This window comes from Paenibacillus rhizoryzae, from assembly GCF_059686995.1.
In genome coordinates, this window is the sequence record NZ_JCAALT010000011.1 from 115,344 (window position 1) to 157,616 (window position 42,273).

At 48.4% G+C, this 42,273-nt stretch carries 42 protein-coding genes and 1 tRNA gene (1 of these 43 cut by a window edge); 11 read left to right on the forward strand and 32 right to left on the reverse strand.

Annotation, left to right across the window (positions count from 1 at the left end; translation table 11 throughout):
* The 13 genes from yycI to AC6ESO_RS26400 form a co-directional block, all read right to left on the reverse strand.
* Window positions 1-318: the beginning of a two-component system regulatory protein YycI gene (gene yycI / locus AC6ESO_RS26340; protein WP_497093997.1), read on the reverse strand. It extends 399 nt beyond the left edge of the window; the window shows 318 of its 717 coding nt (coding positions 1-318); it begins with the start codon at window positions 316-318; its stop codon lies beyond the left edge, outside the window.
* A gap of 56 nt (window positions 319-374) precedes the next feature.
* Complete coding sequence (locus tag AC6ESO_RS26345) at window positions 375-2,045, reverse strand: YycH family regulatory protein (RefSeq protein ID WP_497093998.1); 1,671 nt, start codon at window positions 2,043-2,045, stop codon at window positions 375-377.
* Window positions 2,042-3,877 carry a cell wall metabolism sensor histidine kinase WalK gene (gene walK / locus AC6ESO_RS26350; protein ID WP_494819596.1) on the reverse strand — a complete coding sequence of 612 codons (1,836 nt, stop codon included), beginning with the start codon at window positions 3,875-3,877 and terminating at the stop codon, window positions 2,042-2,044. The genes AC6ESO_RS26345 and walK overlap by 4 nt, the downstream gene beginning before the upstream one ends.
* Window positions 3,874-4,629, reverse strand: coding sequence for a response regulator YycF (gene yycF, locus AC6ESO_RS26355; protein WP_494819597.1), 756 nt, complete (start codon window positions 4,627-4,629; stop codon window positions 3,874-3,876). Before yycF ends, walK begins: the two co-directional genes overlap by 4 nt.
* A gap of 194 nt (window positions 4,630-4,823) precedes the next feature.
* Window positions 4,824-6,329 carry a peptidoglycan DD-metalloendopeptidase family protein gene (locus AC6ESO_RS26360; protein ID WP_497093999.1) on the reverse strand — a complete coding sequence of 502 codons (1,506 nt, stop codon included), beginning with the start codon at window positions 6,327-6,329 and terminating at the stop codon, window positions 4,824-4,826.
* A 134-nt stretch (window positions 6,330-6,463) separates the two neighbouring features.
* A complete protein-coding gene (locus AC6ESO_RS26365; RefSeq protein ID WP_497094000.1) occupies window positions 6,464-7,162 on the reverse strand; it encodes a hypothetical protein in 699 nt (232 codons plus the stop codon).
* Between the two features lie 147 nt (window positions 7,163-7,309).
* The gene (locus AC6ESO_RS26370) at window positions 7,310-8,596 is read right to left on the reverse strand and encodes an adenylosuccinate synthase (RefSeq protein ID WP_494819600.1); all 1,287 of its coding nucleotides are present in this window, start codon (window positions 8,594-8,596) and stop codon (window positions 7,310-7,312) included.
* A 183-nt stretch (window positions 8,597-8,779) separates the two neighbouring features.
* Window positions 8,780-10,141, reverse strand: a complete 1,362-nt coding sequence (gene dnaB / locus AC6ESO_RS26375) for a replicative DNA helicase (protein ID WP_494819601.1) — start codon at window positions 10,139-10,141, stop codon at window positions 8,780-8,782.
* 30 nt (window positions 10,142-10,171) lie between these two features.
* The gene (rplI, locus tag AC6ESO_RS26380) at window positions 10,172-10,615 is read right to left on the reverse strand and encodes a 50S ribosomal protein L9 (protein WP_497094001.1); all 444 of its coding nucleotides are present in this window, start codon (window positions 10,613-10,615) and stop codon (window positions 10,172-10,174) included.
* Window positions 10,612-12,573 carry a GGDEF domain-containing protein gene (locus tag AC6ESO_RS26385; protein ID WP_494819603.1) on the reverse strand — a complete coding sequence of 654 codons (1,962 nt, stop codon included), beginning with the start codon at window positions 12,571-12,573 and terminating at the stop codon, window positions 10,612-10,614. Before AC6ESO_RS26385 ends, rplI begins: the two co-directional genes overlap by 4 nt.
* Before the next feature lie 19 nt (window positions 12,574-12,592).
* Window positions 12,593-13,495 carry a DUF2232 domain-containing protein gene (locus tag AC6ESO_RS26390; protein ID WP_497094002.1) on the reverse strand — a complete coding sequence of 301 codons (903 nt, stop codon included), beginning with the start codon at window positions 13,493-13,495 and terminating at the stop codon, window positions 12,593-12,595.
* A 164-nt stretch (window positions 13,496-13,659) separates the two neighbouring features.
* Window positions 13,660-14,100, reverse strand: coding sequence for a CBS domain-containing protein (locus AC6ESO_RS26395; RefSeq protein ID WP_497094003.1), 441 nt, complete (start codon window positions 14,098-14,100; stop codon window positions 13,660-13,662).
* A 108-nt stretch (window positions 14,101-14,208) separates the two neighbouring features.
* Window positions 14,209-15,294: an LCP family glycopolymer transferase gene (locus tag AC6ESO_RS26400; RefSeq protein ID WP_494819606.1), complete on the reverse strand. Its 1,086-nt coding sequence runs from the start codon at window positions 15,292-15,294 to the stop codon at window positions 14,209-14,211.
* Between the two features lie 180 nt (window positions 15,295-15,474).
* Between AC6ESO_RS26400 and AC6ESO_RS26405 the strand changes: the two genes are divergently transcribed.
* Window positions 15,475-15,828, forward strand: coding sequence for a magnetosome magnetite crystal formation protein family (locus AC6ESO_RS26405; protein ID WP_494819607.1), 354 nt, complete (start codon window positions 15,475-15,477; stop codon window positions 15,826-15,828).
* A gap of 62 nt (window positions 15,829-15,890) precedes the next feature.
* Here the strand turns inward: AC6ESO_RS26405 and rpsR are convergent, their stop codons facing one another.
* Genes rpsR through rpsF form a run of 3 tightly spaced genes read right to left on the reverse strand, consistent with a single transcriptional unit; the run spans window position 15,891 to window position 17,047 of the window.
* The gene (rpsR, locus tag AC6ESO_RS26410) at window positions 15,891-16,169 is read right to left on the reverse strand and encodes a 30S ribosomal protein S18 (RefSeq protein WP_090574546.1); all 279 of its coding nucleotides are present in this window, start codon (window positions 16,167-16,169) and stop codon (window positions 15,891-15,893) included.
* Window positions 16,170-16,187: 18 nt separating this feature from the next.
* Window positions 16,188-16,721, reverse strand: coding sequence for a single-stranded DNA-binding protein (locus AC6ESO_RS26415; protein ID WP_091224676.1), 534 nt, complete (start codon window positions 16,719-16,721; stop codon window positions 16,188-16,190).
* Between the two features lie 41 nt (window positions 16,722-16,762).
* Window positions 16,763-17,047, reverse strand: a complete 285-nt coding sequence (gene rpsF / locus AC6ESO_RS26420; protein WP_210664068.1) for a 30S ribosomal protein S6 — start codon at window positions 17,045-17,047, stop codon at window positions 16,763-16,765.
* 240 nt (window positions 17,048-17,287) lie between these two features.
* On the opposite strand from rpsF, the gene AC6ESO_RS26425 reads away from it, so the two are divergent.
* Window positions 17,288-17,467, forward strand: coding sequence for a YjzC family protein (locus AC6ESO_RS26425; protein WP_494819608.1), 180 nt, complete (start codon window positions 17,288-17,290; stop codon window positions 17,465-17,467).
* A gap of 408 nt (window positions 17,468-17,875) precedes the next feature.
* On the opposite strand, the gene AC6ESO_RS26430 is transcribed toward AC6ESO_RS26425, so the two are convergent.
* The 3 genes from AC6ESO_RS26430 to AC6ESO_RS26440 all read right to left on the reverse strand — a co-directional run bounded on the left by AC6ESO_RS26430 (window position 17,876) and on the right by AC6ESO_RS26440 (window position 18,568).
* Window positions 17,876-17,966, reverse strand: a tRNA-Ser gene (locus AC6ESO_RS26430).
* 60 nt (window positions 17,967-18,026) lie between these two features.
* Window positions 18,027-18,269 carry a DUF951 domain-containing protein gene (locus AC6ESO_RS26435; RefSeq protein WP_497094004.1) on the reverse strand — a complete coding sequence of 81 codons (243 nt, stop codon included), beginning with the start codon at window positions 18,267-18,269 and terminating at the stop codon, window positions 18,027-18,029.
* Window positions 18,270-18,328: 59 nt separating this feature from the next.
* Complete coding sequence (locus AC6ESO_RS26440; RefSeq protein WP_494819610.1) at window positions 18,329-18,568, reverse strand: putative Se/S carrier-like protein; 240 nt, start codon at window positions 18,566-18,568, stop codon at window positions 18,329-18,331.
* 152 nt (window positions 18,569-18,720) lie between these two features.
* On the opposite strand from AC6ESO_RS26440, the gene yyaC reads away from it, so the two are divergent.
* Entirely contained in the window at window positions 18,721-19,314 is a 594-nt protein-coding gene (yyaC, locus tag AC6ESO_RS26445) for a spore protease YyaC (protein ID WP_494819611.1), read from the forward strand.
* On the opposite strand, the gene AC6ESO_RS26450 is transcribed toward yyaC, so the two are convergent.
* The 12 genes from AC6ESO_RS26450 to rpmH form a co-directional block, all read right to left on the reverse strand.
* Window positions 19,283-19,780, reverse strand: coding sequence for a DUF4446 family protein (locus tag AC6ESO_RS26450; protein WP_497094005.1), 498 nt, complete (start codon window positions 19,778-19,780; stop codon window positions 19,283-19,285). The two genes, yyaC and AC6ESO_RS26450, sit on opposite strands and share 32 nt — an antisense overlap.
* Window positions 19,781-19,810: 30 nt before the next feature.
* Complete coding sequence (locus AC6ESO_RS26455; RefSeq protein WP_497094017.1) at window positions 19,811-20,983, reverse strand: aminotransferase class V-fold PLP-dependent enzyme; 1,173 nt, start codon at window positions 20,981-20,983, stop codon at window positions 19,811-19,813.
* Window positions 20,984-21,104: 121 nt separating this feature from the next.
* Window positions 21,105-21,956 carry a ParB/RepB/Spo0J family partition protein gene (locus AC6ESO_RS26460; protein ID WP_494819613.1) on the reverse strand — a complete coding sequence of 284 codons (852 nt, stop codon included), beginning with the start codon at window positions 21,954-21,956 and terminating at the stop codon, window positions 21,105-21,107.
* A complete protein-coding gene (locus tag AC6ESO_RS26465; protein ID WP_091224667.1) occupies window positions 21,937-22,710 on the reverse strand; it encodes a ParA family protein in 774 nt (257 codons plus the stop codon). Before AC6ESO_RS26465 ends, AC6ESO_RS26460 begins: the two co-directional genes overlap by 20 nt.
* A gap of 94 nt (window positions 22,711-22,804) precedes the next feature.
* Entirely contained in the window at window positions 22,805-23,626 is an 822-nt protein-coding gene (gene noc, locus AC6ESO_RS26470) for a nucleoid occlusion protein (protein WP_497094006.1), read from the reverse strand.
* 158 nt (window positions 23,627-23,784) lie between these two features.
* Window positions 23,785-24,507 carry a 16S rRNA (guanine(527)-N(7))-methyltransferase RsmG gene (gene rsmG, locus AC6ESO_RS26475; protein WP_497094007.1) on the reverse strand — a complete coding sequence of 241 codons (723 nt, stop codon included), beginning with the start codon at window positions 24,505-24,507 and terminating at the stop codon, window positions 23,785-23,787.
* A gap of 2 nt (window positions 24,508-24,509) precedes the next feature.
* Window positions 24,510-26,399: a tRNA uridine-5-carboxymethylaminomethyl(34) synthesis enzyme MnmG gene (mnmG, locus tag AC6ESO_RS26480; protein ID WP_497094008.1), complete on the reverse strand. Its 1,890-nt coding sequence runs from the start codon at window positions 26,397-26,399 to the stop codon at window positions 24,510-24,512.
* Window positions 26,400-26,431: 32 nt separating this feature from the next.
* Complete coding sequence (gene mnmE / locus AC6ESO_RS26485; protein WP_497094018.1) at window positions 26,432-27,811, reverse strand: tRNA uridine-5-carboxymethylaminomethyl(34) synthesis GTPase MnmE; 1,380 nt, start codon at window positions 27,809-27,811, stop codon at window positions 26,432-26,434.
* A gap of 77 nt (window positions 27,812-27,888) precedes the next feature.
* Entirely contained in the window at window positions 27,889-28,557 is a 669-nt protein-coding gene (gene jag, locus AC6ESO_RS26490) for an RNA-binding cell elongation regulator Jag/EloR (RefSeq protein ID WP_494819617.1), read from the reverse strand.
* The gene (locus AC6ESO_RS26495) at window positions 28,554-29,330 is read right to left on the reverse strand and encodes a membrane protein insertase YidC (protein WP_494819618.1); all 777 of its coding nucleotides are present in this window, start codon (window positions 29,328-29,330) and stop codon (window positions 28,554-28,556) included. Before AC6ESO_RS26495 ends, jag begins: the two co-directional genes overlap by 4 nt.
* 138 nt (window positions 29,331-29,468) lie before the next feature.
* Window positions 29,469-29,816 (reverse strand): ribonuclease P protein component, encoded by a 348-nt coding sequence (gene rnpA, locus AC6ESO_RS26500; RefSeq protein WP_091224661.1) that lies wholly within the window; start codon window positions 29,814-29,816, stop codon window positions 29,469-29,471.
* A 190-nt stretch (window positions 29,817-30,006) separates the two neighbouring features.
* A complete protein-coding gene (gene rpmH, locus AC6ESO_RS26505) occupies window positions 30,007-30,141 on the reverse strand; it encodes a 50S ribosomal protein L34 (protein ID WP_090574515.1) in 135 nt (44 codons plus the stop codon).
* 638 nt (window positions 30,142-30,779) lie between these two features.
* Here rpmH and dnaA point away from each other — a divergent pair.
* The 6 genes from dnaA to gyrB all read left to right on the forward strand — a co-directional run bounded on the left by dnaA (window position 30,780) and on the right by gyrB (window position 37,174).
* A complete protein-coding gene (dnaA, locus tag AC6ESO_RS26510; protein WP_091224660.1) occupies window positions 30,780-32,132 on the forward strand; it encodes a chromosomal replication initiator protein DnaA in 1,353 nt (450 codons plus the stop codon).
* Between the two features lie 244 nt (window positions 32,133-32,376).
* Window positions 32,377-33,519 carry a DNA polymerase III subunit beta gene (gene dnaN / locus AC6ESO_RS26515; RefSeq protein WP_497094009.1) on the forward strand — a complete coding sequence of 381 codons (1,143 nt, stop codon included), beginning with the start codon at window positions 32,377-32,379 and terminating at the stop codon, window positions 33,517-33,519.
* A 17-nt stretch (window positions 33,520-33,536) separates the two neighbouring features.
* Window positions 33,537-33,752, forward strand: coding sequence for a S4 domain-containing protein YaaA (gene yaaA / locus AC6ESO_RS26520; RefSeq protein ID WP_497094010.1), 216 nt, complete (start codon window positions 33,537-33,539; stop codon window positions 33,750-33,752).
* Between the two features lie 46 nt (window positions 33,753-33,798).
* Window positions 33,799-34,908, forward strand: coding sequence for a DNA replication/repair protein RecF (gene recF / locus AC6ESO_RS26525; RefSeq protein WP_497094011.1), 1,110 nt, complete (start codon window positions 33,799-33,801; stop codon window positions 34,906-34,908).
* Window positions 34,909-34,941: 33 nt separating this feature from the next.
* The gene (gene remB, locus AC6ESO_RS26530) at window positions 34,942-35,190 is read left to right on the forward strand and encodes an extracellular matrix regulator RemB (protein WP_090980648.1); all 249 of its coding nucleotides are present in this window, start codon (window positions 34,942-34,944) and stop codon (window positions 35,188-35,190) included.
* A gap of 73 nt (window positions 35,191-35,263) precedes the next feature.
* Window positions 35,264-37,174, forward strand: a complete 1,911-nt coding sequence (gene gyrB, locus AC6ESO_RS26535; protein WP_494819621.1) for a DNA topoisomerase (ATP-hydrolyzing) subunit B — start codon at window positions 35,264-35,266, stop codon at window positions 37,172-37,174.
* A gap of 45 nt (window positions 37,175-37,219) precedes the next feature.
* Here the strand turns inward: gyrB and AC6ESO_RS26540 are convergent, their stop codons facing one another.
* Entirely contained in the window at window positions 37,220-37,972 is a 753-nt protein-coding gene (locus tag AC6ESO_RS26540) for a YheC/YheD family protein (protein WP_497094012.1), read from the reverse strand.
* A gap of 394 nt (window positions 37,973-38,366) precedes the next feature.
* Between AC6ESO_RS26540 and gyrA the strand changes: the two genes are divergently transcribed.
* Both gyrA and AC6ESO_RS26550 read left to right on the forward strand, forming a co-directional pair.
* Entirely contained in the window at window positions 38,367-40,865 is a 2,499-nt protein-coding gene (gene gyrA, locus AC6ESO_RS26545; RefSeq protein WP_494819623.1) for a DNA gyrase subunit A, read from the forward strand.
* A gap of 37 nt (window positions 40,866-40,902) precedes the next feature.
* A complete protein-coding gene (locus AC6ESO_RS26550; protein WP_497094013.1) occupies window positions 40,903-41,988 on the forward strand; it encodes an HD-GYP domain-containing protein in 1,086 nt (361 codons plus the stop codon).
* The last annotated feature ends 285 nt before the right edge of the window (window positions 41,989-42,273 follow it).

Below are 42,273 nucleotides of genomic sequence, written 5' to 3' on the forward strand. Positions count from 1 at the left end.
CAGACTCGCTTGCAGCTCTTTCTCATCGAAGACGACCTTACTGTCTACCGGCTTCTTTAATTCATGGCGCTCACCTTTGCCGAGCTTTGTTTGGATCCGATAAGTCAAATCCCGCAGCTCGGGTGTTTCCGAAGGGATGCTGGTTCCAAGCTTAATCTTCTTCTCTTCCATAAGCGCCTGCGTTTCCGGCCGCAAATCGCTCACATCCGCGCTCGTCCGAAGCCCCTCTCGGATGTTGGACCAGAGCTGGTATCCAAGCACGAGATTCAGCAGCAAAAATGCAAAAATCAGCACACTCTTCGCCCTGCCCCAGTCCATCCCTTCATCTCCTTCAACTACGATCCTGGTAAGCTTCTAAGACGACCTCGACCAGCTTACGGGTGCTCCGTTGGACTGCCGGCATTACCGGCGGCACCACTGCTCGCATTCCCTCCGCCGCTAGCCGTATTAACTGCAGCACCAGGCATGCCTGCTATATCTCCGTCCGCGGGGACGGCATTGCCGATTGCCGCACTTGATTCCGTGCCTTCATCGGCGCCGTGTCCCGCTTCGCTTCCATTCTTCCCACCGCTTGCATGCGTACCTGCTAGGCTGATTAAGCTGCTGATGTGCCCGGTTAGTGTCCCGCCGCTCAGCTGCGCAACTCCGCTTGATGCCGGGTTATTACCCTGCTCATCCACTTTACCGCCACCGGTATTGCTCGTCTTCTGGAGCGGTGCACCGCCCGGCTCGCCGGGCATCGGCTTGTAACCGCCCGGAATGGCTTGAAGCAGGTTCTCCTGCGTGCCATCCACGAGACGGACAGCCCAGATCGGCTCCAGCTTCATCACATTCTTCTCGGTCGATACCGCCAATAGCGCAGGGTAGATCGCAGTCACTTCCAGTCTGCGTTTGTAGTTCTTAAACGCATTCTCCAGCATATCGCCGCCTGGCAGCCAGCGGATGTCCCGCTGTTGAGCTTTCTTCTGCAGTGTGAGCAGCGAGCGTTCATACTCCGAAACAACGCCCTGCTGCAAACGCAGCCGCATGCTGCCGAACATAAACGGCTCCTGCGGGATAATCGGATAAGAGCCGTAATACTGCTGGAATCGCAGTACTTGAACACTCTCGAACGTCCCCGCATGGGTGAAGCGATGCATACCGTCCCAGCCGCCATGCTTGTTAATGAACTGTATGGCCGCATATACGTTCTGACTCTCGTTATCGTCTTGGCCTTGCACCGATACGGGGTCCGTAAAGCTGATCCAGCGTCCATTCTGCTCTACCTGCAGCCCGCGTTTGCCATCCGTATAGATCTGCGAGCCGCCCTGATCACTGATTACCCGCGTAACGCCGGGATCAAAGAACAAGTACCTCTGCATCTGCTCCGGCGTATACGTCTCATACCCCACGGTCAACTGCATCGATTCCACAGGCCCATCCGGCGTATAGAGATCTTCGCCGACTTTCCGGTAGTTCGTCTGATACTCGCCGTAACCGACATACATCTGAACGTCTTGCGCCGTTAGATCCGCTTTCACCGATTCATAGACGGTCAAGTTATCGCTGCTGAAGAAATACGTTCGGATTTCATCCCGATCACTGCTTTTATAAATCCAGATCCGGTTCACGACATCATCCATGAACGTCGCATCGCCTTCTAGCTTCAATACTTTGCTTAACAGCTCTACCGGTACGCCGCGCCCAAACCGCAGCTCAAGCCCTTCATCGCGGTCGCGAATTTCATTCCAATCGACAACAACAGCCGCGCTCCGCTGGAACCCTTTAAACTCACGGCTCTTGATCTTGCCGAAGATCAAATTATAGAAATTCGAGGCGGGGTACAGAAGGGTGTGTTTCCCTTTGCCCAGGTGCAGAACCATGTCCTCCGGAAAAATAACGTTCTCGATCTTCTCCTCTTGTCCGAGCGGCTCAGACGGCACATAATCCTGCTGCGGCGTAGTCGTTACACCGAGCCCAGGCATGCTGTATGCGAGCAGATAGCTTTGAATCAGACTGAGAATAACGAGCGCCGTGAGCACCGCGGTCTTCAGCTTGTCCATCATGCGCTCTCACCTCCGCCGACCTGCACGGGCAGAATGACGGTTACCGTCGTCCCTTCATTAAGCTCGGAATCGAGCGCAATGGAGCCGCCATGTGCCTTCACAATTTCCCGGGCAATGGACAAGCCCAGACCGGTACCGCCCATGTTCCGCGAGCGGGCCTTATCGACACGATAGAACCGATCGAAGATTCGGCCAAGATCCCGTTTCGGAATACCGATTCCCGTATCCTTCACGCTAATAGCGACTGAAGCCGGCTCAAGCCGGCGTGCCGCAATTTCAATGCGCCCACCGTCGAGCGTGTATTTGATCGCGTTCGAGACGAGATTATCAAGCACTTGATCGATCTGATCGCGATCGAGCCAGATCGACGTAATCGCATCTTCTACCCGAACCGAAGCCCGAATTGCTTTCTTCCGCAGCTGGAAGGAGAAGCGGTCGGCCACTTCCTCCAGCATATCCGGCACATTCGTCTGCTGCCGTCTTAGCGGGGCTTGATTGGAATCCAGCCGCGATAGATGCAGCAGATCGGTAACGAGACGAATCATCCGCTCTGTCTCATTGCGGATAACGCCGACGAATCGCTGACCGAGCTCTCGCTCATCCAACGCGCCATCGTCGAGCGCTTCCGCATAGCTCTTGATCGTCGTGAGCGGCGTGCGCAGCTCATGCGATACATTCGCAACGAACTCGCGCCGCGATTGTTCAAGACGCTCCTGCTCGGTGACGTCCTGCAGCACCGCGATCGTACCGCTAATGCCTTGATCCCGGCGATGGATCGGCGTCAGCGTCACGCGCATCAGCTCTTCCTCATCGCCTTCGGTCTCCAGATGATAGAGAATAGCCGAAGGTTCATTCCCCTTCTGCAAGCCCGTAAGCTGCGCTTCGTCCATGCCGAACAAGTCGGTCAGGCGAATGCCTTCGCAATCATCCCTGCGCAGCATCTCCTGTGCGCGACGGTTCGTAATAATAACTACACCGCGCTCGTCAGCGGCCACGACCCCGTCGCTCATATTAGCCAGAATCGAAGAGATCTTCTCTTTCTCTTCTTCCGTTGCCGATAGCGCATCGCGCAAGCGCATCGTCATATCGTTAAACACTTCGCTTAGTCGGCCGATTTCATCATTGCCGAGTACAGGCACCTGCTGATCGAACCGACCTTCCGCAACGGCCGCAGCCTGGCGGGTCAGTGCTTTAATCGGGTTCGTAATCGTGTGGGCGAGCAGAATGCCGAGCACGCCGGTCAATCCCAGCGCGAAGAGCATCCCGGACATGAAGATCCGGTTAATCCGGTCAACAGTCGAATAGAGCTCCTTCATCGAGGCGACCAGATAGATCGCGCCTACTGTTTTCTCCCCATCTACGATGGGCTTGGCAATAATCTTCTTGCGCAAACCATCCTCGTCGATAATTTCCTCTTCGTTATCGCGAATGCCCTGCAGCGCGCGGCTTACGGCAAGCGATGTATTCTTCTTCCCAATATAGGACTGATGCGACTGCAGGGAGGTTGCTAGCACCTTCCCGCTGGCATCTAATATTTGAATTTCGGCCTCGCTAATGCTGAACAAGCTGCTAACAAGCACGCTGAGATACTCCTCTGTTGAGTTCTCATCGGAAGTGCCGGTCTGGTCCAACCGATTGGACAGCGTTTGTGCCGATAATTTCGAGAGCAGATTCGCCTGCTCGTTCATGTTATTCGTGAACGTCGATGTCAGCGAGGTCTTCATCGTACTGATGAAATAGACGCCGATCAGCTGCATCGCGATTAGAATCAGCAGCACATAAATAATAATCAGCTTAACTTGAATGGTTCGGAAAAACCGTATCCCGTTCATCCGTACCCGAACCCTCCGGATTTCGGATTACGCATCAAGTACCCCAGCCCGCGCCGGGTCAAAATATATTCCGGCCGGCTCGGATCATCTTCGATTTTCTCGCGAAGTCTCCGAATCGTAACATCCACCGTGCGGACGTCGCCGAAATACTCGAACCCCCATACCGCCTGAAGCAAATGCTCGCGCGTCATTACCTTTCCGCAGTTGCGGGCCAGATAATAAACGAGCTCGTACTCCCGGTGCGTCAAGTCGAGCGGCTCATTGTCTTTATAGACCACATACATGTCTGTATCGATGAATAGATTGAAAATCCCAAGCCCCTGCTTGTCCTCCGCAGCCGGCGAAGTGCCGTTACCTGCCGAAGCAGCAGCGGAAGAGTTGGCGTCATTCTTCTGGCGACGCAAATGCGCTTTCACGCGGGCAAGCAGCTCGCGGGTACTGAACGGCTTCGTTACATAATCGTCCGCACCAAGCTCTAAGCCAAGTACTTTATCAAGCTCGGTGTCTTTGGCTGTCAGCATAATGATCGGCGTTTGCAAACGTGCGCGCACTTCTCTGCACACGTCCATGCCATCCTTCACCGGCAGCATCAGATCGAGCAATATTAAATCCGGAAGCTCTTCAAATGCGAGCCTTACCGCTTCACCACCGTCGAAGGCGCAAATGACCTGATAGCCTTCCTTCTCGAGGTTAAATTTTATAATGTCCGCAATCGGTTGTTCATCGTCAACGACTAATATTTTTCCGTGCATCGCTACACCGCCTGTCGCTTAGCAATCTCCCTCTATTCTACCATAGGAAGTGTCTGAGTTCCCAATGAAAGTTCCCTCATATGAGGGGAGAATTGGTCGATTTCCCGCGGATTTTGTGACTTTCCTCTGAACGCAAAAACACTGCCGGGCCATGAAGGCCGGGCAGTGTTTCGTAGGATCTGCAATTGCTTCGCTTACAGGTACTTAAGCGGGTTTTGCAAAACGCCATTCTTATGAACTTCGAAATGCAAATGCGTGCCGAAGGAGTGACCGGTATTACCCATAATGCCGATCCGTTGACCCTTCTCAACCGTCTGACCACGCTTGACGGAAATTTTGCTAAGATGGCCGTAAACTGTTTCATAGCCATTATGGTGATTGATAATGATACAGTTGCCCAGTCCCGGACGTTGGCCGGTGAAGCTGACTGTACCGTTGTCGGCTGCCATAATGTTATGGTTACCAACCATATCAACCCCGCGATGCAAGGCTCCCCACCGTTGACCGAAGCTGCTGGTGAGACGCGCGCCGGTTACCGGCCAGCTGAAGCGGCCGCTGCCTTCGCTTAATGTAACCTTCGTGCCTTTCATCACAATTGCCGGAACGGATGGCTTCAGAACGACCTCGCTGATCAGCTCTTCACTCATCAAGTAGCCATTCTGCTTCACCAATCGGTACACCAATTGTTTCTTCCCGCTTTGGCCTTGTCGAATAACCTTCGACTGGCCTGCTTTCATATTGCTGTTCTTCTGCACGACCGTAGCCGGATCGATCGATTCGGTTTCCGTCACGTTCTCGACCGTTTCGACGGTCACTTGCGGCTGAAGTACCGTAAGATCAAGCACGTCTCCGACTTTAATCATATCATCCTTGATCCATTTGTTCCGCTCATAGATGACCTGAGGGGAAATATCGAATTTGTGTGCGATACAGCCGACGCAGTCGCCTTCTTGAACCGTATACGAAGTTGGTTTCACAGTCCCTTTGATAAGCTTCAAATAGAGCTGCTCGGCATCTGCGATGTCCGTTGGCTGTACTTCTGCTTCTTTAGTCGCAACCTTCTCGACAAATTTCACGGATTTCAAGGCCGATTTGGACTTCAAGCTGCCGTCCGCTGAGTAGGACAATGCAGTCACTTCCGCTTTACCGGCTTTCACCTTCGGCGAGTATTTACCTTCGACCCGCTTCAGCAGCGCAGTCGCCGTAGCCTTGTCTTTCACAACGCCGACCCGCTTGCCATCTACCACAAGCTCAACGCCTGTAGCGTGTGAAACAAGCAGTCCTTCAAGCTTCTGCAGAGTCGCAGTGGAGTCCGGATTGGCATTGTAAGCGCTTTTATCGCTGTATGTGATCGTACCTGCATCAAGCACCATATGTATGCCAGCGTTTTTCTCCTGAATCTGCTTCTCTTTGTTGCTAATCAACTCTTTAACCTGGGTCTCCGAGCTTACTTCTCCGATCAGCTTGCCATTATGATAAACTTCGACATAATCTACGGTGTGTGCTTGTACATAATGACTGCCGCTAAAACCTGCAATCGTCAATAAGGCTACTGCGCTTACCGCAAGAAATAACGGCTTCTTGCTCAGTAATCGGTGCTTCGTAGTGCCTTGCGTGCTATTTGGGTTGACGGTCCGAAAAGTCTGTCGGAATGAGTTCCATACCTTCCGGATGCGACCCCTCTCGTTAAAAAAGGCCATGATCGTCTCCTTTTCGCGTTATGGTTCATAACTTTGATGGGATCCGACAATGTAAAACCTACATTGTCATTCTACGGTTTCTACTTTATCATAACGCTGCATTCCGATTCAACCAAACGACCCTGGGCTTGACATTAATATTTGCTCAGAATTGCCAGCATTGCGTCGTATTCTGTCCGATCTAGGTATTGCGCCATAAGCTGTTGGACCTGGGTCATTTCCGCGTCCGTCAGCCCTTCCTCCATTAGACCTGATATCTTCTGCCAAGCATCCTGGGGGAGTTTGGTCATTGTCTTGAACAGCTTCTCTTTGTCGGCGTCGCTAATTTGAGACTTGGCTGCATTGATTTCGTCCGTCGTCATAGCTTCCTCTTCATTTGAAGAAGAAACAGCGCCGCTGCCTGCTTTTGGCCCGGTACCGCCTCCGATATCGCTTAGTTCGCCGTCCGGATTCTGTTCAAAAGCATCAACCGACGCAGGCGAATCGCTATCCGTTTCCGCATCTTTCTTCGTACTCGAAGATTGCCCGTCGCCGCTGCCGTCCTTCGTCGCAGTCGAATCCCCATTCTGATCTGCGCCACTACCGTCAGTACTCTCGTTCTTCGAGGACGAATCCGCCGAAGCTCCTTTCTGCTTCACAACCGGGTCCGCCCCCCACAACCCGCCCCAAACACCGTTCAGTGCAAAAGGCTTCTGGTCGAGCGGCACATTAAATTGCTTCAGCAGCGTTTCGACATAGCTGTTGACGATGTAACCTGTCGTCCAGATCGATAGAAAACTGATCAGCAGTCCTGCTGCGATCGTTTTCGCCAGCCACCCTGTCATTTTCCACATGATAATCACCCTCCTATGCAAGGGCATTTTCGCCCATACTTCTTAGTATGGGCACGCGGCCTAGGAACCATTCATATTGGCAGCGACTTATATTGGCAAAAAAGAGAAGAGGACCGCGATTTCTCGCAGTCCTCTGAATTCATACTATTAACCGTAGATCGGCACAACCGGATTCGTTTGCTCGCGGTTACGTCCAACGGAGAAGATCGCAATCGGAATCCCTGTAAGCTCGGATACCCGCTCCACGTAGCGGCGCGTGTTCTCCGGCAGATCCGCCAGCGTCTTCGCGTTAGAGATATCTTCGCTCCAGCCCGGCAATTCTTCGTATACCGCTTCGCACTCGGAGATCAGCTTCAAGCTCGCTGGATAATGCGTAATGATTTCGCCGCGCAGTTTGTAGCCCGTGCAAATTTTAACCGTTTCAAGACCCGAAAGCACGTCAAGCGAATTCAAGGACAAGCCTGTAATTCCGCTAACGCGGCGTGCATGGCGGACAACTACCGTGTCGAACCAGCCTACACGGCGCGGACGGCCGGTAACTGTACCGTATTCAAAGCCTTTCTCGCGGATCCAATCGCCGGTCTCATTGCTGAGCTCCGTTGGGAACGGACCGTCGCCAACGCGCGTCGTGTACGCTTTGGCAACACCGATAACTTGTTGGATCTTCGAAGGTCCAACGCCGGAACCGATACAAACGCCGCCCGCTGTCGGGTTCGAGGAAGTCACATACGGATATGTGCCTTGGTCGATATCGAGCATTACGCCTTGCGCGCCTTCGAACAGAATGCGCTTGCCCGCGTCGATTGCATCGTTCAGCACAACGGAAGTGTCCGTTACGTAAGGACGAAGCGTTTCCGCATAACCCAGGTACTCTGCAAGAATAGCGTCAGCATCCAGCTTCTCGCCGTTGTAAACTTGCTCGATCATTTGGTTCTTCTCGACAATCATGCGGCGAAGCTTCGTTTCGAACTCTTCCGCATCAAGCAGGTCAGCGACACGAATACCGTTACGCGCTGCTTTGTCCATGTAACAAGGGCCGATGCCTTTGCGAGTCGTACCGATTTTGTTATCGCCTTTACGCTCTTCTTCAAGGCCGTCAAGCACAAGGTGATACGGCATGATCAGATGCGCGCGGTCACTGATTTTCAGATTCTCCGAGGAGAATCCATTGTCATGTATATAGTTAATTTCATCAATCAGTGCGGACGGATTGATAACCATGCCGTTACCGATGACGCACACTTTATTTTCATTGAAAATGCCCGATGGAATCATCGTAAGCTTATATTTCTTATTGCCGATCATAATGGTATGACCTGCGTTGTTTCCCCCCTGGTACCGGGCTACAACATCAGCACCGTCCGCCAGAAAGTCGGTGATTTTTCCTTTGCCTTCGTCTCCCCACTGGGTTCCGACTACAACTACCGTTGACATGGATATACCCCCATTACAAGTTTTGCGCGCATTGCAAAATAAGCAACATAATAGCTACCAGCTTTAGACAGCATGATTAGTTTAGCAGTCTGCAGTGGTAAAGTCAACGAAAAGCGAACAATTGTAAGGTCGTATATCACATTGTTCGGAATTTCGATAAATGTGGGACAGAACCCTCCCTAATTAGGAAGCGTGGCCCGGTTCTTGGTGTGAACGGTCTAAACCAACGAATTTATTGAAGTTCTTCAAGAAGGCAAGCTCAACGGTTCCAACGGGACCGTTACGCTGTTTAGCAATGATGATCTCGATGATATTCTTCTTCTCGGATTCCTTGTCATAGTAGTCATCCCGGTATAGGAACGCTACAATATCGGCATCTTGCTCGATCGAACCGGATTCCCGAAGGTCAGACATCATCGGACGCTTGTCCTGCCGCTGCTCAACACCCCGGCTCAGCTGCGACAGTGCGATAACCGGCACTTCGAGCTCACGGGCAATCTGCTTCAGCGTACGGGAGATCTCTGATACTTCCTGCTGGCGGTTCTCACCGGCTTTACCGCGCCCTTGAATGAGCTGCAAGTAGTCGATCAGTATCATGCCAAGTCCGCGCTCTTTCTTAAGTCGGCGGCATTTCGCCCGAATATCCGATACGGTAATGCCCGGCGTATCATCAATGTAAATTTGCGCTTCAGACAACGAACCAATCGCCATCGTTAGCTTTTCCCAATCGTCGCCTTCCAAATACCCGGTACGCAATCGGCCCGCATCCACGTTTGATTCCGCGCAAATCATACGCTGTACCAGCTGGGCAGCCGACATCTCGAGACTGAAGATGGCGACGGTTTCCTTTGCCCGCACGCCGACATTTTGCGCAATATTAAGCGCGAAGGCCGTCTTACCTACGGATGGCCGTGCAGCCACAATAATAAGGTCATTTTTCTGGAAGCCCGCGGTCATTTTATCCAAGTCGGTAAACCCGGACGGAATGCCTGTAGAGCCGCCTTTATTCGAATATAAATGCTCAACCTTCTCGAATACTTCCATGAGCACGTCGCGAATGGAGATGAATCCGGTGCTTGAACGGCGGTTCGACAGCTCCATGATGCGGGCTTCCGCTTCGCTAAGCATCGCTCCGACATCTTCAGCGGCGGCGTAACCGTCCGAAACGATGTTTGTGGCAGTCCGAATGAGACGTCGGAGCATCGATTTCTCTTCTACGATTTGCGCGTAGTAATCAATGTTGGCCGCTGTTGGAACGGCGTTACCCAGCTTGGCCAGGTAACTTACGCCGCCGATTTCCTCCAGCTGCTGTCGATCCTGCAAATAAGCAGTCAAGGTTACCAAGTCAATCGGCTGGCTCGCTTCACCAAGCTCCACCATCGCTTCAAACAGCAGCTGATGCGACGGCAAGTAGAAGTCCTCGCTGCGCAGCCGCTCCATTGCCGTAATTAAAGCTTCCGTTTGCAATAAGACAGCACCGAGTACCGCTTGCTCTGCTTCCATATTCTGCGGCGGTATTCGGTCAAAATTCATCTCATTACTCATTGGTCCCCATGACTCCCCTTTTGATTGCTTCTATTCCTCCGTAGCATGTACACTCAGCTTCGCTTTCACTTCTGGATGCAGCTTTACCAATACTTGCGTAACGCCAAGCGTGCGGATCGGCTCTTCCAGCTCGATTTTGCGTTTGTCGATTTTGACGCCTTGCGCCTCAAGCGACTCTGCGATTTGCTTGCTTGTGATGGCTCCGAACAAACGACCGCCTTCGCCGGCTTTCGTTTTCACAACGATTTTCATCGCTTCCAAACGCTCTGCAAGCGCCTTTGCGTCTTCTTTTTCTTTTTCCTTCTTCTTCTGCTCGGACGCCTTCTGCAAATCAAGCGTCTTTAAATTGCCATCGGAAGCCGGTTTCGCCAAGTTCTTCGGGAATAGGAAGTTACGTACGTACCCTTCCGACACCTCTTTAACCTCACCCTTCTTACCTTGCCCCTTCACATCTTGCAAAAAGATTACCTTCATTCGAATAACCCCTCTTCCTTATCAAGTTCTTGCAGCACCTGCTTAAGGCGCTGTGCTACTTCTACAACCGTTCCTTCTTGCTGCGCGGCGGCATTGGTTAAATGTCCGCCTCCGCCCATACGCTCCATGACCACTTGCACGTTCATGTGGCCCAATGAGCGGGCGCTAATGCCAATCAGACCATCCGGCCGCTCTCCGATGACGAAGGATGCGAGCACGTCGGTCATATTAAGCAGCGTATCCGCCGTCTGCGCAATAAGCAGCTGCGAATACTGGCGGCCTTGCTCCGTCATCGCGATGGCGATATGGTCATACACGATTTCAGCCTGCTTAATAATCTCTGCCTTCTTAATGTATTCGGCCAAGTCCTCTTTCAGCATCCGCTGAATCAAGGTCGAATCCGCCCCATTGCGGCGCAGGAACGATGCCGCTTCGAAAGTCCGCGAGCCGGTGCGAAGCGAGAAACTCTTCGTGTCCACGGTAATCCCCGCGAGCAGCGCTGTCGCTTCTCTGACGTCGAGCAGCACGCGATCGTTAATATATTGCAGCAGCTCAGTAATGAGCTCACAAGTCGAGGATGCATAAGGCTCCATGTAAACCAGAATCGCATTCGCGATAAACTCTTCTCCGCGTCTGTGATGATCCACAACGACGATTTTGTCCGTTTGCGTCAGTAGCTTCGGTTCTTTCACCATCGATGCTTTATGCGTGTCGACGACGACGACAAGCGTGTTTCCGCCAATTAGTTCTTTTGCCTGCTCAGGCGTTATGAACCTCTTCGCAATCCGCTCTTCTTCCCGCAGCATCTCCATCATTTTCTGGATCGAAGGATTAACGCCTTCCAGCACGATGTACGCTTCTTTATTAAAGAGCATAGCAGCCTTCAGTACGCCAATGGAAGCACCGATCGCATCCATATCCGGCATTTTATGCCCCATAATGACGACGCGGTCGCTGTCCTTGATCAGATCACGCAGCGCATGCGCGACAACCCTCGCCCGAACTCGGGTCCGCTTCTCCACGGCGTTCGACTTCCCGCCATAGAACGACTGCCGTTGTCCGACCTTCACAGCAGCCTGGTCGCCGCCGCGTCCAAGCGCATAGTCAAGACTAATCTGTGCCCAGTGGCCAAGCTCCACAACGCTCTCAGCGCCTGCAGCGAAGCCGATGCTGAGCGTCATTGGGATCTTGTTCTCGGCCGTAATTTCCCGCACCTCGTCAAGGAGAACAAACCGTGACAGCTCCAGCTGCTTGAGCGTACGCATGTCGGTAATCACCAAGTAACGGTCAGAGGTGAGCCGCTTCAAGTACACATGAAATTTGTTCGCCCAATCGGTAATCTCGGCAGTCGCCTTTGAAAGCAGCGTGCTGCGCTGTTGATCGTCCATGCCTTGCGTAACCTCATCGAGGTTATCCATCATGACGATACCGAGCGCAAGCTTCTCTTCCTCATACCGCTTAGCCAGCTGCCAGCGCTGCGTCATATCCCGAATATAGAGCAGCCTTTCATCGAATCGGAACTGCAGCTCATAAACCGAGTTTCCTACATGCGCTTCTACTGTGCCCTCGCGTTCTTTCGCCTGAGACAGTGTGGGGAACAGATCCTCCAGTGACTCGCCGACGACAGAATCCCGCTCCAGCATGTGCGTGACAAACGCATTATGCCACTCCACGGTCTTGTCTTCGTTATAGAGAATAATGCCGAATGGTAAATCACTGATAACCTCGTTGCCGGCTTTCTTCACTCGATACGACAGCGTCCCTAGATAAACCTTTAAATCGCGGCGGAAGGCCCGCTCCGCCATGACGGAGGAGAAGCCCACCGCACCGCAGAGCAGCAGCCCCAGCATGCCGAGCTTCCATTCATAGAAAGCCAGTGTAACCGTCAGTAGAATCATCAGCACGAATGCCCACAAATGGTGCATCCCATGCCAGCGATTAATTAAAAACTTTGGCATTGTTTCATTCGCCCCCGTATCACGATTTCTTAAACGCTTTACGGATTGGGAAAGCTGCGTCAATGACCCCAATCAAGCTAAACGGTTGGAAAATCGCGACAACTATCGATAGAAGCACCGGTATCGCTTTGTTCCATTTCCGTTCATGCGCCAGGAAGAAGAAGAATCCCATTGCCTGAATGGAGAAAGCAAGCTGCATCAGCGGTACCAAGTTATGAAGCGTCACCGTCATGAAGGAGGAGCCCGTGTTCGGTGTAGCCATATCCGCTATGAGTACAATTAAGTAGTAAAACACGAATACCCGCGGCAATCTCCATTCTCGAGCTGCTTGCAAACGCGAAATCGTTAATCCGCTTGAACGCAGGGAAGGCGCTGCAATCGCATGCGTAATAATCGCCAGCAGGAACGAAACGGTAATAAGCGCCATTGGAATGGAATGAATCAAGCTTTGCACATACGATTCCGTTACGGTTGCCGTCCAAACGCTTGGCATAAGTCCTTGTTCCCGCAAGTTTTCCACTGTCTTCGTAATCATGTCGCGGATTTCATCCATTAAGGAGAAATCGAATACGAGGTCAAACACAACCAGCTCAAGCAGAAGCTGAGCAAGCACCGTAATGACGGTAGCCGTTATGACCTTTCGGGCAGGAGCCCCTTTCCGGTAGAAATGCCCCATAACAAGCGACGGAACTAAGAAAAACAGTCCAACGATTAAGGCGGGAAGTCCCATAATTAATACGCCAATTCCGTATACGGCTGTCATATGCAGCGTAAATGCTCGTTTAGACAAGGTCGTATAGAGGAATACCGTTGGCACCATTAATACTGCCGCAGCCAGCGCATTCAGGACGGGGACTGCTACCAAAAGCAGTAGAATTAACGCCGAGAAGCTCCATAGAATTGACTTTAAACCGGTTTTCAAACCGTTCACCTCTTGCTGATTTACTAGTACAGAACTAATGATTTACTCCCCATTATATCATAAAACAATTCCGGCAACACAGGGGCCTTGTCCACTGGGGGCTCTGCGATCCGCGCAATGGAAACGAAAAAACGCCGCCCTCTGGATTGAGGACGGCGTTTGATTTAGCCGGCAGCCATTTCTTTGCTGGCTTGTTTATGTTGATTTAAGATAAGTGCTTCACAGTAGTCGATAATATCACTCCGACGCACGATGCCGATAAACCGGTTCATGTCATCCACGACAGGCACAAAGTTCTGAACCTTTGCCAGGGAGATTAAGTCTTCCATATTCGCGTCAATTTGGACGGCCTTGTTCGTCATGCGCATCTGTACATCTGTCAGCTTCACTTTATTCGTCTGATCAAAGGTCGCTTGCGGATTGTTCTTCATATACCACAGCAGATCGCCTTCAGTAAGTGTGCCTGCATATCCGCCCTGATTGTCGAGTATCGGTACTGCCGTGTAGCGATGATGCTCCATCTTCTCCAATGTTTGACGCAAGGTTGCATCGAGCGTCAACCATACTACCTCTTGCTTAGGCAGTAGAAAAAAAGCAATATTCATGTTGCGTTCCCATTCCCTTCTACTTTGTCTTCCCTGTTCGTGAAGAGCTCCGGGCCTAGCTGCAGCTTGACGTACGCCTTCGAATTTCATCTAAGCGCCGCATTGCCGTTAATGCTTCTCTGATGCTGCTTTCGTTTTCGACGACAACGACTGCACAGGCTTCTGATCTTTAACCTGGTATTCCTCCGGAAGCGGCAGCTCTGCTTTCGTTTTCGCTGGATCCAGCCATGCCTTAATTAACTGTTGCGTAGCAGCCAAATCTTCTTCGTCCGCAAAATAGTACCAAGCGCCGTGATTCACCTTACGATGTCCATTGCCCTTCAGCGTGTGGCTATAAATCGTGCGGTTGTCGCTTTGCAGCATGCTCTTCGCCAAATCAATCATATGCTGCGGTGTTAAATCCGTCGTAAAATTCTCACCCATAATTGAAATAAGTTCAGGAATCTTCGTCCACTGCTGGACATGCGAAGCTTTAGCCATGATGGCGTTTAAGAACTGCTGGTGACGTCCTGCGCGGCTTGTATCGCCGCCTGCATCTTCACGGTACCGAACAAAGTTGAGCGCTTCAGTGCCATTGTAGAGCTCTTTACCGGCCTTAACGACGAACTTCTCGTGATCGGGATCGTCATTGACGAGATCCTCCGTAATCGGAAGTGCGATTCCGCCCATGGCGTCAATCACTTCACGGAAGCCGGTAAAGTTTATTGTAGCATAATGATCGATTGTGTTGTTGAACAACCTTTCGACCGTTTCAACCGACATTTTCGCGCCACCAAAAGCATAGGCATGGGTGATCTTATCTTCCCATTGTTTGCCGGACTTCGTTGTTTTGCCTACGATTTCGACATACGTATCACGGGGAATGGATACCATTAGAATGGCGCCATCCTTGGGTCTGATGACGGTATAGATCATCGTATCTGAGCGTCCTATCTCTTTGTCCCTCTGATCGACGCCGAGGAGCAGCATGGAGAATGGCTCCTCCGGTTTGTACGTTGTTTTGACCGGCTCATGGCCCTCTAATGGCTGATACGAATTCTCCAGCCTGTCCTTAACCGATCCGGATAAGAACGTATCAAAGCCCCACATCGCCAGCGCATTTCGATTGAAATAGCCGACTGTTCCTGCAAGTACGACAATAACGAGGATCGCTGCCAGCCATTTATACGTTCGTCGTGATTTTCTCGGTTGCATATTCGTCGTAACGCTCCATTCTCTACAAATCTATTTACACGCGATTTCCTTATTCTAAACGATTAGGCGAAACCGAAAGTTACAAATGGTTTACGATTTCCTTTGTCATTTATGGGGATTTCAACCAAGCATAGTTTGGCCAAAGCCCGAATACATACCTACAAAGGAGGGAGCGTCATTATGCAAGCACCGTTGTTTGGTCCTGATCCATCATCGACAGGCATTGACCCTAAGATCGTCGGGTTGCTTTGTTATTTGGGTAGCTTTGTAACCGGTATCTTGTTTCTTGTGCTGGAGAAGCGAAGCAGCTTCGTGAAATTTCATGCCATGCAATCGATCCTCGTCTCTGTCGTACTGGTTGTCCTTAATATTGTGCTCGGCTTTATCCCGTTTATCGGCTGGCTTCTTGGCATTTTACTTGCTCCGCTGTCATTTATATTATGGATTGCATTAATGCTCCTCGCCTTGCAGGGCAAAAGGTTTAAGCTTCCCTTTATCGGCGATTATGCTGAACAGCAAGCAAGTAAGTTTTAACAGGTGACTGCTTATATGCACGCAAAAAAAGGCAGCCAAATTGGCTGCCTCTTGATTACGTCCTATTCCGTTGTGTAAGGCAGCAACGCTACTTGACGGGAGCGTTTGATCGCTACAGTCAGAAGACGTTGATACTTTGCACTTGTTCCAGTTACACGACGTGGCAAAATTTTGCCGCGCTCGCTGATAAATTTACGAAGCAGGTCCGTATCTTTATAGTCAATGTGCGTAATTTTGTTAGCTGTGAAGAAACATACTTTACGGCGTTTGTTACGGCCTTTACGACCGCCGAATTTGCGTTCTGGACGCTCGTCGCCACCATCTCTTTGCTTAAAGCTCATGTTCATCCGTCCTTTCAATTAGAATGGCAAATCATCTTCCGATATATCGATCGGGCGTCCGTCATCTGAGAACGGATCACGACTATTGTTGTTCCTTGGTGTGCCTCCCGAACGGCCTCCACCCTGTGGATTACCACCGCTGGTGCCACCTTGTGAGTTGCCTCCACCGTAGTTACCGTTTCCGCTGCCATAGCTTGCCGCACCCTCATCACGCGGACCATTCTCACGGTTACCGGACTCCAAGAAACGCACGTTATCAGCAATAATTTCAGTCACGTAGACCCGCTTGCCTTCGTTGTTCTCGTAATTCCGTACCTGGATACGGCCTTCAACCGCAGTTAGGCGGCCTTTGCGTAAGTAGTTCGCACAAGTTTCAGCGAGCTGACGCCAAGTTACGATCGGAATAAAATCTGCTTCCCGTTCGTTTTGACCACCGCTCGTAAACGGACGATCCACCGCAAGTGTAAATTGCGTTACCGCAACACCTGCCGGCGTATAGCGCATTTCAGGATCCTTTGTTAATCTACCGATGAGAATAACACGGTTCAACATCGTTTATCGCCTCCAATCGAAACATCCTTGCGTTGATGAGACTAAGCTACATCTTTAACAACTAAGAAACGGATAACTTCATCCGTAATTTTCATGACGCGGTCAAGTTCAGCAACAACTTCTGGAGTTGCGTTGAAATGTACCAGTACGTAGATACCGTCACGAATCTTGTTGATTTCATACGCAAGGCGGCGTTTACCGATCACGTCATGCTTTGTGACCTCTCCACCGTTTCCGATGATTGCTTGGAACTTGTCAGTCAAAGCTTGTACCGACTCTTGTTCCACATCCGGACGAATGATGTACATCACTTCGTATTTGCGCATATGTTTCACCTCCTCTTGGACTATGCGGCCCCCTAAAAGGGAGCAAGGAGCGAGTTAATTTCTCGCATACCTGAATACTATACCAAACTTAGTCCCTTCTTGACAAGTGTTGATTCCGGTCATTCGCCTGCCTCATTCTTCCGTTCATGTTCCTCCCTCATTTGTTGCACACTAATGATCAGGACGGAATCTCTGCGTCGTCCTCATTTGTGCAACCGCACTGGAGGTGTAATTTCATTAATGGGTGAATGGACAGAATTTCGAGAAGGCGACCGTGCGCCAAACGACGGGCTGTATATTGAAATTGGCGAAGCATCTTTTCATATGGGTGTTAATCATCCGCAGAAGGTAAGATTGGCGAAGGGTGACAAGTTTCCGGCCCTTTCAAACAAGGACCGCAAGTGGAAACGAATGTACTGATTTTTTTTGAATCTGCTGTATAGAAGAAAAACAAGCTGCGCATCATAGTTGTGACGGTGTAAAGAGAGGTGTGGTTCCGTTGAACCCATACATGTACGAACCTCAAGGAGATCTTGTCCACTCAGCATAGAAGCGGAGGGATGTGCCAAAGACCAGTGTCTGTAACACACGCACACCGACTAAAGATCGGTGAACCGAGGTTTCTTACGAAGAGCTTGTAGTGATGACTGTTTTCTAAATCAAACACCGTCGGAGAAGGGCTCGCAAGAGCCCTTTTTTCCGTTGTGTCTACGACACAGGAAACAAAGGGTTCTTGCAGACCCTTTTAAGCACCCATCCCGTCTCGAAATGAAAAACATTAATAAAAACAAAAAAACGACCCGCTAAGGTCGTTGATTGATTGAAATATGGCGGAGAGGGTGGGATTCGAACCCACGCACGCTTTGACACGCCTAACTGATTTCGAGTCAGCCCCCTTGGGCCTCTTGGGTACCTCTCCATAAAGGTGAATCAGCAGAACAGAATTTATCTTAACACGGGGCTCGTCCAATTGCAAGCATTAATTGCTTGATGTTCCATTGAAGCTTTCTCCCTCATTTAAGCCCTCTTCAGCCTTCGAACGAAGCACCTTTTTCAAGTTTTTCTCGAACTTCGCACGCGGTATGAGAACGCTGTGTTTGCAGCCGACGCATTTGATTCGGATATCCATCCCCATACGAATGATCTCCATCTCATTTGTTCCACATGGATGCTGCTTCTTCATTTGTACAACATCGCCCAGTTCAAACTGCTTCCTCTCCATAACAGTCCGCTCCCTTTCCCCTAAAGCTGTTTCTACTCTCTATCGTATCCCTTTAAGCCTCATAACTCAATGGGCTCGTACCGATCTTCAATCTGTCTAAATATTCCCCTAATTTCAACACTCTCTTGATTGATGACATCCTTCACGACTAGCAAATCACTCTCCGGAAAATGAATGGATAGTGCACAGCCCGCAGTAATTTGCTTCGGCGTCGGACAAATATCTATTTCAACCTCGGCATATTCTAATAGCATTTCCGCCCGCAGAGCCTGCTGGGTGGAGTCAAAAGCAATGAGCATGCATCTGCGCCTCCTGATTGTTTTATTGCAGGTTCGTTAGTTATACAAGTATAAAATGGTTGTCCCAACCATATACTAGTAACCAAGTGATAACAACTGTTTCTCTATCGATCGGGTTGTTGGAATTCATAGAGTTGGCGGGAGGAGAATCTATGAAATTGCCAGGAATGAAAGAAGCACCGCTCAAAGTACCGTACACAGAACCTAACATTACAGGACTACTGATGAACCGCATCACGTACCTTTTAGACAACGTCCCTGCTGATCGTAGGCTTGTTGTTGTATGTGTAGGTACTGACCGTTCCACAGGCGATTCACTCGGCCCGCTTGTCGGTACTTCTCTCAGCAAGTATCGGAGCCCCTTCTTCGATCTTTATGGCACCCTCGAGGAACCTGTTCATGCAATGAACCTGGACGAAACTTTGATCGACATTAATAAGTTTGTCCGCAAGCCTTTTGTCATCGGCATTGATGCCTGCTTGGGTCAAGCCGCTAGTGTCGGCTGTATTCAAGTCGGTTCTGGTCCGGTCCGTCCGGGTGCCGGTGTTAATAAAGATCTGCCGCCGGTTGGTGACATCCATATTACGGGCATCGTGAATGTCGGCGGATTCATGGAGTATTTTGTTTTGCAAAACACTCGGCTTCATCTAGTTATGCGGATGTCTGATATTATTGCGCATAGTCTTTTCTTATCGATTATGAAATGCGTGCGCCCTACTTCGATTCCCGCTGCGACGCAAGACTAATCGCTTCTTTTTCTTCCGGGGTTAGCGGATATTTCGATTGTCCTTCTTGCACCGGCTTGGCGTAGACGAAGGTGTTCTCTCGGCCGTGAATGCCGCTTAGTACCATACCGTCTTCAGCATCATCAATCACTGCTATTGAGAAGCTCAGATCATTGCCTCGTTCTGCAAAAGCATTATAGCGATGAATACCGATGTTGCCTTTCTTCTTCTTCAATGTATCATTGAGCGTATGAACGTTTTGTTTTAGTTTGTTCTGTCCTTCTTCCTGAGCATTAAGACGCTGCTTCAGTTCCACAATGACGCTTTCCAGCTCTTCGACCCCTGCACCGCTCATAAACTGCGTGTAACTTTTACGCAGTCGCTTCAACTTGCTGCCGATGACAAAGCTGCGTATCAACAAGATCAGAACAACAACAAGCAGTCCAACTGTTATCCAATCGGACGGTCTTTCAATCAGTTCATTCATGATGTCTTACTCTCCCCCGTTTAAAGCACATTAGCTGTATTGCTGTTTTATTTCCTTCACAGCCGCTATAAGCGCATCAACCTCTTGTTTAGTCGTGAAGCATCCCACACTTGCGCGTATTGCCCCTGTTTCTTTCGTCCCCGCAATTGCATGTGCGAGCGGGGTACAATGGAATCCGGTTCGAACGGCAATCTGATAATGCTGATCCAGAATAAATCCAATCTCGGATGGATCTGCTCCGGACAACACGAAGGACACAATTCCGGTCCGAGGTTTGCCGAGTTCCGGACCAAGGATGTGAACGCCGTTCAAAGCATGAAGTCCCTCCATCAATTGCTGTGTCAGCATCCATTCTCTAGTATGGATGTTTTGCACCGTCTCATGCAGAATGTGCTGCACACCAGCCTTCAACCCATTAATTCCAGCAGCATTCTGAGTACCTGCTTCATACCTGTCAGGACGAACAGTCGGCTGTTCAATCGCCTCCGATTGACTGCCCGTACCGCCGTGCAGGAGGGGCTCCAGCTCTACGTTGGGGTGAATATATAACCCACCTGTCCCCTGCGGCCCCAGCAGCCCTTTGTGGCCCGGAAACGCGAGCATATCGATTCCCATTCGCTCCACGTTAATATCCAGTAGTCCGGCTGTTTGAGCAGCATCAACAAGCAGCTTTATTCCTCGTTTGCGCGTGATCTCACCAATGTCAGCAACAGGTAGTATTGACCCTAACAAATTCGAGCTATGGTTCACAATAACAAGCTTTGTGTTCGGCTGAATTGCCGCTTCAATTTGTTTCGCGTCCAATTCCCCTGCTTCATTTGGTTCTACATAACTAACCTCAACACCATTTACTCGCTTCAGATATTCCAGTGGTCTCCGTACGGAATTATGTTCCACTGAAGTGGCGATTACATGATCGCCGTTTCTCAGCATTCCTTTTATTGCAGTGTTGAGGGCCATTGTTGTATTTAAGGCAAATGCAATATCATTCGGATTAGATACCACGAATAACTTTGCCAATGCTTTTCTCGTATTGAACAGAATTCTGCTTGCCCGAACAGCCATCGCATGACTGCCTCTTCCAGGGTTTGCACCATCATGTTCCATTGCTTCCACCACAGCCTCAATTACCCCAGCCGGTTTTGGCCATGACGTCGCCGCATGATCAAGATAGATTAAACCCTTATCCGTCGTCTTCTGCATCATTTCATTCCTCCTCTAACCAATACGCCGAAACCCTTATAATGCTAACAATAGCATACTCGAATGGCACCCCTACTTCAAACGGGGATTCCCAATCGAGTATGCTATTTGAGTTTTGGTATTAAGATAGTTGTTGCAGCAATTCCAATAACCGTTCTAAATCCTGTTTATTATAATAGAGGAGTTCAATACGACCTTTATCTTTCTGCTGTTTAATCTTTACCGTTGTCTTGAATTGTTCGCGAAGCGTTTCTTCAAGCTGATCGATGTAAGGATCGCGTTTTTTAGAAGATTGCGGTTTGTTTTTCTCAGCTGTTGGCTGATCCAAGTTTTTGATCGCTTCTTCTAATTGACGCACACTCCACTCATTCGTAATGGTTAGTTCAGCAAGTTCTTTTTTGCGTGCATCTTCCTTCACACCCACAATTGCCCTTGCATGCCCCATCGAAATTGTTCCACGTGAAACATTATCTTTGATTTGTTCAGGCAACGACAGCAAGCGCAGAAAGTTTGCGATGTGTGATCTCGACTTACCTACCTTCATGGAAAGCTCTTCTTGTGTCAGATCGAATTTATCCATGAGCGCTTGGTACGCAATTGCCAGCTCCATTGCATTGAGATCTTCGCGTTGAAGATTCTCGATCAATGCAATCTCCATTACCTGTTGATCCGAGAAATTGCGGATTACAGCTGGAATTGTTGGGTTGCCACAAAGCTGCGATGCACGGAAACGTCTTTCACCGGCGATGATTTCATACCCTTTTAGTACAGTACGAACAATGATCGGTTGAATGACTCCGTGTTGTTTAATGGATTCTGCGAGTTCTTTAATCGCATCATCATCAAACGTTTTACGCGGTTGATATGGGTTGGGACGAAGCTGTGTTAACGAAACTTCAACAACTTTATCATCTTCGCTTACAGATAGCGATGGGATAAGCGCATCAAGTCCTCTACCTAGCCGCTTGCTCATACATAATCACTTCCTTCGCGAGTTCAAGATACACCTCTGCCCCCTTGGATCTTGGATCGTAAGTTATGATGGATTGTCCATGTGAAGGAGCTTCGCTTAAACGGACATTTCTCGGAATAATTGTTTGGTACACTTTTTGTTGAAAATATTTCTTAACCTCTTCGATTACTTGAATGCCTAGGTTTGTCCTAGCATCAAACATCGTAAGTAAGACACCTTCAATTTGAAGTGTAGTATTCAGATGTTTCTGAACTAGACGTACTGTATTTAATAGCTGGCTCAGACCCTCCAGCGCGTAATATTCACATTGAATAGGAATGATAACAGAATCAGAAGCCGTTAAAGAGTTAATTGTAAGAATACCCAATGAAGGAGGGCAATCAATAAGAATGTAATCATATTGGTTTTTAACCAGGGCAAGCGACTTCTTCAAGCGCTGCTCGCGTGATATTGTAGGAACAAGTTCAATCTCCGCACCGGCCAACTGAATCGTAGCAGGTATTATATTAAGTCCTTCAATATTAGTAGAACAAGTAGCATCTTTTGGGTGAACATCATTAATAAGCACATCATAAATACAATGTGCGACATCTGCTTTATTAATTCCAATTCCACTCGTCGTATTGCCTTGTGGGTCAATATCTACGAGCAATACTTTCTTGCCAAGCGACGCTAGACAAGCACCTAGATTAACGGACGTGGTCGTTTTCCCGACACCGCCCTTCTGGTTCGTTATTGCTATCGTTTTAGACAAACCGTTCACCTCTATGCTGATTACTTTAATGAAGCCTTATGAAACGATTAAATGACGATGCCGTCCCTAGTTCGGACGGCTGTTTGAATCGCTATTATCGTTTCGGGATTTTAATTACGATCTCGTAGTGATCCTCGTAATCTTGTTCATTGGTCTTAATTTGCAAGCCCGATCCCGAAACCATATCAATGGATTGTCTTATTGTATTAAGCGCCAAACGTACATCCTTTGTAAAGGAGACCCGCTTTGGCTTTTTTGACTTAGTAGCTTCTTTATAGAACGCCACTCGAGCTTCCGTTTGTTTCACGTTCAGCTCTTTCGAAACGATGTCGTCCAATACCTTCAGTTGAAGCTCTTCTGTATCAAGTGATAGCAACGCCCTTGCATGGCGCTCCGTAATTTTACGTTCCATTAGAGCATTCTTAATGGTATCACCAAGACCTAGGAGCCTAATCTTGTTTGCAATTGTCGATTGGCTTTTGCCTAAACGTTGAGCTAGGCTTTCTTGCGTAAGATTGTGAAGATCAATGAGCTTCTGATAAGCGACCGCTTCCTCTATGGAAGTGAGTCCTTCACGCTGAAGGTTCTCAATCAGAGCAATAGAAGCAGCCTGAGAATCATTAAATTCACGTACGATTGCCGGAATCGTCTCAAGGCCGAGCTTTTTAACTGCACGATAGCGCCGTTCGCCTGCGATGATTTCATATCTCCCACCACGAACCCTGACAACGATCGGTTGAATAACGCCGTGTGTGCGAATGGTTTGACTGAGTTCATCAATACGATCATCGTCGAAGACAGTCCGCGGCTGATAAGGACTTGTGTCCACATCTTCAATTGGAAGCTGCTTTACTTCATCTTGACTTACACTTTTGGAATCACTCAATCCGAATAAACGTGAGAATTGTTCTTTCATATCGTCAACTACCACCCGATTTCAAAGTGCCGAGTATTGTCGTTCCTACTATAATTCGCCGGCTGTAAGTTGATTTCCTGCTTGACAGACATTTATTATCGAAACAATTGTGACTGCCAGTAAAATGTTCCACGTGAAACAATATCAATCCATAATCACTATATAATAGGTTGTTTCAGCGGTAAACCTGCTTTTCTTGGATACTTCGCAGGCGTAGTCCCAAGTTTCTCCATAAGGAGGATATGGCGATCTGATTGCTCGAAGGGCAGCTTCAAATGTTCTACGGAAGTAAGCTTCGCCTTCAACTCAACCATACTGCGTTTTGATTCACTTACTTCCTCAGCAGGATCGGATCCTTTCATTGCAGCGAATACGCCACCCTTTCGTACAAAAGGAAGACATAACTCATTTAAGCCGCTAAGCCGTGCAACGGCTCTCGCGGTTACAACATCATAGGCATCACGGTGATTAGCGAGGCGCGCGATATCTTCGGCACGACCATGAACACATTCCACATTCTGAAGACCCAGCGCTTGCACGACATGTTGCAGGAATTGAATACGCTTGTTTAAGGAATCCACAATTGTAATTTTAAGATGCGGGAAGCAAATTTTCAATGGCAGGCTCGGAAACCCTGCACCTGAACCAATGTCCGCAAGTGATGACACTTTGTCCATTTTCACAAAGAAAGAGAGAGTCACGGAATCGTAGAAATGTTTCTCGTACACCGCTTCTCTCTCCGTAATGCCTGTTAAATTCATTTTTTCGTTCCATTCCACAAGCAGTTCATAATAGGTATGGAACTGCTCCAGCTGGAGCGGCGAAACTGCCACTCCATGCTCTTGCAATAATTCAGTAAACCAAGTTTCGGTTGCGTTCATACTTACCCCCGTGCTGCGATAACCTTATTGTAGTGTTCTAAATAAACGAGCAGAATTGAAATGTCAGCCGGTGTTACCCCGCCAATCCGTGAAGCTTGCCCAATCGACAACGGGCGTATGTTGGATAAATTGGTTTTCGCTTCTTTGGAGAGATTGTTGACCGCCATGTAATCAATATCTTCTGGGATTCGCTTCTTCTCCATTTTAGCAAGACGCTCCACCTGCAATTGTTGTTTCTCGATATAACCGGCGTATTTAATTTGAATTTCAACTTGCTCCTTCATATCATCGGTAAGCACTTCCGATGATGGAGAAAGTTGATCAATAATGTCATACGAAACTTCCGGACGTCTCAATAAAGAAAGACCATCTGTCGTTTGTTGAATCGGCGTAGACTGAGCTTCCTCCAGCAGTTGCAGCGTTAATTCGTCAGGACGAATCTTAACTGTTTTCAAACGCTCGATTTCTTGCTCCACTAATCGCTTTTTCTGTGTGAACTTCTGATACCGCGCTTCCGAGATCAAGCCAATCTCATAACCAGTCGGAGTCAAACGAAGATCGGCATTGTCATGTCTCAACAATAAGCGGTATTCTGCGCGCGAAGTAAGCAAGCGGTACGGTTCTGTTGTACCTTTTGTCACCAAATCATCAATGAGCACGCCAATATAGCCTTGCGAGCGTTCAATGATAACTGGCGGTTTCCCTTGCGCTTTACGTGCTGCATTAATTCCAGCCATAACGCCTTGTCCCGCTGCTTCCTCATAACCGGATGTTCCGTTAATTTGTCCCGCTGTGAATAAACCCGGAACAACCTTCGTTTCCAATGATGGCCACAGTTGAGTCGGAACAACAGCGTCATACTCGATTGCATAACCCGTACGCATCATTTCAACTTTTTCCAATCCTGGAATAGAACGGAGAATGCTCAACTGCACATCCTCAGGCATACTTGTGGAGAGGCCTTGTACATAATACTCCGACGTATTCTTCCCTTCCGGCTCTAGGAAGATTTGATGTTTTGGTTTATCGGCGAAGCGTACGATTTTATCTTCAATGGATGGGCAATACCGCGGACCTGTTCCCTCAATAGCACCGGAGAACATAGGAGCACGATGAAGATTATCGTTAATAATCTTATGCGTTTCCTCAGACGTGTACGTCAACCAGCAAGGAAGCTGCTCATTGTCGGAGTATTCCGTTTCATAGGAGAAAAATTTCGGTTTCTCGTCGCCGGGTTGAATCTCTGTTTTGGAAAAATCGATTGTATCCTTATGCACGCGAGGCGGTGTGCCGGTTTTGAAGCGTACAAGCTGCAAGCCGAGTGAACGCAAGCTCTCGGACAGTTTAACCGAAGGCTGTTGATTGTTCGGCCCGCTCTCATACATCAGCTCACCCATAATCACTTTTCCGCGCAGATAGGTCCCCGTCGTTACAACTACGGTTTTCGCCCGATACTCTGCACCGGTCTTCGAAATAATCCCTACACAGGCTCCATCCTCAATAATGAGCTCCTCCGCCATCCCTTGACGAAGTGTCAGATGATCGGTTTCTTCGATCGTTTGTTTCATGAAATGCTGATAAAGAAACTTATCCGCTTGTGCACGCAGCGCGTGAACAGCTGGTCCTTTACCCGTATTAAGCATCCTCATTTGGATAAACGTTTTATCAATGTTGCGTCCCATTTCCCCGCCAAGCGCATCAATTTCACGCACAACATGTCCTTTGGCCGGACCACCAATCGACGGATTACATGGCATGAACGCCACCATATCTAAGTTAATTGTAAGCAACAGCGTCTCACAGCCCATTCGCGCAGCCGCAAGTGCAGCTTCAACACCCGCATGACCGGCTCCAACCACAATGACATCAAAATCTCCTGCATGATATCCCATTACTTTATCCCTCCTTGCCTTTACAACTAAAATTATTTACCTAAACAGAACTGAGAGAAAATTTGATCGATAAGCGAATCCGATACCGAATCACCTATTAATTCACCTAATTGCTCCCATGCTGTACGCACATCAATTTGCACAATATCAATCGGAATCCCGATATCTGTCGCTTCCATTGCGTCTACAAGCGACTGACGGGCATGACCGAGTAGCGTAATATGTCGAACATTGCTGACATAAGTCAAATCCGCAGACTCCAGTTCACCGCCGAAGAACATACGCTTAATGACATCCTCCAACGTTTCAAGCCCTTTTTCATGCAGAACCGACAAACGTACGATTTGCTCGGCGGAAAAAATCGCCTCAACCTCAGTAGTGTCCATCACAACAGGTAGATCCGTCTTGTTCAGTAACACAACAACAGGTCGATTTCGGAATTGCTCCATCAACAATCGATCATCCGGATGCAGTTCTTCATTCACATTCAACACGAACAAGATCAGATCCGCTTCTTCAAGCGCTGAGCGAGATCGTTCAACCCCGATCCGTTCCACCACATCCGCAGTTTCGCGGATGCCGGCTGTATCCAACAATCGCAACGGAATGCCGCCGAGCGTTACGTACTCTTCAATGACATCACGTGTAGTACCCGGTATGTCCGTCACAATCGCTTTATTTTCCTGTACAAGCGCATTAAGCAGCGAAGATTTGCCGACATTGGGCCGGCCAACAATTGCCGTCATAATGCCTTCTCTTAATATCTTGCCTTCGCTTGCCGTTTTTAACAAACGATCGATTTCGTCACATGCCTCACCGCAGCGTTCACGAATGTAGTCACTCGTCATTGAGGCTACATCATGCTCCGGATAATCGATATTCACTTCGATATGTGCAAGCAGCTCGATCAAATTATGACGAAGCGCTTTAACCTTCTTCGACAACATTCCTTCAGATTGCTTCATCGCCACTGAGAATGCGCGGTCCGATTTTGAGCGGATCAGATCAATAACAGCCTCTGCCTGCGTCAAATCGATTCTCCCATTAAGGAAAGCACGCTTCGTGAACTCACCAGGCTCTGCGATCCGAACGTCCCCAGAACGAAGCAACAGCTCCAGGACTCGTTTTACCGCGACAACACCGCCGTGCGTACTAAGTTCAACGACATCTTCTGCCGTAAATGAGCGCGGACCCCTCATAATCGTCAGCAAAATCTCTTCTACGACTTCGCCGCTAACGGGATCCACAATATGCCCATAGTGGACGGTATGCGAATCAGCTGTGACAATATTCGATTTGGTTCGGAAATGTTTTGCACTTTCAGCAACCGCCTCAGGTCCACTTACCCGTATAACGGCAATGCCGCCCTCTCCGACAGCAGTCGAAATGGCGGCAATCGTGTCTTGAATCATCATGTTATTTTCCCTCATATTTAAAAAAATGAGCAATGACCATTAAAGAGCCATTGCTGAAAAAGAGCTGTATGCATCTACTTAAGCGTAATCACAACACGGCGATTCGGTTCATCGCCTTTACTAAACGTTTTAACCTTGGCATGGTTCTGTAATTGCGAGTGAATGATCTTCCGCTCGTGCGGGGACATCGGCTCCAGTACAACTTCCTTACGAGTACGGATAACATGTCCCGCCAACCGATCGGATAAATCTTCAAGCGTCTTCCGCCGACGCTCGCGAAAATCTTCCGCATCAAGCACAATGCGAAGATGGCTGTTGGAATAACGGTTGGCCACGATATTGACCAGGTATTGCAAAGCGTCAAGCGTTTGGCCTCGACGTCCGATCAGCATGCCTAGATCGCCGCTTCCCGATAACGCGAGGGTTAAACCGTCTTTCGAATCGTTACGAGCAATCGTAATGTCAAGCCCCATCGTTCTTGCCACTTCGGTGATGAATCGTTCCGTTTCAAGGAGCGGATCTTTGGCTGCTGCAGCAGTAACCGATGGCGTCTTCACCTGCTCAATCACAGGTACGAGTACGAGCTCCACTTTCGCAGCTCGTGCACCAATCAGGCCGAATAAACCTTTGGACGGTTTCTCCAGAACAGTTACATTAACGCGATCCACTGACACTTGCAATTCCGTTAAACCATTTTGTACAGCATCTTCGATCGTTTTGCCCGATGCTACGATTTTCTTCATTTCGCAGGTACACTCTCCTTGCCCTTAGGTGAGTTGCGTACATATAGGAAATAGTTTTGCACAATCGTGTAGATATTGCTGAATACCCAGTAAAGCGGCAATGCAGCCGGGAAGGACAACGCCATAACGAAGATCAATACCGGGAAAATCATCATAATCCCTTGCATCGCTGGCATTGTTTTCTGCTGGGACGACATCATCTTAGACTGAACGAACGTAGTGATGGCAGCCAGGATCGGCAGCACATAAGTATGGTCCTTCTGTCCAAGTTCCAGCCACAGGAATGTATGCTCACGAATGTTTTCATTCATATAAATCGAATTGTACAGCGCAATGAAAATCGGCATTTGCACGAGCAGCGGCAAACAACCTGCAAGCGGGTTAACTTTGTGCTGTTGGAACAGCTTCATCGTTTCTTCCTGCTGCTTTTGTGGATTGTCCTTATGCTTCTCTTTCAATTTCGCAAGCTCCGGCTGCAATGCCTGCATCGCCTTCGAGCTGCGGTATTGTTTAATCGTAAGCGGGAGAATCAACGTTCTGACGATGACAACCATTAGCAAGATCGCAATGCCATACTCGCCGCCGAACCATTTGGCAAAATGCTCAAGTACTAATGAGAAATAGTACACTACATTTCTTTGCCAGAAGTTGCCGTGCTCCAGATCAGCCATGGATACTGGATGAGTGGCTGAAGAGCAACCGCTCAGAAAAAGCATGACCGCAATTAATGCAATTGCCGTCAGCCATGTTCGTTTCGAAATACGGGACAACATGTAAATCTCCTCTCTGCATACCGATAGCGTAAGGTCCATTAACAAGGACCACTTACATTTTCATATTCACGTAAACTATATCACATTTTATGGCACAAAGAAACAAGCCTCCTGCTCACGTAAAAGCGATTACACACCTTAACGCGAAGTCTTCAGAAGCCCTGCTCGTTTCAATACGTGAAGCATGCTTTTTTCGAGTTCTTTCAACTCAAGACCTACTGCCGGCTTCCTCACAATGACGATCAGATCCAGCTGCCCAGTTATACGGTCCTTCTGCCCTCGAACAATTTCTTTCACAAGGCGCCGCATTCGATTGCGAACGACGGCATTCCCGATCTTCTTGCTCGCCGATACGCCTAGTCGTAATGGATCCGCCTGCAGCTGGCGCGACCAATAAACGACAAACTGGCTGTTTGCGAATGATTTGCCGTTCCGATAAATCCGGCTGAAATCTTCGCGGTTACGCAATCGCAATTTTCTTTGCACGGGTACACCTTCACCGGACCTTTATTTATATATAAGAAAGCTAAGATTCTCTTGCTTGCCCACGCATCTTCCTCTATACATGCTACGTGAACAATCGTCTCTCCCTCATTAAAGGAAGCGTACATTCGTTCTTCTTCCTCTATTCTTGCCGTAAAAAAGAAAAAAAGACCACGTAGTGTGGTCTTAAGGTTTACGCGCTCAATACTTTTCTTCCACGTTGACGGCGGGCGCTTAGCACTTTACGTCCGTTTGCGGAAGCCATGCGTTTACGGAAACCATGAACTTTCTTGCGTTTGCTTACGTTCGGTCTGAATGTCGGTCTCATTATCAATGCACCTCCTATACCTTACTCAAATCAGCTTGCATATTTACTATTTCTATCGTCTGGCGCGATTAGCGATCATCAGTTTTTTCTTAGCGTGAACAGCTGCGCAGCCGAGATAGTCAAACCACGAGCGTCCATCGGTGAAAAAACGCCTTTTTCAATTAAACCATGTAGGTACCCAAAAGTCAACCAGAAACAGCTGTGGGAAGAGTCTCCAGAGCCAGGCTGTGGATAAAAATATAAACAGGGCCTTTGGGATGATAATTTAATAACATGTGGATGAATTTATCGGAGATTCCCGCATTATGTCGAATTGGTAACAAGATATAAACAATATCTAGTGTTGTCGATAACTCTTATACACAACCTATAGAATTTGTGGATAAAATCGGCGGAATCGTTGAATATCAAGGGTTATTTTGCTATGATGATTATGTTTTCTGTGTGGATGACTCCAACTCCCCCTCAACATTATCAACACCCTGTGGATAACAATGTGAACAACATTCATCCCCTTTTGATAATTTTTATGCACCCATCCTTAATAATGTGGATGAAATGGATCAGAAAGCCCGATGTTTCGACATCAGTAGCACGACCGCGCCGTTTTCGGTGAATTGGATAAGGAGTGACAATCTGTGGATAGCCATACGCACGAAATGTGGCAACAGGTGCTGTCGATCATTCAAACGAAGCTCAGCAAGCCAAGTTTCGACACTTGGTTTAAAGCGACTAAGGCTTCGTTTAGTGGTGATTCTACTGTCATTGTGACAGCGCCGACGACTTTTGCAGCCGAATGGCTCGAAAGCCGGTATACAAAGCTTGTGCGGACCACACTGCAGGAATTTATGGGGCGCCAATATGACATTAAATTCGTCATTGAAGAGAATAAGCCGCCTGAGCCAGCAGAAATCCAACCAATCATAATGCCAACCGTGCATGTCGGGCCGGAAGAGCCCTACACGCATATGCTTAACCCCAAATATATGTTCGACACGTTCGTCATCGGCGCCAATAATCGGTTTGCCCATGCCGCCTCTTTAGCTGTGGCCGAAGCACCGGCGAAGGCTTACAATCCGCTGTTCTTATACGGCGGCGTCGGACTAGGCAAGACGCATTTAATGCATGCGATCGGGCATTATATTTTGGAACATAACCCTAATACGCGGGTTCTTTATTTATCCTCCGAGAAATTTACGAATGAGTTCATCAATGCCATTCGGGACAACAAAGGCGAGAGCTTCCGCAACAAATACCGAAACATTGACGTGCTGCTCATTGATGATATACAGTTCCTGGCCGGCAAAGAACAAACGCAAGAAGAGTTTTTCCATACTTTTAATGCGCTGCATGAGGAACGTAAGCAAATCGTAATTTCGAGTGACCGACCGCCCAAAGAAATTCCAACCCTGGAGGAACGGCTTCGTTCCCGGTTTGAATGGGGCTTAATAACGGACATTCAGCCGCCGGACTTGGAGACGCGGATCGCGATTCTGCGTAAGAAAGCGAAAGCGGAGAACCTGGACATCCCGAATGAAGCCATGGTCTACATCGCCAGCCAAATCGATACGAACATTCGAGAGCTGGAAGGCGCATTAATCCGCGTCGTAGCTTATTCTTCACTCATTAATGAAGACATCTCGTCCCATTTGGCGGCCGAAGCACTTAAAGATATTATTCCATCAAGCCGGCCAAAAATGATCACGATGCAGGATATCCAGCAAAAAGTTGGGGAGCTTTATGGGCTCAAGCTGGAGGAGTTTAAAGCGCGTAAGCGTACGAAGGCAGTTGCGTTCCCGAGACAAATCGCGATGTATCTATCCCGAGAGTTAACGGATTACTCGCTGCCTAAGATCGGGGAAGCGTTCGGTGGACGTGACCATACAACCGTCATCCATGCGCACGAGAAAATTACGCAGCAGCTGAAAGTGGATTCGGAGCTCTACAAAATCGTTCAAACGTTAACGGATAAAATTAAAAATCACACGTAAATACGAAGACTGTGGATATAGCCCAAAAAGTTATACACTTCTTCAACATTTCATCAGCAAGCCTATGCACACGCTATACACATGTGGATAGGCTTGCTTTATCCGTGTTTGAACCACTTATCCACATATTCAGGGCCCCTACTACGACTTCTACTAATATCTTTAAATAAACATCATCAAATATAGGTGACAACGCAGCCTCCTCAATCGCCGCCTTGATCCCTGCAATATAGGAGTGACATTCATGAAATTAACCATTCGAAAAGATCAATTAAACGACGCAATTCAACAAGTTTCCAAAGCAACTTCCAGCAGACCGGCAATTCCGATTCTCGGCGGTATCAAAATCGACGTTACTCACCAAGGTGTAACACTTACCGCCAGCGATACCGATATTTCAATTCAAAGCTTTATTCCTGTTGAGAACGGTGAATTTGTAATCGCGAAAGTACAGAAACCGGGCAGCGTTGTACTGCCGGCTAAATTTTTTGTAGAAATCGTGAAGAAACTTCCGTCGGATGATCTCGAAATTGAAGTAAAAGATCACCACCAAACGATGATCCGCTCCGGTTCGACCGATATTCAAATGGTTGGCCTTGATCCCGAAGAATTCCCGATTCTTCCGACCATCGAACAAAGCGAGAGCATCGCAGTTCCCGGCGATTTGCTGAAATCGATGATCCGCCAAACGGTTTTCGCAGCTTCTACGAGTGAACAAACGCCGATTTTGACCGGTGCGCTCTGGAATTTGCAAGAAGGTCAGCTAAAGTTCGTTGCAACGGACCGTCATCGTCTAGCTAGCCGCACAGCCGTTGTCGAAACGCCGGAAAACTACCGTTTTTCCAATGTTGTTATTTCCGGAAAGACGCTAAATGAGTTATCCAAGCTCATTCCGGACGATCATACACATGTGGATATCGTTGTAGCGGATAATCAAGTACTCTTCAAAGTCGGTAATGTGTTGTTCTACTCGCGTATTTTGGACGGGACCTATCCCGACACTTCTAAAATTATTCCGCAGCAGTTCAAAACAGAACTCGTTCTTCACACAAAAAAATTGACGGATGCGATCGATCGCGCCTATTTAATGTCGCGTGAAGAGAAAACCAACATTGTTCGCCTTATTTCGGATGAAGACGGCACAATCGAAATTTCCTCGAGCTCCACGGAACTCGGCCGCGTAACGGAGAAACTGGATGCGAAAGAAATGAACGGTGAGCAGCTTCGCATCGCTTTTAACTCCAAATATATGCTTGATGCACTAAAAGTTATCGATAGCGAATATTTGTTTATCGGATTTAACGGCGCTATGAGTCCGATCATCATTAAGCCGACTGACCATCCGCACAGCCTGCACCTCATCTTGCCTTACCGGACAACAGGCTAAAGAAGGAGAATGAAACGATGAAAGAGATTGGGATTTCAACAGAGTACATTGCACTGGGACAGTTCCTCAAACTGTCAGAATGTATCGATTCCGGGGGAGCAGCGAAATTCTTCTTACAGGAGAACGAGGTGCTAATCAACGGAGAGCCGGACGACCGCCGCGGTCGCAAATTGTATACCGGCGATAAGATTGATGTGAAAGGGTTCGGCAGCTTTACGATTGTGAAACGGTAATGCAGCAAGCAAATCGGCTTGTCAGCAGTAACCGGGGGGCATACAAGTGCGTTTAACAACTATTCAATTGCAGCATTATCGCAATTATGAGCATATTGAGCTTGCGACTGACAGCCAGGTCAACCTGTTTGTCGGTCGTAATGCACAAGGCAAAACCAACCTGCTGGAAGCGATATTTGTGCTGGCTCTGACGAAGTCTCACCGTACGAGCAAGGACAAAGAGTTAATCGGCTGGCAATCTTCTGAAGCGCGGATCCGGGGTGAAGTGGAGAAACGATACGGTCCGCTCACATTGGATCTGTCTTTGTCTACACAGGGGAAGAAGGCGAAGATCAACGGGCTTGAGCAGCGCAAACTAAGTGAATTTGTCGGATCACTTAATGTCGTGATGTTCGCACCCGAGGATTTGGAAATCGTAAAAGGTACGCCGGGCATCCGAAGGCGGTTTCTGGATATGGAAATCGGCCAGGTTCAGCCCGGTTATTTGCATGCACTGGGTCAATACAGCAAAGTGCTTGTGCAGCGCAATAATTACCTGAAAACAGCTTCGCCCGGCAATGCCAATCAGGCGATGATGGAAGTCTGGAATATGCAGCTTGCAGAGTACGGTGTTAAAATTGTGAAAAAAAGGCAAAACTTCATAGAGAAGCTGCAGAAGTGGGCACAACACATTCATGCAGGCATAACAGCCGGCGCAGAAGAGCTGACAATCGTGTATCGTCCTTCTTTCGAAAGTGACCCAACCGAAGATGAATCTATATTATTTGAGCAATTTATGATAAAGTTAACACAAGTAAAGGATCAGGAGCTTCGTCGTGGAATGACGCTCGTTGGTCCTCATCGTGATGACATGGCCTTTTTTATTAATGGCAAAGAAGCCTCTGTATATGGGTCACAGGGCCAGCAGCGAACGACAGCTTTATCGCTCAAGTTAGCTGAGATTGAACTTATCCATGAAGAAATCGGCGAGTATCCTCTGCTGCTGCTCGATGATGTTTTATCTGAGCTGGACCAGCACAGGCAGACGCAGCTTATAGAGACTTTTCAAAGTAAAGTGCAGACCTTTATTACGACGACCGGGCTTGAAAGCGTCAATATTAGCAAGCTCCATGATTCCCGCGTGTACCAGGTGAAGGATGGTCGTGTCGAACAATAAGCCTTAAGGCGTTGCCTATGAGAGGTGGAGGCTATGTACATTCATTTGGGCGGAGAAAAAATTATTCGTGCTACGGAGCTCGTAGCTATATTTGATATCTCAATCGAGCAGTCCTCCAAGCTGTCCAAGCAATTCGTCGCACAGGCTCGGAAGCGCAAAGACGTTGAAGTTATAGGAGAAGAAGAAGCGAAATCCATTGTAGTGACCGAGCATAAGATCTACTATTCGCCGATTTCATCCTCAACGCTGAAGAAACGATCGCACCATTTTGCGACCAACTAGCGTCGCACAACGGGAATTGATATTGCAGCATTAGATGCGGCAAGAGTAGTTGAGAGGAGCAGTGAAATTGAGCATGTCGTCGAATCAGAACACGTATGATGAAAGTCAGATTCAGGTACTTGAAGGATTAGAGGCGGTACGTAAACGCCCCGGTATGTATATAGGCTCTACCAGCGGCAAAGGGCTTCACCATCTCGTATGGGAAGTCGTTGACAATAGTATTGACGAAGCACTGGCTGGATATTGTAATCGCATTGAAGTCACCATTCATGAAGATAACAGTATCACTGTCGTCGATAACGGCCGCGGTATCCCGGTCGGAGAGAACGTGAAACTGAAGAAATCGACTCTCGAAGTGGTTATGACCGTTCTTCATGCAGGCGGTAAGTTTGGCGGCGAGGGTTATAAAGTGTCCGGCGGTTTGCATGGCGTTGGTATTTCCGTCGTGAATGCGTTGTCTGAGCATGTAGAAGTGACCGTTAAGCGGGAAGGTCATATTCATAGACAAGAGTATCGTCGCGGCGTGCCGCAGTACGATCTCAAAGTAATCGGCGATACCGATGAAACCGGTACAACGACTCGTTTCAAACCGGATCCGGAGATTTTCACAGAGACGTTAGTTTATGAGTATGAGATACTGCAATCTCGTATTCGCGAGCTTGCATTTTTGAATAAAGGGATTGAAATTGCGCTGCTCGATGAGCGGACAGGTGCAACCAACACGTACAAGTACGAAGGCGGGATTAACGAATTCGTTAAGTATTTGAACCGTAATCGTGAAGCATTGCATGAGCAGCCAATTTACGTAGAAGGCTCCAAGGACAACATCCACGTGGAAGTAGCCTTGCAGTATAACGATAGCTATACAGAGAACATCTACTCGTTCGCCAACAACATCAATACGCATGAGGGCGGTACGCACGAGTCCGGCTTCAAGAGTGCCCTGACTCGTATTATTAACGAGTATTCCCGAAAAATGAATGCAATCAAAGAAAGCGACTCCAATCTGTCCGGTGACGATGTTCGAGAAGGCTTGACGGCGATTATTTCCGTTAAGATTCCGGAGCCGCAGTTTGAAGGTCAAACGAAAACCAAGCTTGGTAACAGTGAAGTGCGGGGGATTGTCGAATCCTTCTTCGCGGAGAAGTTCCAAGAGTTCTTGAATGAGAATCCGGCTGTTTCGAAGAAAATCATCGAGAAGGGCCTTCAAGCAGCGCGTGCGCGTGAAGCAGCTCGTAAAGCCCGTGAGTTAACTCGTCGTAAGAGTGCGCTTGAAGTGAGCGCATTGCCGGGAAAATTGGCGGATTGTTCCTCGAAAGATGCTTCGATCAGTGAAATCTACATCGTAGAGGGTGACTCTGCGGGCGGATCGGCTAAACAAGGCCGTGATCGTCATTACCAAGCGATTTTGCCGCTGCGGGGTAAAATTTTGAACGTTGAGCGGGCGCGCCTGGACCGTATTTTATCCAATACGGAAATTCGTGCAATTATCACAGCGCTTGGTACGAGTATTGCCGATGATTTCGATATCTCCAAAGCTCGTTACCACAAAGTTATCATCATGACCGATGCTGATGTCGACGGTGCTCATATTCGTACATTGCTGCTCACCTTCTTCTTCCGCTACATGCGCAAAATTATCGAAGCCGGCTTCATCTACATCGCGCAGCCGCCGCTCTATAAGATCGAACGCAATAAAGTCGTTCGTTACGCGCAAAGTGAGAAAGAACGCGATGCCATCATCAGTGAATTCGGTGAAGGCGCGAAAGTCAATGTACAGCGCTATAAAGGTCTCGGAGAGATGAATGCATCGCAGCTGTGGGAGACAACTATGGATCCAGAGAGCCGTACGATGCTTCAGGTTACGATCGAGGATGCCATTGAGGCTGACAATATTTTCGAAACCCTTATGGGGGATAACGTCGAACCACGCCGTGAATTCATTCAAGAGTTCGCGAAGTATGTAAAGAACCTCGACGTATAGGATCTCATAAACAAACAAGCCGTCCGGCGTTTCGGGCGGCTTGTGTTATTTCTTTTTGCGATTATTTGCTGCGTGGTAACGGTAAATGCGGCGGAAGATATCTTTGTCCGGCAGTTTTCGGAAGATATAAGGATCAGGCATCGTGTTGACCTCAAGGATCCAAGGCCTGAAGGATTGATCAATGGCCAGATCCAGACCAATCTCTTTGATCCCGTTATATGAAGTCTCCATTTGCTGGGCAGTGATTACCCCTAGTTCAGCAAGCCATTCTTGATAGCTGGCAAGTTGCGCAATAGAAAGATGGGATCGCATTAGCTTCTCAAAAGGCATCGCAGTACCGCCATTATGACAGTTGGTTACGACTTTAGTGGGATCGCTGACTCTGCCGATGATACCGGTTGTTACCCATTGCTGCTTCAAGTTGCGCTGAACCATGACGCGGACGTCGAATCTTCTTTTGTCATAGGTAAGTAAATGAATGCCCTGCTGAATTAAATATTTGCGTCCGTGAATGACCTGCCCCAGTGATTGAGCCATGGATTCGAATGAATGAAAACGTTGCAGCTTGGTTCCAAGCTGATAAGTGTACGTAGTATCACCTGTTTTCTCCACCCGAATGACGCCATTGCCGAATGTGCCGTGATCGGGTTTTACATAAACCATTTCAAATTCATCAAGCATTTGCTCAAGCTCAGACGTGCTCCATACTTGTGTCACCGGAATACGTTGACGCAATTCGTCCGAGTGCAGCAGTACTTTGGTTTTCTCCCATTTGCTTCTAACGCGTTGAATGGCCAACAAGGTCCCGCCTTCCAGAGGGATAATGGGTGGTGCATGCATGCCCCAGCATGCAGGAGACAGAGGCTGAAAACGATGTTATAATAGGGATAATGCCTATTTTTGCTTCTACGCAAGAAGCCCTAATAATCGCACTTTGATTCCCTCTTAGATTATGGCGGAGAACGGTGCATGGAGTGGGCGAATACCTACGTTTGCGAAAGTTTGTAGTCAGGTGGATGCCTGAAGCAACTTTATTGCTGGTAAACGTTTAAGGTTGGCTGGATTGAGAAAAAACTATAATGGATTCTAGTATTCTGTTATACGAATTATCCCTGCTTTCGTGGTGCGAACAACACTGTAATCGCATTCGAAGGCTCATGTTGATGTTATAAGCAACCCTAGGAGGTCAACGATGGCGGAAGAGAACAATCTGCAAGTAAGGGATCGCGATATCGGTACTGAGATGCGCGAATCGTTTATGGATTATGCAATGAGTATCATCGTTAGCCGCGCACTTCCGGATGTACGAGACGGACTGAAACCGGTTCACCGTCGGATTCTCTTTGCCATGTCCGAGCTTGGCATGTCTCCGGACAAGCCGTACAAGAAGTCGGCCAGAATCGTCGGCGAAGTAATCGGTAAGTACCATCCGCATGGTGACTCAGCAGTTTACGAGACCATGGTCCGGATGGCGCAAGATTTCTCACTGCGTTATATGCTTATCGACGGTCATGGCAACTTCGGTTCCATTGACGGCGATATGGCTGCAGCTATGCGTTACACAGAGGCGCGTTTGTCCAAGATCGCAATGGAGATGCTTCGCGATATCAATAAAGAAACGGTCGATTACATTCCGAACTATGACGGCGAAGAGCATGAGCCGAAAGTACTTCCTGCCCGATTCCCGAATCTCTTGGTAAATGGTTTGACAGGGATCGCAGTAGGTATGGCTACCAACATTCCGCCGCATAACTTGACGGAAGTTATCAACGGTGTACAAGCGCTTATCCAGAACCCTGATATCACTCCGATCGAACTGATGGACTATATCAAAGGTCCTGATTTCCCTACAGCCGGGTTTGTAATGGGACGCGAAGGGATGCGCCAAGCTTATACAACAGGCCGCGGATCCGTTACCATGCGTGCACGCGCAACAATCGAGGAGAATGGTGGTAAAGCGCGGATTATCGTGCATGAGCTGCCTTACCAGGTTGTTAAAGCAAGACTTGTCGAGAAAATCGCAGAGCTTGTCCGCGAGAAGAAAATCGAGGGCATTACCGATCTGCGTGATGAGTCCGACCGTAACGGTATGCGTGTCGTTATTGAGCTTCGCCGTGATGTGACGCCTACAGTGGTACTAAACAATTTATACAAGCAAACGCAGATGCAGATGAACTTCGGGTTCAACATGCTTGCCCTTGTTAAAGGCGAACCGCGTACACTCAACCTGCGTGATATTTTGTATTACTATCTTGAGCATCAAATTGAAGTCATTCGCCGTCGTACGGAGTTTGACCTGAAGAAAGCAGAAGCTCGCGCTCACATTCTGGAAGGCTTGCGTATTGCACTCGATAATCTTGATGAAGTCATCAAGTTGATTCGTGCTTCGCAAACAACAGAAGAAGCAAGAGAAGGCTTGATTTCGCGCTTTAGCTTAAGCCTCGATCAAGCACAAGCCATTCTCGACATGCGTTTGCAGCGTCTGACAGGACTCGAGCGCGACAAGATCGAAGCCGAGTATGCTGAACTGCTTCGCAAAATTGCGGAATTCAAAGCGATTCTTGCTGATGAGCAGCTTGTTCTGCAAATCATCAACGAGGAACTTGAAGAAGTGAAAGAGAAATTCGGCGATGAGCGTCGTACGGAGCTAATGGCAAGCGAAGATGAGATCTTGGATGAAGATTTGATTCCGCGCGAAGATGTCATTATCTCGGTTACGCACTCCGGTTATGTGAAGCGTCTGCCGGTTACAACTTACCGCAGCCAGAAGCGGGGCGGCAAAGGCGTTATCGGAATGGATACGAAGGATACCGACTTTGTCGAGCATCTGTTTGTATCCAACACGCATCACTTCCTTCTCTTCTTTACGAATAAAGGAAAAGTGTACCGCCTGAAGGCTTATGAGATTCCGGATCTCAGCCGTACGGCTCGTGGGACACCGATCATTAACCTGATTCAAATCGAGCAAGGAGAAACCGTTAATGCGGTTATCCCGGTTGAATCGTTCGAGCCGGATCGTTTCTTGTTCTTTGCAACGAAGCAAGGCATCGTGAAGAAAACACCGCTCGATGACTATTCGAACATCCGTAAAGTTGGACTTATCGCGATTAATCTTCGCGATGATGATGATCTGATTGGCGTGAAGCTGACGGACGGAACGAAAGAAATCATCATGGGTACGAGCCAAGGGATGTCTATCCGATTCCCTGAGACTGATGTTCGTCCGATGGGGCGTTCGGCGACAGGGGTTAAAGGAATTAACTCGGATGACGACGACCAGGTAATCGGTATGGACGTTGTTGAGCCGGAGAACGAAGTATTGATCGTTACAGCCAATGGTTACGGTAAACGTACCCCAGTTAGTGAGTACCGGAGTCAGAGCCGTGGCGGTAAAGGGATCAAGACGCTTAATGTAACGGAGAGAAACGGTTCGATTGTCAGTTTGAAAGTCGTGCAAAACGACGAAGATCTGATGATCATGACATCCGGAGGCACGCTCATTCGTATGAGCATGGCCGGCATTTCTACGATGGGCCGTAATACGCAAGGGGTTAGACTCATTAACATTCGCGATGATGACGCCGTTGCAACGGTTACACGCGTAGCACGCAACGATGAGTCAGACAACAACGATGAAGAGTTAGAGGGCGAGGAGACAGAAGGCACGTCTTCCACCGAAGAAGAGTCATAAACCGATACAATAATCGCAGGCATCGTGGAGGAGAACTATGGGGACAGTAGCGATTTCGCAAGTAAAGCTTGGGGACAAAATTGCACAAGATGTTCTCACCCCGCTTGGCAGTGTGCTTTTGCATAAAGGTAAAGTGGTAACTCCACGCGAGTATGATATATTGCATGCTTTCTTAGTACCCACTGTATGTATCGATACACCTGGGGAGAAGAAGGAAGCAGAAGAATCCGCGCAAGAGAAAAGTCTGGAACAAGGCAAAGAAAGTTCTTCGAAATCGGGATTGATGGAGCAGTATGACCTAACGGTTGTGCTGCTCAAGAAAGTATTCAATCAGATGATGAGCGGAATGGCACTGCCGATTCTTGATTTGCGTAATCAGCTCGAAGCGCTGCTTGCACACAGTCATGAATATAAGATGATGACCTTCTCTCCGCAGAACGTCCCGAATGAGGATTATCTGTTTCATAAAAGCGTCATGTCGGCATTAAGCTGCTACATGCTCGCTCAGTGGAACAACCTCCCCAAGAAGGATTGGATGCAATCCGCGTTCGCCGGGCTGCTTCATGATATCGGCAACGCCAAGATAGACCGCAATATCCTCAATAAGCCGACGAAGCTGACAGCTGAGGAAGTAGAGGATATGAAACGGCATACCGTTCTCGGTTATCAGCTGCTGAAGAATGCTGCAGCTATCAATGAAGGTGTGAAGCTGGCAGCTCTTCAGCATCACGAACGCTATGACGGAAGCGGCTATCCGCTTGGTATCGGCTCAGAGAAGATCCATCCTTATGCGAAGTTCGTAGCCATCTCTGATATCTTTAATGCCATGACGATGAAACGTGCCTACCGTAAAGCGACTTCGCCTTACTTAGTGCTCGAACAGCTGCTGCAGGACTCGTTTGGTAAGCTGGACCCTGCCTATGTACGGATCTTTATAGATAAGGCGACTCAGTTTAATAACGGAACAGTCGTACGCTTGAACGATGATCGTGTCGGTGAGATTGTTTTCTCAGACCGGAACCATCCGACAAGGCCGTGGGTGTCTGTATCCGGATCGATCGTGAATTTAATCACCGAACGACAGCTCTATATAGAAGAAGTAATGTCGAGAAACAATAAATAAGATGATTTTGAAATAATGATTGACCTGGTTTGTCGAACTGTGTTATATTACTCCTTGCCGCTTTTGAGGCAAAGGAATATAACACAGTTTTTTATTTGAAAGAATAAAAAAAGCTTGCAATCAGGTGAGCGGATGTGATATATTAATCAAGTCGCCGCTGAGACATGGGCGCATAAAACACGAAGTATTTGTTCTTTGAAAACTGAACAATGAGCGACCAGTCAAATGGTCATAAATCGCGAAACGAACGTTTCGCAAAGCTAGTTTTTTGAATGAGCTAACAAG

What these genes read in the sequence shown, in the direction of transcription:
- walK (WP_494819596.1), bottom strand. Translation starts at nt 3,877, where the DNA reads ATGAACGGGATACGGTTTTTCCGAACCATTCAAGTTAAGCTGATTATT.
- AC6ESO_RS26365 (WP_497094000.1), bottom strand. Translation starts at nt 7,162, where the DNA reads ATGTGGAAAATGACAGGGTGGCTGGCGAAAACGATCGCAGCAGGACTG.
- dnaB (WP_494819601.1), bottom strand. Translation starts at nt 10,141, where the DNA reads ATGAGTAATGAGATGAATTTTGACCGAATACCGCCGCAGAATATGGAA.
- AC6ESO_RS26405 (WP_494819607.1), top strand. Translation starts at nt 15,475, where the DNA reads ATGCAAGCACCGTTGTTTGGTCCTGATCCATCATCGACAGGCATTGAC.
- AC6ESO_RS26395 (WP_497094003.1), bottom strand. Translation starts at nt 14,100, where the DNA reads ATGAATATTGCTTTTTTTCTACTGCCTAAGCAAGAGGTAGTATGGTTG.
- AC6ESO_RS26425 (WP_494819608.1), top strand. Translation starts at nt 17,288, where the DNA reads ATGGGTGAATGGACAGAATTTCGAGAAGGCGACCGTGCGCCAAACGAC.
- rpsR (WP_090574546.1), bottom strand. Translation starts at nt 16,169, where the DNA reads ATGAGCTTTAAGCAAAGAGATGGTGGCGACGAGCGTCCAGAACGCAAA.
- AC6ESO_RS26370 (WP_494819600.1), bottom strand. Translation starts at nt 8,596, where the DNA reads ATGTCAACGGTAGTTGTAGTCGGAACCCAGTGGGGAGACGAAGGCAAA.
- AC6ESO_RS26385 (WP_494819603.1), bottom strand. Translation starts at nt 12,573, where the DNA reads ATGCCAAAGTTTTTAATTAATCGCTGGCATGGGATGCACCATTTGTGG.
- AC6ESO_RS26400 (WP_494819606.1), bottom strand. Translation starts at nt 15,294, where the DNA reads ATGCAACCGAGAAAATCACGACGAACGTATAAATGGCTGGCAGCGATC.
- AC6ESO_RS26345 (WP_497093998.1), bottom strand. Translation starts at nt 2,045, where the DNA reads ATGATGGACAAGCTGAAGACCGCGGTGCTCACGGCGCTCGTTATTCTC.
- jag (WP_494819617.1), bottom strand. Translation starts at nt 28,557, where the DNA reads ATGAAGAAAATCGTAGCATCGGGCAAAACGATCGAAGATGCTGTACAA.
- rplI (WP_497094001.1), bottom strand. Translation starts at nt 10,615, where the DNA reads ATGAAGGTAATCTTTTTGCAAGATGTGAAGGGGCAAGGTAAGAAGGGT.
- AC6ESO_RS26440 (WP_494819610.1), bottom strand. Translation starts at nt 18,568, where the DNA reads ATGCTCATTGCTTTTGACTCCACCCAGCAGGCTCTGCGGGCGGAAATG.
- gyrB (WP_494819621.1), top strand. Translation starts at nt 35,264, where the DNA reads ATGTCGTCGAATCAGAACACGTATGATGAAAGTCAGATTCAGGTACTT.
- AC6ESO_RS26450 (WP_497094005.1), bottom strand. Translation starts at nt 19,780, where the DNA reads ATGAATGAACTGATTGAAAGACCGTCCGATTGGATAACAGTTGGACTG.
- AC6ESO_RS26455 (WP_497094017.1), bottom strand. Translation starts at nt 20,983, where the DNA reads ATGCAGAAGACGACGGATAAGGGTTTAATCTATCTTGATCATGCGGCG.
- yycF (WP_494819597.1), bottom strand. Translation starts at nt 4,629, where the DNA reads ATGCACGGAAAAATATTAGTCGTTGACGATGAACAACCGATTGCGGAC.
- rpsF (WP_210664068.1), bottom strand. Translation starts at nt 17,047, where the DNA reads ATGCGCAAATACGAAGTGATGTACATCATTCGTCCGGATGTGGAACAA.
- AC6ESO_RS26550 (WP_497094013.1), top strand. Translation starts at nt 40,903, where the DNA reads ATGGGGACAGTAGCGATTTCGCAAGTAAAGCTTGGGGACAAAATTGCA.
- gyrA (WP_494819623.1), top strand. Translation starts at nt 38,367, where the DNA reads ATGGCGGAAGAGAACAATCTGCAAGTAAGGGATCGCGATATCGGTACT.
- AC6ESO_RS26495 (WP_494819618.1), bottom strand. Translation starts at nt 29,330, where the DNA reads ATGTTGTCCCGTATTTCGAAACGAACATGGCTGACGGCAATTGCATTA.
- rsmG (WP_497094007.1), bottom strand. Translation starts at nt 24,507, where the DNA reads ATGAACGCAACCGAAACTTGGTTTACTGAATTATTGCAAGAGCATGGA.
- AC6ESO_RS26415 (WP_091224676.1), bottom strand. Translation starts at nt 16,721, where the DNA reads ATGTTGAACCGTGTTATTCTCATCGGTAGATTAACAAAGGATCCTGAA.
- yyaC (WP_494819611.1), top strand. Translation starts at nt 18,721, where the DNA reads ATGAAATTGCCAGGAATGAAAGAAGCACCGCTCAAAGTACCGTACACA.
- AC6ESO_RS26460 (WP_494819613.1), bottom strand. Translation starts at nt 21,956, where the DNA reads ATGAGCAAGCGGCTAGGTAGAGGACTTGATGCGCTTATCCCATCGCTA.
- mnmG (WP_497094008.1), bottom strand. Translation starts at nt 26,399, where the DNA reads ATGGGATATCATGCAGGAGATTTTGATGTCATTGTGGTTGGAGCCGGT.
- AC6ESO_RS26435 (WP_497094004.1), bottom strand. Translation starts at nt 18,269, where the DNA reads ATGGAGAGGAAGCAGTTTGAACTGGGCGATGTTGTACAAATGAAGAAG.
- mnmE (WP_497094018.1), bottom strand. Translation starts at nt 27,811, where the DNA reads ATGATTCAAGACACGATTGCCGCCATTTCGACTGCTGTCGGAGAGGGC.
- yaaA (WP_497094010.1), top strand. Translation starts at nt 33,537, where the DNA reads ATGAAAGAGATTGGGATTTCAACAGAGTACATTGCACTGGGACAGTTC.
- AC6ESO_RS26360 (WP_497093999.1), bottom strand. Translation starts at nt 6,329, where the DNA reads ATGGCCTTTTTTAACGAGAGGGGTCGCATCCGGAAGGTATGGAACTCA.
- dnaN (WP_497094009.1), top strand. Translation starts at nt 32,377, where the DNA reads ATGAAATTAACCATTCGAAAAGATCAATTAAACGACGCAATTCAACAA.
- rpmH (WP_090574515.1), bottom strand. Translation starts at nt 30,141, where the DNA reads ATGAGACCGACATTCAGACCGAACGTAAGCAAACGCAAGAAAGTTCAT.
- remB (WP_090980648.1), top strand. Translation starts at nt 34,942, where the DNA reads ATGTACATTCATTTGGGCGGAGAAAAAATTATTCGTGCTACGGAGCTC.
- noc (WP_497094006.1), bottom strand. Translation starts at nt 23,626, where the DNA reads ATGAAAGAACAATTCTCACGTTTATTCGGATTGAGTGATTCCAAAAGT.